A 56,687-nucleotide genomic window follows, 5' to 3' on the forward strand; every position below is an offset into this window, starting at 1 on the left:
CCCCCTGGTCATCTCCACGAAGCTGTAGAAGAGCTCCGGGTCCGGCACGGGGAGCTCGAGCCTGCCGCTGGGCCCGTCGACGTAGCCGTCGAGCGACTGGGACATCTCGAACACGAGCCTCGCCATCCTCACGCCTCCTCGGGCCGCCCGGCGCCGCGGCCTGTGGTGTGGCTGCGAGCATAGGGCGGATCGTCGGCGCCGTCCTCGCGCCACGGCGCCGCGCGCTCCCCTCGGGGCGCGTCAGCCGGCCCCCAGCCACTCGAGCACCCTGCCCCGCGACCAGCAGCGCCCGGCGGCGGCGAACCACCGGCCCTCGGGTCCTAGCACGGCCAGCCCCACGATGCTGTGACCGGACGCGGGGCGGTCGCCGAGCGTGGGCACCGACGGCGCGACGCCTACCCCCTCCACCGCGACCCAGGCCACCGGTCGGCCGAGCGCCGCCTCTTCAAGGCGCTCCAGGAACCTCCCGCGCCTCGCGGCGGCCAGGCGCGAGAGGGACCAGGTCGTGATCACGACGGGCAGCGCGTCCGGCGGCACCGCGTCGAGGGCTCGCGGCACCGCCTCCGCGAGGTCGCCCCTCACCAGCCGGGGCGGAGCCGCGGACGCCAGCGCCAGCTCGGCCGCGAGCGCCGCGAGGCCGTCGCGGTCGTCGGGCGCCAGGCAGGCGCGGAGCCACAGGGCGTCGTCAGCGTCCGCGGCGTCGAACGGCGCGGTGCCGGCGGCGACGCGGGCGACCACCGCGGGGATCGGCTCGGTGGGAACGGCCCGTTCGCCCACGACCCTGCAGACCGACGCGACGGGGGAGGCGGGTTCGCCGGCCCGCCGGCCGTCGCTGTAGGCGATGCTCACCCCGTCCACCAGGAGGTTCAGCCCCGCGGGCGAGCCGACGTCGACCAGGCCGACGGCCCCGGCGCCCACGCGGCGCGCCACCGCGCCGATGGCCGGGTGGAGCACGGCGTAGGGCCTGGCGAGGTGGTGCGGCACCTGCCGACGGGAGACGACCGCGGCCACCTCCTCGGGCCCGCCCACCAGGGCGTCGACCGCCGCGGAGGCCGCGGCGTCCTGGTCCCCCGCCGCGTACGCGTCGGCCAGGGACGGCGCGCGCCCCTTCAGGGCGAGGTAGTGGAGGGCCGCGAGTACCAGAGCCGGGCTCCTGCCGCGCGTGGGCAGCGCCGACAGCGCGTCGAGCGCCGCGGGCGAGCCGCCGAGGGCCAGGGCCACGCGCGCGTGCAGCGGGGACTCCTCCCCGGCCCGCCCCTCGGCGAAGCGACGGTAGGTACGTCCGAGTTCCTCCTGGAGGTCCGTCGGCTGCCGTTCCGCGGCCTTCACGTCCCGGCGATGGTACCGCCGCGGCCTCTCGGGCCGGCGCCCGCGGAGGTCCGTGGACCGCGGCCGCGGAGGGACGCCGACGGGAGCGTATACGGGCCCGTAAGGAAACCGTGACACCGGGAAGTGAAGAATCCTGCGGAAAGGAGCGCCGAGCTGCACTATGGGGAACGCCCGAAGTTGGTAGCGAACGAGGCGAGGAAGAGGCTCGACCGGGGGAGGCTGCTGGCCGCGTTGGCCGACCTCCCGCCGGCCAGGGGGGAGGCCCTCGCCCTGCTCCCGGCGGTGCTGTGGCACAACGGCGAGGGTCACGTCACCGTCACCACCAGGCACCCCGACGGCCACCTCCGACTGGCCGCCAGCAACGACGCGCGGCTCGCCCCCGGTCTGGTCGTCCCTACCGACGGGATCGTCGGACGCGCCGCGTCGGAGCGCCGGTCCATCTACGTCACCGACGCGCTTTCGCACCCCGACTACCGCCTGCTCACCGCGGGGGCCTACCCCGTCGAGCTGGCGCTGCCGATATTCGAGCGCGACGAGGTCGTCGCGGTGCTCAACGTCGAGCGACATACCCCGTACCTGCCGCACGAGCTCAGCGCCCTCGAGGTGTTCGCCGCCAGCGTGAGCCGCCGGCTCACGCTGGAGTCGCAGAGCCTCGAGGCCAGGATCACCGGCGAGCTCTACTCCAGCGTCGCCGAGGGGACGTCGCTGGAGGAGGCCGCCTCCGCCGCCCTCGACGTCATCGTTCCCGCGGTCGGCGCCACCTCGGGGGTGGTGATGGGCGAGCACCGCGGCCGCATGGTCCGCGTGGCGGCCCTCGGGGTCGGCAGCGACGTCGTGCGCGACCTCTGCGACGAAGGCGCGCCCTTCCCCAAGGGGTTCTCGTGGGGCGCCTGCCTCAGCGGCGAGCCGTGGTTCACCCGCGACTACGCGGCAGACCCGCGCGGGATCGACGGGGTCACGGTGGACCTCGGCCCCCAGCTGCTCGTGCTGCCGATCGGGCGTGACGGCGAGCACCGCGTGGCCCTCTGCCTGAACTTCCGCGAGGACGCGCACGTGAGCGCCGGCGACGTCGCCCTGCTCGAGAGCGTCTGCCAGCAGCTCGCGATCGTCCTCGAGTCTGCCAAGGCGTCCACCCTCCAGGGGTGCGTGCTCGACCTATACTCTCGCGTCCTCGACTGCGACACGCGCGGCCTCTACCAGCAGGTCCTCGACGCGGCGATCCGCCACGTGCCTGGGGCCGAGGCGGGCAGCCTGCTCGTGCGGCGCGGCGAGTGGGACCAGTTCAGGTACGTGGCCGTCGACGGCTTCGACATCCGGGAGCTTCAGGACGTGAAGCTCAACGAGACAGAGGCGCGCGCCTGGTACCGCTGCGGCGACGACGGCTGGGACGCCGGGCGCGCCCGCATACTGCGCCGCGGCGAGGTCGACCTGGCGGCCTTCAGCCGCGACGCCGCCGGCACGGACCGGCCCGCACGCGCGGGGGACATGCAGCGCATGATGTGCACCGTCTGTCTCCCCGTGACGTACCGGGGGCGGGTCCTGGCGCTGCTGAACCTCGACAACTTCACGCGCGAGGACGCCTTCGGCCGAGACTCGCTGCGCACGCTGGCCCTGTTCGGTCCGCCGGTCGCCACGCTGCTGGCTTCAGCGCAGCACCGCGACGAGCTGGTGCGCGCCAGCCGCACCGACCCGCTCACCGGCCTGGTGAACCGGGCCGGTTTCGTGCGGCTGCTCGACCGCCAGCACGCGCGCAGCTCCCACTCGCACGAGCCGTACGCGGTCCTCGTGATGGACCTCACGAACTTCAAGCTGCTCAACGACACCCAGGGCCACGCCGCCGGCGACGCGGCGCTGACGGGCGTCGCCCAGGCGCTCGAGGGCGCCTCGCGCCCCGGCGACGCCATCGGCCGCTGGGGAGGCGACGAGTTCGTCGCGCTGCTCCCCAAGACCGCGGCTCACGCCGCGTGGGAGGTCGCCGAGCGCTTCGCGCGGGCCGTCGCCCACGTGGAGATCGGCGGACGCCGGCTGCACATCGACATCGGCGCGGCCTCGTTCCCGGAGGACGGCCTCGTGCCCGAGGCCCTCCTTCTGGAGGCCGACGCCAGGATGTACGTGAACAAGCGGCTCAGCAAGGGGCTCGCCGCGGCGGGGTAGGCGCGGCGGCGGGGTAGGAGCACGAGCCGGCCGCGCCGTGCCGGCGTCTCGTCGTCACGCGGTCCCGCGCCCGCGACCTCCGGTGCGCGGCGGACCTACCGGCTACCCGCGGTCTGCGCCCTCTCCTGGCCGGGCGCTACCAGATGTCGATCCTGGCCAAGCCGTTGGCGCTGAGCGTCTGCGAGACCTGCCCGACGTGCCAGACGTCGTGGGCGTAGGTGCGGGAGAGCAGCTCGCCGCGGCCCATCACCCAGTCGGGCCCGAACTCGGGTCGGCGGATCGTCTCCGCGAGCGACGCCACGGTCCACGTGTCGAGGCAGCGCGCGACGATCGCGAAGGTGCTGTCGAGGGCGGCGACGAGCTGCTCGGGGCTCAGCACGTTCTCGAGGTCGTCGTCGCCGGGGCAGTGGTAGGCGGCGTTGGTGAAGGGCGTGGTGTCGGCACCCGGCTCCCCGGCGAAGTCGCACAGCCAGAAGACGCGCTGGCAGGCGAGGTGGCCGATCGTCGCCCACAGCGGCCACTGCCCCGGCGAGGGCTTGAGGGCGAGCTGGTCGGCGGTGAGGCCGGCCACGGTACCGCGCAGGCGCTCGTTCAGGCGCGGCCACATGGCGTAAGCGACTCGCAGCGGGCTCTCGGTCTCGTCGGTGGTGATCTCCGGCATGAGGGATGCTCCCACTCAAACCGGTCACCAGTTGGCCGGTTCGCCACACTGGCGGCCCGCGACCGGACTCGCTCCCGCGCCCGGCGCGGACCCTACTGCAGGAAGCCCAGGCGCCAGAGGCACCACACCCACAGGCCGCGCACGGGCCGGTGCAGCACCACGAACATGACGGCGGCGCTGACGATCAGCAGGGGGATGAAGCCGGGGAAGAGGCCGAAGATGAGGCCGAGGGTCAGGCCCTCGATCCCCAGCCCGAAGCAGATCAGGAAGTAGAGGATCACGGCCGTGGCCGTGCAGGTCTCGCCCTGGTGCTCGAAGAGCATGCCGCACACGTCGCACGCGGCCTTGGGCCGCAGGAGGCCACGGAAGATCCTGCCCAGCATGCAGTTGGGGCAGTAGCCCAGGAAGGCGCTGCGGAGCGCGGCGGACAGCGGTAGTGTCTCGGGCCGGCTCGGCGGCCGCATGACGGCCATCTCGGCTCGCAGTATGCGTCCGCCTGGCGGCTCATGCCAGTAGCGTCGAGATGAGACGAGCGGGAGAGCGGCGTCGCTGGTCCACGGACGCCGTGAGAGGGGCAGGCACGGTACCGGCGGGCGACCGCTCGGGCCGACCCTGGGCCGCTCCCAGGTCCGGGACCTGGCGGGTCCCGGCGCCGACGCCCGGCCGCTACGCTGTAGCCGTGCCTGCCACGACGGTCTACACGGTCGGCCACTCGACGCGCTCCCTCGACGAGTTCCTGCGCCTGCTCGCTGCGCACGGCGTGCGGCGGCTCGTCGACGTCAGGTCGGTGCCGGCGTCGCGGCGCTACCCCCACTTCGCGCGCGAGGCGCTGGCCGAGAGCCTGCCGGCGGCGGGGGTCGACTACCGCTGGATGAAGGAGCTGGGCGGCAGGCGCCGTCCGCGGACCGACAGCCCCAACGGCGCCTGGCAGAACGACTCCTTCCGCGGCTTCGCCGACTACATGCAGACGCCCGAGTTCGCCGCGGCCGTGGACGAGCTCCTCGACCTGGCGCAGGGCGGCGACCTGGCCATCATGTGCGCCGAGTCCATGCCGTGGCGCTGCCACCGCTGGCTGATCGGCGACGCGCTGACCGTCAGGGGCATCGAGGTGCTCGACATCCTGGCCGAGCAGAGCGCGAGGCCCCACCGCCTCACGACGTTCGCGCGGGTCGCTGGCGAGAGGATCACGTACCCGCCCGCCGAGGGCGACGGCTAGTGCACCTTGGCCCCGGGGGTTCCTGATGGCGGGCTCGGGGGCGGAGGGCGCGAGGCTGCTCCTCGGGACCCGCGCCGGCATGTCGCTCGGCGAGGTGCTGGACGCCGTCCCGGGCTGCGTCGCCTACGGCGGGGCGGAGGCGGGGGCGACGCCGGCGGCCTCGCGGGCGAACTCGACGGCGTCGTCGAGCGTGAAGCCGCTGCCGCGCCGCCACGCCCTGTCGAAGGCGCCGTCGCCGGCCGCGTCGCGCGCGGCTGCCACCGCCTCCTCGTGCTCGGCCCGCAGGCTGGGCTGCAGCGGCGTGTTCGCCCTCTCGAGCAGCGTCGACATGGCGCCCCAGGCGGAGGCGGCCAGCTCCGGCCGGCCCGACCCGGCCAGGACCAGCGCCAGCTCGTTGAGGCACTCGGCCGCGCCCGACAGGTCGCCGAGGTCGCGCAGCTTGGCGAGGGCCTCGAGGCACAGCGAGCGCGCCGCGTCCGCCTGGTCGCGGCGACGAGCCACGGCCGCCAGGCGCACGAGCGACCTGGCGACGTAGGGCTCGTACCCCAGGCGCCGGTGGAGCGCCAGGCTCTCGTCGTAGCAGGCCTCGGCCGCGGCGAGGTCGCCCTCGTACTCGGCGACGTCCCCCAGGTTGCCGAGGAGGATGGCCACGGCCGAGCTGTCGCCCAGGCGGCGGAAGGCCCTCAGGCTCTCCTCGTAGTGGCGCCTGGCCGACGCCGTGTCCCCCAGCCTGCCGGCCAGGGCTCCCAGGTTGTTGAGCGTGGCGGCCGCGGCGCGCTCGTCGCCCAGCTCCCGCCTCACCGCCAGGGCCTCGCGCAGGCGGGCCTCGGCCGCCTCGAACCGGCCCTCGTTCAGGTCGATCACGCCGAGGTGGTTGAGGAGCGTCCCCACGCGCGCGCGGTCGCCGCGGCGCTCGCTGACGGCCAGGCCGCGCTCGGTGCTGCGCCGCGCCTCCGCGAGGTCGCCCTGCGCCGCCGCGAGCACGCCGATGCCGAGGAGCGCCTCGGCCAGCGCGCCGTCGAGCTCGGGGTCGTCGGCGGTGTCGCCGTCGGGCGCACCGCCAGGCGTCCCGTCGACCGCCCGCGCGAGGTCTCCACCGCCCGCGCGACGGCTCGCGTCCCACGCCGCCACGGCGCGCTCCAGCCAGATCCTCGCCTCGCGCCACCTGCCGCGGTCGTGCCACTCCAGCCAGGCGGCGGACGCCAGCCTCAGGGCGGTGGCGCCGTCGCCCGCCGCGAGCGCCCGAGCCAGCGCGGCCCTCACGTTCTCGACCTCGGCCTCCAGCCGAGCGCGCGCGCCCGCGTCGGCGGCGCCCTTCGCCTCGGCCCGCGCGTCACCGCACAGCTCGATGAGGTAGGCGGCGAGCTCGCGGCGCACGGCGGCCTCGCGCCGCGGGTCCCTCGCCAGCCTCTCGAGGGCGTACTTCCGCACCAGGGGGTGCGTCTCGTACCGGCCTCCCGGCCGGAGGCTGACCAGCGACTTGTCGATGAGCGCGGCCAGCACCGGCACCGTGACGCCGGCGACCCGCGACGCCGCCTCGCGCGTGAAGCCGCCGGCGAAGGCCGCCAGGGCGGAGAGGGCGTCGCGCTCCCGGGGGCCGAGGCGGTCCCACGAGTGGTCGAACGCGGCCCGCAGGCTGCGGTGCCGGTCCGGCACGCCGGCGTCGGCCGTGCCGAGGAGGTCGAGGTCGCGCTCCAGCTCGGCCGCGATCTCCTCGGGAGTCAGGACCCGCACGAGGGCCGCGGCCAGCTCGATGCCCAGCGGCGACCCGGCCACGGCGCGGCAGATCGCCGCCACGTGGGGCAGGGACCGCTCGTCCAGGGCGAACGCGAGGTCGACGCGCTTGGCGCGCTGGGCGAAGAGGCGCACGGAGTCGAGGTACTGCGCCCGCGACCCCTCCTCGCCGGCCCCGGGCAGCGGCAGGCCGTCGACGGGGAAGAGCTGCTCGCCCGGCAGCCCGAGGCGCTCGCGCGAGGTGGCCAGCACGGTGACGCCCTCGCAGGCCTCGAGCAGCTCGCCCACATCGCCAAGGCCGCCGACGAGCCCCTCGCAGCCGTCGAGCACGAGCAGGACCCCCCGGTCGCCCAGCGCCTCCGCCAGCTCCCGCACCGTGTCGACGGGACCAAGGCCCATGGCGTCGGCGACGGTCGCCGCCACGGCGGCGTCGGGCGTCCCCTCGAGAGACGCCAGGAAGACGCCGCCGGTGAAGGTGCCGCCCCTCAGCTCCTGGTGCGCCGCCGCCCAGGCCAGGCTGCTCTTGCCCGCGCCGCCGGGCCCCACCAGCGTCACGAGCCTGTTGCCGCGGTCGGCGAGGAGCCGCGCCAGCTCGACCAGCTCGAGGTCGCGACCCACGAACGAGGCGGCGCGGGGCCGCAGGTTCGTGGGCGGCGCGGAGGGCGTGGCGGTCCGCCCCGCCGGGGCCGCCGGCACGGCCCGCAGGACGATGCCGTACTCCTCGGCCTCGCGGCGCAGGGCCGCCGCGTGGGGGCTGCCCCCCGCCGCCAGCAGGCGGTGGGCGCGCTCTATCGTCTCGGGCGCCGGCGGCGGTGCGCCGGGCAGCCGGTAGGCGGCCTCCGCCAGCTCCGCCGCCGCGGCGACGCCGCCCTCGCCGGCCAGGACCTCGGCGCGCGCCAGCAGCCGCGACCTGACGGTCTCGGCGACGAGCTCGCGCGTGGCGTAGACCCACTCCTCGAGCTCCTCGCCCCAGTCGGGCAGGCGGAGGCCGTCGAGGAACGCGCCGGGGTAGTCGGGCTCCGCAAGCGGGTCCGCGGCGCCGGCGAGGACCGCCTGCACGTCCGAGGGCACCGCGGCCCTAAGCCGCTGGCCGTCGGCCTCCACCGCGCCGGGAGCGCCGCGCCTGAGCTGCGCGAGCGCCGTGCGCAGGCTCGACAGCGGCGCGGCGGCCCGCGGCCAGAAGAGCTCGCTGAGGTGGCGGCGGTGCTGCGGTCCCTCGACGGCGAGGTACGTGAGCAGCAGGAGGGGCTTGGGACGCGCGAAGTCGGACCCCTCCAGCCGCAGGCCTCCCAGGGTCCGCAGCCGCATGAGCCACTATATGCAGCGCCCCCGACGCTGTTCGCGCCTCGGTCTGCGCCGTCAGCGCTGCGCCGCGACGTCCTCCGGCGTGACGAGCGGCGCGTCGTTGCCCCAGCTCGTCCTCTCGTGGTTGATGACGGCCGCGATCTGCTCGTCGCTGAGCAGGCCGCCGAACGCGGGCATCGGCGAGACGTACGAGACGCCGCCTATCTCCTTGCCCTGCAAGCCGTGCAGGACGACCCTGATGTGCTCGGTGGGGTCGTCGGCGGTGACGACGGGGTCGCCCGCGAGCGGCGGGAAGACGCCCGGCATGCCCTGCCCGCCGGCCTGGTGGCAGCTGGCGCAGTTGGTGCCGTAGACGCTCTCCCCGAGCGCCGTGTCGAAGGCGGGCGCCGCCGAAGCGTCCCCGGCCGTGCCCGCGCCGCCCGTCGCGTCGGCGCCCGAGCGCGGCGACCCGGCGGCGGCCGGCGCGGCGGCAGCGGCGAGCTGGTCGGCCGGCGGGTTCCAGTGCTGGACGCCGTAGTAGAGCCCGAACGCCACGAGCATGATCACTAGCACCCACGCCCAGCTCGGGATGGGCGCGGGCGTCTCGGCGCGCGACGGCTCCCAACGGTTCTCGACGGCGCCGCCGAACGAGTTCACGAGCACGGGGACCGTGCCCTCCAGCACGTCGTTGTCGCGCACGCCGGTCACGGTGATGCCCGGCCCGTTGCGGACCGTGAACGGCACCTCCTTCACGCCCTTCGTGCCGAACGAGTCGTAGGCCTCGATGCGCAGCCGGTGCGGCCCGTCGGAGAGAGCGGTGGTGTCGAGCTCGAACCGCAGCGGCGGGCTGTAGCTGGCGATGGGGGTGGGGTCGTCGTCGAGGAAGACGTCGATGCGGTCGTTCTCGGGAGCGTCCTGCGTCACGGCCTCTCCTCGATGACCTTGCGCTTGATGTGGTCGGCGGCCGTCTCGCGCGGGTGGAGGAAGCGGGCGACGGCGACGTAGATCACCCACAGGACGATCGCGATGCCCACGGCTGAGATCGCGTAGTCGAGAGCTCCGCCGGGCTGCGCGTGGTGGCCCTCGGCGGTCGCCGAGAAGCCCGCGGCCTGAGCCGCGAGCGCCACCGCATGAGCCAGGAGCGCGGTCACTGCGCCTCACCTCCCGCGCTATGACCTGAGGTGGCCTCGATGTCCAGCTGCTTCAGGGAGAGGAGGTAGGCCACCAGCGCACGGGCCCTCTCGCTCGCCACCACCTGGCCCTCGTCCGGCGCGTGCTCGCCGCTCACGGGCACGACCACGTCGCCCTCGCCGGCCTCGTCCACGACCTCGAAGAGCCAGGGGTAGGCGGGCATCACCGAGTCGGGCACGACGATGCGCGGGTTGAACAGGTGCAGGTAGTGCCAGGTGTCGCTCGCCTGGCGGGCGCCCACGTTCGTCAGGTCCGGGCCGGTGCGCGACGAGCCCAGTACCGCCGGGGCGTAGGGGCTGAGGGCGCCCGCGGGCTCCACGCGAGCGTAGTCGCCCGGCACCGAGGGGCGTCCCCAGACGCTGTCCATGGCGATGGGCCGCACCTGCTGGGTGTGGCACGCCACGCAGCCCTCGGAGACGTACACACCCAGGCCCTGGCGCTCGAGGGCCGTCAGCGGCTCGCTCCCGGGGAGGGGCGCGGTGTTGTTCTCGACCCAGACCGCCGGCGCCACGGCGATGACGCCGGAGAGGGCCAGGAAGCCGAGGAGGATGGTCGCGAACAGGAGCCTGTGGTTGCTGTGCATGTTCATCAGGCGGGCCTCGCGGCGGGCACCGTCGCCCTCACCGGGGCCTGCGCCCTGGCGGGTCGCATGGTCCAGAGGTTGTAGGCGAAGACGAGGTGCGAGAGGAACATCAGGCTGCCGCCCACGGCGCGCCATAGCCAGAACGGCACCATGGTCTTCACCGACTCGATGAACGGGGCGCCGGCGATCCAGCTCAGGCCCTGCATGGTGCCGCCGATCATCAGCGCGACGCCGTAGAACGCCAGGCCGACGAAGGCGAACCAGAAGTGCACGCCCACGGTCAGCGCGGGCGGCTCCTTGCCGGTGAGCCTGGGAACGAGGCCGTAGACCCCGCCCCAGATGAGGAAGGCGACGAAGCCGTACATCGTCAGGTGCGAGTGGGCGACGGTGAAGTTGGTGAAGTGCCAGACGTGGTTCAGCGACCGCAGCGCCTCCAGCGACCCCTGGGCGGACCAGAAGAAGTAGGCGAGGATGCCCGCCAGGATGAAGGGCAGGGAGTAGCTGCGCGCCACGGTGCGGAAGCTGCCGCGCATCGTCAGGAGGAAGTTGCCGGTGCCGGCGGCCAGCGTCACGAGCATGCCGACGCTGAAGATGATCGCCACCGTCTGGATCCACCACGGCGTGGGCGCGAACACGAAGTGGTGCGCGCCGATCATCGTGTAGAAGAGCATCTGCGTCCAGAACGCCAGCACGCCCAGCGAGTACGAGTAGATGGGCTTGTTCAGCAGCTTGGGCAGGAAGTAGTAGGTGAGGCCCAGCGCCAGCGGCGTGAACCACATGCCCACGCCCATGTGCATGTAGTAGCCCTGGATCACCGACTCGCTGATCGGGTTCGTCTGGTAGAAGGGCAGGTACGCGATCACGACGACGGCGATCGTCCAGAGGAACGCCGCGACGATGTACCAGTTGGAGATGTAGATCTCCTCGACCTCGCGCTTGGCGATCGTCTGCATGAGGTCGTAGGCCACGAGGATCGCGCCGGCGGCGAAGATCGCCATCACCGGCCAGACGTACTCGCGGTACTCCTGCCCCCCGTTGTTGACGCCCGACATGAGGAGCACGTCGCCGATCACCACTGAGAGGTTGATGAGAGCCAGGCTCGCCCAGGCGAGCGGGAACGAGTAGAGGCGTCGGTTGCTGGTCTTCGGCACGACGTAGAGGGCCAGCGCGATGAGCGCCAGCGACGACCAGCCCCAGAAGACGGTGTTCGTGTGCACGGGGCGGAGCCGCCCGTAGGACAGCCACGGGACGTGCTCGAGGTCGGGCGCGGTGAGCTTGATGCCCAGGTACTCGCCGATGAACGTGCCGACGACGAGCCAGAAGGCGGCGCAGCCGAGGTAGGCGTAGATGAGGTTCGTCCACGCCGTGTCACGCTCCGGCTGCGGCCGCAGGCTCGCCTTGGGCACGGCGAGGGGCCGGCTGTGTTCGTGGGCCCGGCCGTTGCCCGCGGGCGCGCGCGTCGCCACCGACGCCGAGGCGCTACGGGACGACATGCGCACCGCTCACCGGTGAGGGGCTCAGGGTTGGAACGGGGGGATGCATCGAGACCTCCTGGAACTCGGACAACCGAGTCCAAGAAAAACCCCGTCGAGCTACGGGCGCAGGGACGTATGTCCCGGCGCGGGGTGGTCTCCGTGCGCTTGCGGACAGCGGGGCCCGAGAGCTGGCCGCCGCTGCGCTGGACGCGTCGTTCCCGTGCGCTGGCGGCCAGCGGTCGGTGAGGGTGGAGCCGCTCGTTCCCGGCTTCAGCCGCCGGGCTCCTCCTTGTGCCTGGCGGCTCGCACCTGGCGTATCGACCAGGCGAAGATCCCGATGGCGGCGGTGAGTATGCCGAGCTCGACGAGCATGCTCGTGGGGATCTCGATGTCGTCCGCGAGGACGTTCGCCGCCTCGGCGCTGATGACCAGGAGGCGCCTGATGCTGGCGATGATGCCGATGACGAGGAGAGGCACGGGGTCCAGGACGCCGCCCTCCAGCAGCGCCGCGACCGACCCGATGATCTCCGCGATCATCAGCGCCAGCAGGGCCTGGGACAGCAGGTTCGTCAGGCCGAAGTCGCCGGAGCCAGTGCCCAGTCCCCGCCAGATGCCCACGCCCACGTCCCACAGGATCAGCAGCACGCCCACGATGAGCATGACCACGACCACCGCCGCGATGAGGCGCTCGATCGCCAGCAGCCGGCGCCGCATCTGCCCGGTCGGCGTGGTCGGCGCGCTCGGCCGGTCCCGACGGTCGGGAGACGTTGAGTACGTTGAGACGTCGTCCCTCGTCATAGGTCGTGGAGCATAGCGCCCTTCTGGCGGCGAGGGGGCGAGCGGCCGGAGACGGCCGTGCCGGCGGTGCGCGCCGCGCCGCCGGGCCCGGCGCGGGTCGGCGCGACGTCGCGAACGCCGCGCGCGCCGCTCAGCCGCTCGTTCTGACCACGAGGTGGGTGGGCAGCACGACCGACGCCGGCGCCCTCTCGCCCCTCAGCTGTGCGATCAGCAGACGACCCGCCTGCCTGCCCTTCTCGACGGTGGGCTGGTGGACCGTCGTGAGCGGCGGCGTGGTGCGGGCGGCGGAGGGGAGGTCGTCGAAGCCCACGACGGCCACGTCCTCCGGCACCTCGAGCCCCGCCTCACGGAGGTGGCCCAGCGCGCCGAACGCGAGCTGGTCGCTCATGGCCAGGATCGCCGTCGGCCGCGGCCGGAGCCCGATCAGCGCGGCCGCGGCCCTCGCGCCCTCCGCGGGCACGTTCTCGGGCGTCTCGTAGACGACGACGTCGCGCTCCCAGTCGAGCCCGGCCGCCGCGACCGCCGCTCGGTAGCCGGCCAGCCTGGCCCGGACGGAGAAGTAGCTGGCGCCCTCCTGGCGCGCGAGGTCGGCGACGCCGCGGCGGGCCTCCAGGGCCAGGTCCAGCGTTATGACGCCGAGGCGCTCGTGCCCTCGTTCCAGCAGGTGGGCGGCGGCCTGGCGCGCGCCGCCCTCGTCGTCTATGGCCACGTGCGGCACGCCGCCCACGCCGGGGTTGTCCACCATCACCATGGGCAGGCCGCGAGCCAGCGCGACGTCGAAGTGGGGGTCGCCGTCGGCGAAGCAGTGCACGATCAGCCCGTCGACGTTCGCGGTCCTCACCGGCACCAGCGCCTCGTCGTCGCACGGTGGCGTGCCGATGAGCATGAGCGCGTAGCCGGCCGCCTCGGCCTCGCGGGCGATGCCCTCGATGAACAGCGCCGCGGCCGGGTCGGTGAAGGCGTAGGAGAGCTCGCTGGGGTAGACGACGCCCAGGACGTTGCTCACGCCCAGCCTGAGGCCCCGCGCCGCCGGGTCCGGCCCCGCGTACCCCATGCGCTCGGCCGTGGCCAGGACGCGCTGTCGCAGCTCGGCCGAGAGCTGGTCCGGCCGGTTGTACGCGTTGGAGACGGTGGACGGGGCCACGCCCAGCGCCGCGGCGACGTCCTTGATCGTCACGCGGCCCGCGGGAGCCGTCGGCCGCTTGCCGGCGGCGCCGGGGCGCCCCGCTCGGTCGTGCCCTCGCCTCCCCCGCCGAGCCTTGACAGCCATGGGCCCAGCATACATACTGAAACGATTCAGAGCAGAATCGTTTCAGAAACGGTCCTGCTCGGACGCCCGGCGGGGCGGAGGGGAGGCGCTGTGAGCCTGTTCGCGGGAGGAGTGTTGGGGTTGCACCGGGCGAGGTCGGAGTTCCGCAGGGCCCACGCCGCCGGCCGCCTGCGCGGAGCGGTGGCGCGTCTCATGCGCCGCTGCGCGCGGGTGTGCACCCTGGGCGAGGCAGCTCCCGGAAGCGGGACCGACGCCGGGCGCGGCAGGACCGGCACGCTCGTCCGCGGTCCGCGGCGGCTCACCGAGGTACCCCTCGACCGCGTCATCGGCAGCGTCCAGCGCGCGGGGGACTACGCGCCGGGCTTCCTGCCGCTCGTCAGCCACGACGAGGAGCGCTGGGCGGGCGTGTACCTGGCCCTCGAGGGCCAGCAGGGCCTGCCGCCCGTCGAGCTCGTGGAGCTGGACGGCGACTACTACGTCGAGGACGGTCACCACCGGGTCTCGGTGATGAAGCGCATGGGCGTGAGGTCGGTGGAGGCCTACGTGACGCCGCTGCGGGCCGTCTGAAGGCGAACCGGCGGCGGCCACCCGCCGGTGGCCGCCGCCGCGCCTCCACGCACGGGCTAGCCGTCCGAGCCTGCCTGGGCCGCCGTCAGCCGATCACGCCGAGCTGCCTGAGCAGGCTCGCCGAGTCGTAGTAGAGCCGCGCCCAACGGATGAGCCCGTCCTCGACGTGGTAGGCGCTCATCATCGGCAGCTCCACCCAGCGGCCGGTCGGGGCGAGGTCGCCGAACTGGCCCGTGTGCGTCCCCAGGAACGTGAACTCGAGCAGCACGCGGTTGCCCGCGACGAGCTGGTTCTCGGTCCTGTAGGTGCCGTCGGCGAACGCTCCCCCGTAGAACGTCGCGAGCATCGCGCCGATCGCCTCGCGGCCCACCAGGGGACGGCCCGGGTTCGTCATGTCGGTGAAGGTGGCGTCCTCGGCGTAGTAGCCGGGGTCGTGGTGCTCGGAGTAGGCCGCGAAGGTCTCGCGGGTCCGGCGGGTCACCGGGTCCTCGGCCTCCCGCGCGACGCCCGCGCCCGCACCCTCCGCCAGCGCCATGGCGAACGGCTGTTCCGTCACGGTCCGATCCATACCGCCTCCTCCCGGCCACGGTCTCGCTCCTCGGCCGGTCGGAGCGAAGCTACGGTCCGGGGCGTGACGCCGGCGTGACGCGCTGCCGCTCCGGGCTAGCGCCGCCTGCGGCGGGCCCCGGCCCCGCCGCCGCCGAACAGGATGCCGGCGCCGAGCACGAAGCCGAAGTCGTACCAGTTCCCGTTGTTGTAGACCTCGTAGACGTTCACGTCGTCCGTGAAGAGCGAGATCACGAAGGTGAACGGGGCGACGAACCCGTGCCACAGACCCAGGAGGAAGCCGGCGGGCGCCTGGCCCGGTGGCGCCGTGCGCACCGCGGGGTTCTCGCCGGGGAAGCACGCGCTGAGCGCGAGCAGGAGAATGACGGCGGCGACGATGACCGAGGCCGCCCTGCGTGTACGTCCGTTTCTTTCCATCACGTGTCTCGCTCCCTCCACGCCGTAGATCCGCTGCGCGGGCGACACCTGCCGCCCGGCCGCTCGCCCGCGTCAGCGCCTGCCGCGGAGCTGCGGGTCGAGCGCGTCGCGCAGGCCGTCGCCCAGTAGGTTGAAGCCTATTACCGCCAGGAAGATGGCCAAGCCGGGGAACGTGGTGACGGACGCCTGCGTGAAGATGTAGTTGCGGCCCTCGCCGAGCATCGCGCCCCACTCGGGGGTCGGCGGCTGGACGCCGAGGCCGAGGAACCCCAGGCCCGCGGCGGTGAGGATCGTCGAGCCCATGCTGAGGGTCGCCTGCACGATCACCGGCGCGAGGGCGTTGGGCAGCACGTGCCGCCACAGCACGCGCCGTCCCGGAGCGCCGAGCGCCATGGAGGCCTCTATGTAGCTGACCTCGCGGATCGACAACACGGAGCTCCGCACCAGCCGGGCGAAGCGTGGGATCGTCGAGATGCCCACGGCCACGATCACGTTCGTGAGCCCCACGCCGAGCAGCGCCACCAGCGTGAGGGCGAGCAGGAACGTCGTGAACGAGAGCATCAGGTCCATGACGCGCTGGATCACCAGGTCGACCGTGCCCCGGTAGAACCCGGACACCACGCCCAGCGGCACCCCCACCACGAGGCCGACGCCCACGGCGATGGCCCCGATGAACAGGGTCAGGCGCGCGCCGAAGAGGATTCGGGCCAGGATGTCCCTGCCGAGCTGGTCGGTGCCGAGCGGGTGCTGCAGGGACGGCGCCTGCAGGACGGCGCGGAGGTCCTGACGCACGGGGTCCCACGGCGTGAGCACCGGGGCGAGCACGCCGGCGAGGACGAGGAGCGCCACCAGCACGGCGCCGGTGACGGCGCTGGGGCTGCGGAGCAGGCGGCGGAGCGTCTCGGCGCCGAGCGAGGCCGCGGGACGCGCCTCCTCGAAGGCCCCGATGGCCGCGCTCTCAGCCATCGCCTAGCCTCGCGGCGCGAGCCGCCCGGCGGTGGCGCGGCAGGGGCGAGGCGGCCCTAGCCATAGCGCACCCTGGGGTCGATGACCCCGTAGAACAGGTCGACGGCCAGGTTCACCAGCGCGAAGAGGAGCGCGAACACGATGACGAGGCCCTGTACCGTGGGGTAGTCGCGGGCGAAGATCGAGTCCACCAGCAGGCGTCCCAGGCCGGGCCAGGCGAAGACGGTCTCGGTGAGGATCGCGCCGCCGAGCAGCTCGCCGAACTGGAGGCCTATGACCGTGACGACGGGGGCGAGGGCGTTGCGCAGGGCGTGCCGCCACACCACGGAGCGCTCCGTCGAGCCCTTGGCCACAGCGGTCCTGATGTAGTCCTGGTGCAGTACCTCGAGCATGCTCGAGCGCGTGATGCGGGCGATGAACGCCATCGAGAAGAACGCCAGCGTGGCCGCCGGCAGCACCAGCGAGAGCGGCCCCTCGGCGCCGGCCGCCGGCAGCCAGCGCAGGCGTATCGAGAAGACGATGATCAGCATCAGGCCCAGCCAGTAGACGGGCATGCTGATGCCGAAGAGCACCACGGTCGAGACGAGCAGGTCGGCCAGGCGGCCCGCCCGCACCGCGGCGAAGGTGCCCAGCGGCACGCCGATCGCCACGGCGAGCACCGTGCTGGCGAAGGCGAGCGTCAGCGTGGCGGGGAAGCGGGCGCCGATCTCGACGGTCACGCTGTTCGAGGTGCGCGCCGACGTGCCGAGGTCGCCCTGCACCAGGTCGCCGAGGAAGATCACGCCCTGGCGCCACAGTGGCTGGTCCAGCCCCAGCCGCGTGCGCAGGCGCTCGACGTCCTGCTGGGACGCCAGCACCCCGGCTATGACCCTGGCGGGGTCGCCCGGCAGCAGCCGCACCATCAAGAAGACGGTGACGGCGACGAAGAGGACCGTCACCGCCACGCCGACGAGCCGCTGGAGCAGGTAGGACGTCAACTGGACCTCAGAACCGCGCCCTCGCGCCGATCAGGCGGCGGCGAGAGCGGGGCGCGGGAGGATGACCCCGCGCCCCGCTGGCGACCTCAGTCGGCCGGCCGCGCGTAGATGGCGTAGAACTTCTCGTTCGGCAGGCCGGAGACGTTCGTCACGTCGGCCGAGTGCACGATCGGGAACCGCTGCACCCACAGGAAGATCCAGGGGGCGTCGTCCCAGATCAGGCGCGCGGCCTGTCCGTAGAGGTCGGCGCGCTGCGCCTCGTCCACGGTGGAGTTCGCCTGCGCGATGAGCTCCTCGACCTCGGGGTTCGTGTAGAACGACGTGGCCAGGCCGGCCGGCGGGTGCTGCGACTGCTGGAACTGCAGCATCTGCTGCGAGGCGTCGAGGTACGCCGGCGCCCAGCCGAGCAGGTGGAGCTGCGTCTCGTTCGACTCGGCGCCCTGCGTGATCGTGCCGACGTACGTGGGCCAGTCCGTGGTGCGCACGTTCGCGGTGATGCCGACGTCGGCGAGGTAGTTCGCGATCGCTTGGGACGCGGGGAAGTCCTGCACGTAGCGGCCGGTGGGCGACATGAAGTCGAGCGTGAGCTCGCCCGGCTCGACGCCCGCCTCCGCGAGCAGCTCGCGGGCCCGCTCCGGGTCGTACTCGTAGGCGCCTATCGACGTGTAGCCGAAGAGGCTAGGCGCCATCGGGGAGTCCATGACGTCGGCGGCGCCGAAGAGGATGCCCTGGACGATCGCCTCCTTGTCGACGGCGTAGTTGAGGGCCTGACGCACGCGCTTGTCGTCGAGGGGCGGCTTGGTCGTGTTGATCGCGATGAAGATCGTCCTGTCGCTGGGGCCGAACACGACCTCGACCGCCGGGTTCGCGTCGAGAGCCGGGATGTCGGACGCCGGCGGCAGGATGATCATGTCCACCTGGCCGGCGAGGAGCAGGCTCTCGCGCGTCGTGGCCTCGGGGACGATCTGGAACACGACCTCGTCGTAGTAGGGCGCCTCGCCCCAGTAGTCCTCGAAGCGCCTCACGACGATCCGCTCGCCGAGGGCCCGGGACTCGAACGCGTAGGGGCCCGTGCCGACGGGGTGCGTGATGTTCTCGTACGAGTTGCCCTCCATGTCGACGGAGGCCGGCGAGATGATGGCCGCCGTCGTCTGCGTGAGGGCGCCGGCCATGTACGGGGAAGGCTGCGTGAGGTGGAGCCTGACGTGCAGGTCGTCGACGGCCTCGACGCTCTCGATGGGCGCGTAGGGGCCGCGCCGCGGCACGTTCACGTTCGGGTCGAGGAGGCGCTCGAAGTTCCACACGACGGCCTCGGCGTCGAAAGGCGTGCCGTCGTGGAACGTCACGCCCTCGCGCAGCGTGAGGTCCATGGTCAGGCCGTCAGCGGAGGTCGTCCACTCGGTCGCGAGCACCGGCACCAGCGCGCCGTTCTCGTCGATGCCGATCAGCGTCTGCGCCATGTAGTCGACGATGTTGTCGATCGTCGTGGTGGTGCCCTGGACCGGGTCGAGCGAGTCGGCGTCGACGCCGATCGCGATCCGGAACGTCTCTTGAGCGAGCGCCGACCCGCCCAGGAGCAACGCGAGCACGAGCACTGCCTTCGGGAAACCGCGCATATGGACCACCTCCCAAGCTGACTGCGTGCTTGAACGCCCTTTGATATCAGATTCTCGCGAACGACGTGCGGCGCGGCGGGCGCAGCGGCCCTGGCGCGGCCCGCTAGCAGGCGGAGCGCCGGGCGAGGCCCCTGCCCTCCAGCGCCTGGGTCGCGGCGCGCCGGCGCCCACGGCGGGCGACCGAGCCGGTCGCGGCGCGGTACGCTTCTCCCTCATGAGGACAGACGTCAGCGCCCAGGAGACCCCGCCGTTCGACCCGGCCCCGCCGATCGCCGACGCCGAGAGGCGGGAGCGGGCGCGGCGGCTGTTCGAGTTCGTGCCTCGGGACCTCGACGCCGTCGTGCTGTTCGACGAGCAGTACGTCCAGTACTACGCCGGTTTCGTCTTCATCCCTACCGAGCGGCCGATCGCCGTCGCGATCACGCGCGACGGCGCCCGCACGCTGCTGGTGCCGCGGCTCGAGCGGGAGCACGCGGAACAGACCTGCCAGGTGGAGGAGGTCCTCGCCTACCCGGAGTACCCGGGCGAGAAGCACCCTCTGCGGGTGCTGGCCGACCACCTCAGGGCGCGGGGCGTCGCGCGCGTCGGCGCGGACCACGACGGCTACCCGGTCGTGATGGGCTTCCGTCCCTACCCGCTCTCGAGCCAGCTCGAGGTGACGCTCGTCTCACCGCAGGTCGACAGGCAGATGGCGCTGAAGAGCGAGTCCGAGCTGAGGCTGATACGCGAGAGCGCCTGGTGGGGCGACCACGCGCACCGGCTGCTGCAGCGGTACACGCGCCCGGGCCTCACCGAGACCGAGGTCGTGGGCCGCGCCTGCAAGGAGGCCACCGCGCGCATGCGCGAGTGGCGCGGCGCGTACCGCAAGCTCAACCGCTGGATCGACGGCGCCCTGGCCGTGTACCGCGGGCAGATCGGCCCGAACGGCGCGCTGCCGCACGCGATGACCATCGACGCCACGTTCGAGGTGGGCCAGACGCTCGTCACCGGGGCCTCGGCCGACGCCCAGGGCTACATCTCCGAGCTCGAGAGGACGATGTTCGTCGGCGAGCCGTCGGCCGAGCAGCGCCGCTACTTCGGCCACATGATGGCGCTGCAAGAGACCGCGTTCGAGGCGATCCGTCCGGGCGCCCGCGCCGCCGACGTCGACAGGGCGGTGCGCGCGTACTACGACCGCGAGGGGTTGTGGGAGCAGTGGCGCCACCACGTGGGCCACGGGCTCGGGCAGCGCATCCACGAGAGCCCGTTCCTCGACGTCGGCGACGACACGGTCCTCGAGCCCGGCATGGTCCTCTCGGTCGAGCCGGGCATCTACGTGCCCGGTCTCGGCGGCTTCCGCCACTCCGACACCGTGCTCGTCACGGAGACCGGCATCGAGATGCTCACGACCTACCCGCGCGAGCTGGAGGCCCTCGTCATCGAGGCCTGACGGCCTGGCCGGGGACCTGGGTTGGTCGCGGCGCCGGCCGCGGGCCGCAGTCGGGGCGCCTCCGCAACGGTCCAGCGGGGTCCCGCCGCTCGCAGGCTTCGGCAGCCCTCAGCCGCCCCGCCGCTCCCTGGCCTCCCGCCGGCGCCTCGCCGTCTCGTACGCCCCCACCACGAGCGGCCAGACCTCGCGCCACGTCGCCTCGCTCGGGTTGAGGACGCACACCCAGCCCATCGGCGCGTAGACCGGATGGGGCATGAGCACGTCCAGCGCGGCGTGGTCGTGCCCCGTCTCCAGCACGCCCCAGTCTGGCCTTGGCGCCGGCACGGGGCCGAACCGCGCTGCGTACTCCGCCGGCCCCGCGGCCACGCTGAAGCGGAACACGCCCGGCCGGTCGAGGCGCGCGACGCCGCCCTCGTGCTGGTCGTCGCGCGTCACGATGGTCGCGAACGGCAGCCTGTGGTCCGGCTCGGCCCCCTCCGGCCGGTAGTAGAAGAACCTGTCGCCCTCGTGCTCGAGCACCTCGAGCCCCGCGAGCTCCCTCCGCATCAGCTCGACGATCGCGTCCGCGTCCATGAGCCCTCCTCCTCTCGGGCGGTCGCCACGCCTGGTGGCGCCCCCTCCCGCCCGACGTTCCCTGAGCCGGATGTGGAACCCCCGGGGCACGGGCTTCATCCAGCCTTAACGTTCCCGATGCGGAGAGCGCGCAAGGTGGGCCGAGGAGGGCGGACGGCATGGCGAGGCTCACCGCGGACGAGCGGGCGACCGAGTACCCGGGTGCCGAGCGCTTCATGCCGGGCACCACGACCCTGGCCGCGATGCGCGAGGCCGTGCAGGGCTGCCGCGGCTGCCCGCTCTACAGGGACGCCACGCAGGCGGTGTTCGGCGAGGGTCGGGTCGGGGCGCGCCTGATGCTCGTCGGCGAGGTGCCCGGCGACGAGGAGGACCTGAGGGGCCGACCCTTCGTTGGTCCCGCCGGCAGGCTGCTCGACCAGGCCCTCGAGGAGGCGGGCATCGCGCGCGAGGACGCCTACCTCACGAACGTCGTCAAGCACTTCAAGTGGGAGCCGAGCGGCAAGCGGCGCATCCACAAGACGCCGAACCGCTGGGAGATCGCGGCGTGCATCCCGTGGCTCGACGCCGAGATCGCGCGCGTCTCGCCCGCGGTCCTCGTGGCCATGGGGGCGACGGCGGCGAAGGCGCTGTTCGGTCCGTCGCACCGGGTGTCGGTGCAGCACGGCCAGCCCGTGGCGTTCGACCGTGCCCCGTACGCGACCTCGACGGTCCACCCTTCCGCGGTCCTCAGGCGCCCCACCGAGGAGGACAGGGTCGCCGAGTTCGAGCGGCTGGTGGCAGACCTGCGCAGCGTGGCGGCGGTGCTGGCGGGCTGAGGGCCCTCGCGCCTACTCCACGGCGCCGAGCGTCGCCTGGCCCCAGCCCGCGGCGCCGAGCGTCGCCGGCCACGGCGCCTCCCACATGCCGAAGGCGACGGCGGCGGCAACGAAGGCGAGGCCCAGCATCACCACCCGTGCCACCCACCGCCACGGGCTCTCGGGCGGCGTGACGTGCTCGGTGCCGCGTCCGCGGCCCTCGCGCCAGACCTCGCGTACCGGGGAGGCGGCCACGCGCTGGCTCACCGACCAGGCCGCCGCGGCCAGCAGGAGCGACACGGCGTAGACGCCGTACATCTCCTCGCGCGGCCCCGCGACGAGCGCCGCCGCGGCACCGACGCCGACGAGCGCTGAGGACGCCACCAGGCGGGCACGGGACTCGGGGCGGACCACGCTCAGCAGGGCCGTGACGAGGGCGCCGAGGGTCGCGAGCAGCTCGAGCGCGTGGAGGTCCGCCACGCGGCACAGACTACAGGCGCGCCGCCGGGCTCTAGGAGGTGCCGGCTCGCAGTCGTCCGCGGCGCCAGAGGCGCATGCCGGTGTCGACGAGGCGCACGTGCGGCAGCGACCCCACCTCGTCGAGCGGGAACCAGCGCACGTCGTCGGTCGAGCCGTCCACCTCGACGCGGAGGTCGCCGGCGACGATGCGGCCCTCGTAGACGATCCGCAGGGAGTGGAAGGGCCGGCGCGGACGCCCGGGTCCCAGGTCGCCGGCCCTGAAGTGGTCGCTGTGGGTGCCCAGGACGTCGACGAGCTCGATGACGTAGCCGGTCTCCTCGAGCACCTCGCGCACCGCGGCCGCCTCCGGGTCCTCGCCCGCCTCGAGGCCGCCGCCGGGCAGCGTCCACGCCGACTCGAGCCCCGCGGTGTAGTGGAGCTGGCTCGGGTCCGGCACCCAGTGGCTGAGGAGGACCTGCCCGTCCCTGACGATCACCGCGTACGCGCCGACCCGCGTGTCGAAGTCCACCGGCCGATCCTAGGCTGCCGAGCCCAGGTCCCTCACTCCCCGGCCACGGCGGTGAGGCCGGCCACGAAGTGGTCGATGAAGAACGTGTAGAGCACGGCGACGGGGATGCTGGCGATGAGCGCGCCCGCGAGGAGCGGTCCCCAACGGAAGACGTCGCCGCGCACGAGCTCGGTGGGCACGCCGATCGAGACGGTCTTCTGGGCCGAGTCCTGCACGAACGTGAGGGCGTAGACGAACTCGCTGGTCGACAGCGTGAACGCGAACACGACGATCGTGAGGATGCCGGGCACGGCCAGCGGCAGCACGGCGCGCACGAACGCGCCGATGCGGGAGTAGCCGTCGACCATCGCCTGCTCCTCGATGTCCTTCGGTATGCCCTTGAAGAAGCCCATCATCAGCCAGGTGCAGAACGGCACCGTGAACGTCGGGTAGGCGACGACCAGCGCCCAGATCGAGTTCTGCAGGCCGAGCGCCGCGATCACCTTGGCGAAGGGGAGGAAGAGAAGGGTGGGCGGCACGAGGTAGGTGAGGAAGATGCCGATGCCCAGCACCTCGCCCCAGCTGCCCGCCAGGCGCGCCAGGCTGTACGCCGCCGGCACGGCCAGCAGCAGCGTGATCACGACGACGAGCCCGCCGACCATGAACGAGTTGAGGAGCCAGCGCACGAACAGCGTGTCGGCGAAGAGCAGCCTCACGTGGTCGAACGTCGGCGCCTGCGCGTACCAGAACGGGTTCGCGTTCGGATCGAAGAGGTTCGGGTTCTGCTTGAACGTCGTGATGAGCATGACGTAGAAGGGCAGAGCCGCGAACAGCGTGAAGATCGCGACGGCCAGGTAGAACGCCGTGCGCGAGGCGACACGTCCGACGCCCCGTCCGCGACCTGTCCTCCTGGGGAGCGCGGCGGTGGTGGTCGCCATCAGATCACCTCGCTGCGGCGGATCAGCCGGAGCAGCACGGCGCTCACGCCGGCCAGCACCGGCAGCAGGAACAGGGCGATGGCCGCGCCCCGGCCGAGGTTGCCGCCGAGGATGCCGGTGAAGAAGGCGTGGCTGGCGAGGGTCTGGGTCATGTTCGCGGGCCCGCCACGCGTGAGGATGAAGATGGCGATCATGTCGGAGAAGGTGAAGACGAAGGTGAAGAGGACCGCGACGAGGAGGATGGGGGAGAGCATCGGCAGCGTGATGTCGAACAGGCGCCTGAAGTAGCCGGCGCGGTCGACGCGCGTCTGCTCGATGACGTCGCGAGGGATCGAGTTGAGGCCCGCCAGGACGATGACCGTGGCGAGCGGCAGGATGCGCCAGACGTTGACCAGGACTATCGAGACCTTGGCGAGGACCGGGTCGCCGAGCCAGTAGAGGTTCGGCAGGGCGCCGAGCGCGGCGCCCCTGTGGCCCAGCAGGCCCACCTGGCGCAGCAGCCAGTCGATGGGGCTGAACACCGAGTCGAACATCCACAGCCAGCCGATGAGGCCGAGGGCCACCGGCGCCGTCCAGGGCAGGAGGATCAGGAAGCGCACGACCCACTTCCCGCGGAACTCGCGCATCAGGAGCTCGGCGAGGATCGTGCCGAGGACCAGCACGGCGACGAGCGTGCTCACCGTGAACAGCAGCGTGTTCGCCAGCGAGCGCAGGAAGACGCGGTCGCGGAGCAGCTCGGAGAAGTGCCGCAGGCCCACCCACTTGACGGCGGTGCCGCCCGTGGTGACGTCGTGGAGGCTGTAGTAGATCGCCAGCCCGAACGGCACGCCCACGAGCAGGAGGATGAAGATCACGGCGGGGGCGAGCATGCCGACGGCGAGGAGGGACTCGCGACGGGCGTGGGCGCGCTCGTCGTGCGTGACGGCCGGCCTGGCGGCGACGGGGGCCTGGGCGCTCATGCCGCCGCCGGGGCGTCGACGCGCCGGCCCGTCTGGGGGTCGAAGCGCTTGACGAAGCGCCGGTGCACGAAGAACTCGTGCTCGCGACCCACCTCCAGGTCGCCAGCCAGTCGCGCCGGCAGCTTGGCGATGACCTCGTTCGCCTCGCCCATCGGCGAGGTGTCGGCGCCGGGTACCTCGCCGTAGAGGAGGAGGTCGGCGCCGAGGTCCTCGAGGCCGGAGGCGACGAACGGCAGGCGCAGCGCGTCCGGCCCCGGCTGGAACGACTCGCCGACAGGCAGGAAGTTCTCGGGGTGGAAGCCGAGGACCTCGCCGTCCTTGAGGATCAGGTTCATGGCGGGCGAGCCCATGAAGCGCGCGACGAACGTGTTCGCCGGCTCGCGGTATATGTCGCTCGGCCGGCCGATCTGCTCGATCTTGCCGAAGTTCATCACGGCCACGCGCTCGCCGAGGCCCATGGCCTCGACCTGGTCGTGCGTGACGTAGATCGTCGTGATGCCGATGCGGCCGTGCAGCTTCTTCAGCTCGTGGCGGGCCTGGTGCCTGAGCTTGGCGTCGAGGTTCGAGAGCGGCTCGTCGAGGAGGAAGAGGTTCGGCTCGCGCACGAGGGCGCGGGCGAGGGCCACGCGCTGGCGCTCGCCGCCGGAGAGCATCCGCGGCTTGCGGTGGAGCAGGTGGCCGATCCCGAAGAGGTTCGCCGCCCACTCCACGCGCTCCTTGATGCGCGCCTTGTCGGTCCTCACCGCCTCGAGCGGGAACGAGATGTTCTTGAACACGCTCTTGTGCGGGTAGAGCGCGTAGCTCTGGAAGACCATCGCGATGTTGCGGTCGTTGGGCGGCAGCCCGTTGACGACCCTGTCGCCGATGACCACCTCGCCGCTCGTGGCCTTCTCGAGACCGGCGATCGTGCGCATCAGCGTCGTCTTGCCCGAGCCGGAGGCCCCCAGCAGCACCAGGAACTCGCCGTCGCGGACGTCGAGGCTGACGCCGTCGACGGCTCTCACCGATCCGAAGTGGGTATGCAGGTCGCGTACGGTCAGCTTCGCCATCCCAGGCGCGCCTCCTAGCGAGGGGGCGGGCGGCGCCGCACGGGCGCGCCGCCCGCCTCGGTGCAGTGCGTCAGATCAGGCCGCGCTGACGCCAGGCGTCGTAGACGGCCCGGGCCTCCGCGGCCGCCGTCCTGATCGAGTCCTCGGGGGACTCGTCGCCGCGCACGGCGCGCGCGAACATGTTCGGGATGATGAACGTGTTGTAGACCTCCGCCACGGCGGGGCTGCACACGCCAGGGTGCCCGACGTTCGTCGTCCACTCGACGGCGTTCATGAGCGGGCGCAGCTTGCCATCGGCCTCGTTCTCGAGCTTGAACGGGTCGTTCTCGAACCAGGCGTTGTGCAGGTCGCGGAAGGTGCTCGCGCCCGCCACCTCGGGGTAGTCGCCGTTGCCGCTGATCGGCGAGTCGAAGAAGCTCGGCGAGTTGTAGAGCTTCGAGTGGTACATCGCCAGGTCGTAGTTCTCGGCGAGGTCGAGGATGAACTGCTTGGCCGCGTCGGGGTTCTCGGCGTGGTTCGGGATGATGTAGTTGTAGATCACGTGGGCGTTCGCCCAGGCGGTGCCGCGCGGGCCCTGCAGCGCCGGGCCGAAGAAGACGTCCTGAGCGATGTCGGGCACGTCATCCTGCGAGGACCGGTAGGCGGAGATGGAGTTCATGATGTACGACGCCCGGCCGGCGATCAGCGCCTGGTTGTTCGAGGCCGCGTTCCACGCGAACACCTCCGGCGTCATCGCCGCCTCGTAGAGCCGCTGCATGAACTGGACGGTCTCCAGCACGCGCTCGAAGTTGTCGCCCTGGTCGAGGACGACCTCGCCGTCCTCGTTCTGGACCATGGCGTCGAACGAGGCGAGCATCGCCCGGTGCGCCATGTTCGAGTCGATCTCCTGCGCCAGGCCGATGCCGAGCTGCACGCCCTGCTCGTCCCTGATGCGCCCGCCGATGGTGACGAGGTCCTCCCACGTCGTGGGCCCGTCGGGCATGCCCGCGGCCTCCCACAGGCTGCGCCGGTAGTTCGCCGGGTCGATCGTCCAGCCGACGCAGAAGCTGTAGAAGTTGTCGGTGGCGGGGTTGTACGAGTAGTTGCGGGCGACCTGCAGCTGCTCGCCGAAGCGGCTCTGCGCCTCCTGGTTCACGTCGTTGAGCGAGAGCAGGCTGGGCTCGAACTGGCCGGCCTCGGCCCCGACGATCTCGATCAGGTCGTGGCCCGACCCCGCGGAGATCTCGGCCGCCACCGTCGCCGTCAGGTCCGCCAGGTTGATGTGGTCGACGACGACGTCCACGCCGTTCGCCGCGCCCCACTCGCGGGCGTACTGGTCGAACCAGGTGTCGTAGGCGGGCACGAAGTGGCTCCACTGCAGGATGCGCAGGCTCTGGGCGCCCTGCGCCCTGGCCAGCGACGGCCCCAGGGCCGCGGCGGCCGCCGTGGCGCCGGAGTACTTGAGGAAAGACCTGCGGGTGATGCGACGCTTCAACGGGTCGAACCTTAGCAGAGGGCTCATACGTCCTCCCATCCCTTCCGAGCGGTGCGCTTGCCAGCCCATGCGGGCCACGAGGCTTCGCCGGCCCGTGCCGGCCTCGGGTGCTGCGCCGGCCTGCCGGGCCACGAGGCTAGAGACGGCTCCAGGTCGAGATGCAGGTCGCTACCTCCTAACGGCGGAAGCAGGTCGCGAAACCGGACGTGTCCGCCAAGCCCTGGGCTCGCGCCACGCGTCATGGCGCCGACGCGGCTGTCGAGGGCTATCTACGTGCGTTGGCAACAAGGTAAGCCGTGGAACGTGATGAGGCAAGGGTGGGCGAACCGTCGCTGGTAGAGCGCGGGGCGGGCGGGTCGGCGCTCGGCAGCCCTGGAGCGTGCTCGGGTCCCCAGGGTCCGTATCCCCTCTTGGACCCTACAGTCACTATCCCGGAAGTGAGATGGCAACTTGGCGTCTTCGCCACCGGGGCAGCCCGCCTGAGACGCGCTAGCCGTCCCTCCAGGGGCCATAGCCAGCATCCCGATTAAGGGCTACCGACTGAGCGTGCGGCGAACGGGGCTCGCTGTGCGGACCGCGCCGGCCAGCGCCTCACTGGACCCTGAACCGGCTCTCGGCGTAGTGCTCGCCGTCGCCGAGGAGGACCACGTCGTAAGCACCGGGGGCCGCGGGGGCCGTCACCTCGGCGCGGAAGACGTAGGGGTCGTCGGTGGCGGCAAGCGGGAGCGTCACGCCGTCCACCACGATCGATGCAGCACCCACGAGCTTGAGGAAGCTGGCCTCCGCGACGAGCGGCTCGCCGGGGCCCGTGGTGGCCGGCGAGATCCTGAGCGTGGCGAGCGGGCCGTCCGCGACCACGAGCGGCAACACCTGCTCGCGGACCGTCTCGGCGGCGGACGCCCTGACGGTGACCAGAAGCACACCGCGTGCGTCCGGTGGGACGGGCACGCGCACCTCGTAGACGCCGTCGCCCACCGGCGCCATGGCCATCGCCTCTCCGCCGGGAAGTGCGGCCTCCACGTAGACCGCGGCGGGATCGAAGTCGCCCCGCAGCTCGGCGGTGACGAGCACGTCCGCGCCCGGCGGGGCGGTCATCGGGCCGAGCCGCGCTAGGAGCGCCAGGTCGGAGCTCGAGAACGCTCGCACGGTCTCGCGCGGACGAGCGGCGACGCCCAGCTCGAGCCTGGTGATCGGCCCCGCGGCCAGCTCGAGGCTCTGGGCGGGCGTCGTCGCCACCACCGACTCCGGCAGCGACGCCTCGTCGACGTACACGGTGTAGGTGCCCGGTGCCGCGTTCTGCAGGACGGCCTCGCCACGCTCGTTCGTCGTGACGGTCCGCGTGGCGCCGGAGCTTCCGCGGAACGTGACGGCCACGCCCGGCACGGCCTGCTCCGTCGAGGCGCGGAGCCCGTCGCGGTCGTCGTCCGAGAACACCGTGACCACGGCGGTGGCCACCTCGACGACGGGGACGTCGACCTCGGTGACAGAGCCCTCCGTGACCGCCACCCGCAGGACGCGCTCGATGCCGAGCGTGGCCGGCAGCCCGCTGAGACCGATCGTGTACGAGCCCTCGGCGAGGGCGAGGCTGTAACTGCCGCTCTCGTCCGTGCTGGTGCTCGTCCGGCCGGCGTGCACCATGGCGGCGACCGGGGGCTCGCCGGGGCCCCTGGTGCCGTCCCTGTCGAGGTCGCGGAACACCGCGCCCTTCACGGTGCCGGTACGGAGACCGCCGAACGCCTCCACGACCGGCTCCGGTGTAGCGAAGCCGCCGTCCACGATGGCCGTGAGCGCCAGCTCCCAGGTGAGCTCATCGCCCAGCTCCAGCCCCCCACGCAGGACGTACCGCCTCTCCGGCTGGTAGGAGAGCGACAGGCTGCCGGAGTGCCGGCCGGTCCTGAGGTCGTAGCGGTACCGCGCGCGGCCGCTGAAACCGGCACCGTGCCCGCTGAGCGTGGCGTCGAGCCGGTCCTCGTCCTCGTCGTGGAGGTAGCCCACGCCCGCCGACCAGTCGCGGTCCTCGTAGCTCAGCCCCGCCCGGTAGGTGACCGTGGTCAGCGTGTCGCCCACGACGGAAGCCTCGACGCTGAAGGGGCTGGGCCGGTAGGCCGCGGCGAGCTGATAGGTCAGCCCCACGTCGCCGCCCCGGAAGGTGGCGCCGAGGTACCCGTCGAGGGCGACGGGCTCGGCGAGGGGGCGGTAGCCTACGCCGAACGAGACGGACGCCGAGTCGCTGTAGGACAGCCTCTGCCTCAGCGTCACCTCCGGGTGGACCTTCTCGTTCACGGTGACGTTGGCGATAAGCCCGTCCGGGCTCGCGGCCAGGTCGGTGCGGCCGCCGATCGGCTCAGTCGTCCGCGTCACGACCGCCGCGTTGGCCCGCCAGCCCCGGTCGAGAGGGTAGGGCACCTCTAGGCGCGCGAAGCCCAGGAGGGGCGAGGTGTCGAAGGTCGCCGTGAGCCCGAAGGCCGCCGAGAGGTCGACGTCAGCGCCGGCGGCGGACCTCAGCCCGCTGACCAGCGGCATCAGCACCAGCTCAGGGGAGACGCGGAAGCGGTAGCCGGCGTCCACCCGCTGCTCGGAGCGGTCGCTGAAGGTCTGGGTGGCGGCGAAGTAGGCGTCGCCCGGCTGGAATACGGCGCCGAGCGTCGTCGACGACTCGGTCACGCCCGCGAACCCGCTCAGGTCTCCGGCCGTCACCGACAAGGTGTGGTTCAGGTGGCCTCCGGCGTACACCGCCCGCCAGTCGTCGCCGGCGAGGACCGCGCCGCCCGACACCCGCAAGCCCTGCTCGGGCCGCATCTCCGCCGACAGGTCCACACCTCCCGACACGTAGCCGGAGAGGTCGCCGCCCAGGAGCACGCGGAGGCCGGCCAGGTAGCCGGCGCTGCCGTAGCCCCCCGTCAGCTCGATGCCGTAGTCCATCACCGGTCCGGTGACCTCGTCGGCTCCCGCGAACGGCAGGACCTCCGTGCGGACGACCGCGAACCTCTCCTGGGACGGGTCGCTCGCCGGCGTCGCGGTCACGACGGCGACGTCCCTGCCGACGGTGTCCGCGGGCCAGGCACCCAGAGACACCGAGCGCGCCTCTCCCGGCTCCAGCTCGACGACGAGGTCGAGGTCGGAGTCCAGGAGCCGGCTCTGCACCGAGACCTTCACCTCCTCGGTCCCGTTGCCCGTGTTCTCGAGCACGATGCGATGCTCGACGACCTCGCCGCGGACGACGGTGGCGTCCTGCGGGGCGACCAGCACCAGACCCGTGCGCCTGGCGACGGTCACGACGACCTCGGTCGAGCGTCCCTCGCCGTCGGTGAGCGTGACGACGTGGTCGCCGGCCACGACCGACCTACCGACGTGCAGGTAGAAGACGGTCCGCTCCGCGGCCACCGTCACGCGCTGCGGCCCGGAGAAGCCGGGCGGCGCCGCGACGACGAGCTCGGTCGGCGCGGCCGCGCTGACGGCGATGGCGGCGAAGGTCCCGGGGTCGACCACCCCTGGCCCCACCGCGCTCACCTGTGCCGCGGCGACGCCCATCGCACACGCGGCAGCTAGGACGATCGCCCCCCGTAGCATGGGCATTCAGTCGGAGTTCAGGCTGAACGTGAGGCTCCCGACGTACCTGCCGGGCGGCTCGGTGCCGTCGATCCGGAGCCGGACTGCGAACCGGTACGTCTCCTGCACCGCCGTCGGTCCGCGCCCCACCACGATCCTGTTGCTGCCGGGCGCGAAGGCGTGCCACGTCACGCCGTCCAGGCTGTACTCGAGCTGGTCCGCGGGCAGGATCACGTTCTCCTGCTCGTTGTAGAGGCCGCTGAAGGTGACGACGATCGTCCAGCCGCTCACGTTCGTGAAGACCGTGAACGACATCGGGTCGGTCGCCGGGTCGGGGTCGGTCGGCAGGTAGTAGGCGGGGAACCGTGCCGGCGGGTAGACGGCCTGGCTCAGGTCGAAGACGACCTGGTCGTGGCTGATCGTCAGCGAGGCCGCCTCGGGGATCGTGGCTCCCACGGAGACCTGCGCCGACGCCGTGGACGCCGCCACGACCAGGGCGAGCGAGGCCAGGGCGCGGCGGACGGTGCGGGTAGCGGGTCGGTCGAGTGCGGGCCAGTTCATGGCACCTCCACGAGCGCTTCGCCGAGCAGGACCGTGCCGCCGCCGTAGTCGAGGTCGGCCAGCAGCGTGTACGAGCCCGTCGGCAGCGGTGCCGACAGGGGGAACACGACGTCGTGCGTCGCGCCGGGGAAGGAGGCCTCGTCCGCGACGCTGACCCTCTCGACGAGACCGCCGGTCGCGTCGCGCACCTCGACGGATCCCGTGATGCGCAGCAGCCCGGTGCCGGTGTTGCTGAACTGCACCCGCACCGCGGGCGGTGCGTCGACCCCCGGCTCGTACCTGAGGCCGACGATGCTGCCTTCTCGCGTCGGCTCGCCGACGTCCACGTAGATGAAGTGTCCGACGCGGACCCGGGTCACGACCCCTATGCCGGCCCCCGGCTCCTGCTCGGAGCCGCTGGCCGCGGAGTCGAAGAACAGGACGGTCCAGTACGTCCCGTCGGGGGCGTCCTCCGGCACCGTGACCGTGTAGCTGACCGCGAGGTCCGCCGCCGGGCCCAGCGTGAACTCGAGCGGGTTCACGCTGAGCCAAGGCGCCAAAGACCTGGGATGGCTGCCCGGGTCCAGCCAGATGAGCTGGCCGCTCGGGCCCATGAGGGCGTCGTTGAGGACGACGGAGACGCCGAGCGGCGTGCCGGGGCTGGGGTTGTCGACGTTTACGACGCTCGTGACCTGAGACCCCGGGGCGGCGACGAGCTGGGCCCGGGGTGGGCTCACGCCCACGCCGGACTGGGCGTCCGCGCACGTGAGGCTCCAAGCGAGGACGGAGCAAGCGACGAACATCGAGACGGACCTGATGAAGATAGTCGGACTCCTCATGGCCTCACTCTGGCTCGGCCGCGAGCTCGGCAGGCGGGCCGGTCGCGCGGCTGACGGTCGGAACGACGGTCGCGGTGAAGCGGCCCGCCGCCGAGGTCCTGCCTCGGCGGCGGGCCCTAGCGGTCAGGGCTTGCTGGTGAGGACGAACGTGACGGTGATGGTCTTGTCGCCCGGCGTCTCGGTGCCGTCGAACCAGAACAGCTCCTCGATCTTGTCGTCGAGCCAGCCGCCGGTGGGCGAGCCGCTGTGGGCGAGGATGAGCCCGTCGGCGCTGGCGCCGATGAGGTGCCTGTAGTTCGACTCGGCGCTACCGTCGGGGACGCCGCCCTTGAGGGCGTCGTCACGGATGCCGAACTTGCCCGAGCCTTCCGTCATGTCGACGTCGGCGGTGAGCTCCCAGCCGGTGTTGGCGAACTTCTGGACGACGAACTCGGTCCTGCAGACGAGCGTGCCCTTCTGGTAGGTGCCATCGACCTCGGCGACGTTGCCGTTCTGGTCCAGGACCACGGCGGGGTAGATCGACACGACCTGGCCGCCGAGCGCGTATCTCCTGAGGGAGTTGTAGTCGCTCGGCATGACGCCCTTCGGCACCATGCGGCAGCCGGCGCCTACTCCTTCTAGGTGGTTGAGGTCGAGCGCGAAGTCCGTGTCCGTGATGTGCAGGGCGACACGGGTGGGGATCGTCAGCTCGATTTGCTGGCGTACACGGGTGCGGTCGCCGCCCTCGCTGTTGTAGTTGAAGTCCGGCTGCGCCGCAGCGGTCGCGGCGAGCGCGGCGAAGGCGAGGACAACAAGAAGCTTCCTGATGAACATGCTGGCCTCCGAAGCGTGAGATCGCTCAACCCGCTTGGGGCGGGCCCCTCGTCTTGCGTGCATCCCTCTGTGTCGTTGGACCTCCCGGCCTCCAGGACCGCGGTGAGCCGACGGGGCCGCGCGTCCGGGGCGGCTACGCGGTCGCTCGACAGGCAACGTGGTCGCTCTAGCTCACTGCTGCGCCGGAACGTCCGCTCGGACTGCGCCTTGGCCGAAGGGGTTCGACGACACGACCCGACTTCCACTCCCCCCTTCTCACGAAGTTTTCATCCGGAGCTTATGTGGGGGCAGCGGCTTCGGCTGTGACGGTTGACGACCCCGGGCGCCGCTGGTTCGCTAGTCGCGCTGGGGCGCAGGTTCTCGGCGCCAGCCCCGCCGAGCGGGCTCGAGGACTGGTCGCGGCGGAGTCGCTCAGGAACGGCTGACCCGGTTGCATGGGCCCCGAGTCACGGGGCCGCGCTCTCAGGCCAGTTGGTACGCTCCTACAGGCACTATCCCTCTAGCCCGATCATGACGGAGCGGATCGGGAAGGGCACCTGGGCCCTGGGGCCGGAGTCAGCGCTACCGAAGGCACGTCTTGCCGAAGCCCGCGGCCAGAGCCAGGATCACATCGTGGTCGATGGTGAAGTCTGCGGTGCCGTTGCTGCCGTCGAACCTCACTCGGATCTCCGTGGGTGACGAGAGTACCGCGAAGATGAGGTCCTGGTCCTGGATGAGGGCGACCTCGTAAGTGTCTTCTACTCCCGTGGAGACCGGGGTGAACTGGAAGACCTCGTCAGTGCTCGGGAACCGGACGAAGACGCGGTCGTCAGGCATCACGATGAACATGTTGAACACCGAGTCGGCGATGCTGTCGAGATGCCGGGTGAAGGCGATCACCGGTTCGCTGTACTCACTGCCGGCGAAGAGGCTGATGCCTGACCTGTCGTACGTGGAGTTGATCACCAGGTGGGAGCACGACGTCTCACGGGTGAACTCGTCGACCTCCTGTTGAAGGCCGAAGTCGTGCTCCGCGAGGGCGCATGAAGCGAGGGCAGCTACGAGGCACAGGAACGGCTTTCTCATACGGGTCCCCCCTGGTCGGATCTGTGTCTGGTTCCCCCGACCGACCAGATGACAGCAGAACCCGCCTGACGGGAGCCTTACATCCCCTGGTCCTGGGGTGGGCACGGCCAATATGCCGAGCACACTCTACTCGCTTTGCGTGCGCGGAACGAGAGCCGGCCCCGACGCCTGGATCCCTCCGCGCCTCAGCCCAGGAGCGCGGCGAGCTCGCTGAGGCGGGCGCCCCACTCGGCCTTCGCGGCTTCGGCCGCTTCCTTCGAGGGCAGCTTGCCCTGCTGGACCTGTACCGAGGACTTCTCGGGTCCCTTGGCGACGAGGTTGGCCTCGGCCGGCGTGCCGTCGGGCAACCTCATGCGCACCGACCTGTGGGGTGTCGCCTTGGTGACGGTGACGTCCGAGCCCAGCCAGCGTGAGCGGGCCTCGTCGTCTGCGAACGCCGCGAAGAGGCGCTGCACGGGCACGGGGAAGGTCTTGCTGCGGTTGGCCTCGAACTCGCCGCTGCGCCGCTGGCCGACGGCGCGGAGCCCGCGGATTCGCTCGTAGCCCACGGCGACCGACTGCGACCACCAGCCGCTACCGGTCTCGGCGAGCGCCAGCTTGGCGATCTCGGCGTGGGGGAGGTCGTAGGCGCCCTTCGCGTCGAGGAAGCGCACCCACTCGGCCCAGGTGCGGCCGGTGCGGGACGAGACGGCCTCATCGCTCACGCCGGCTAGCTCGAGGTAGCCCTCGGGCAGGGGACGTGAAGCCGGCGCCGCGGCGCCCTTCTCGTCGGTCTTCGGCATGCGAGACGCAGTGTAAGCCGCGCCGGGCGCCGCCGTGCCGGCGCGTCAGCTCGCCAGGAACTCCCGTACCACCGCGATGAACCTCTCGCTCTCCTCGATCTGCGGGGAATGGCCGGAGTTCTCGAAGACCTCGAGGCGGGCGTGCGGGATGCCCGCGGCGATCTCCTCGGAGGCCGCCACTGGCGTGATCCAGTCGTGGCGGCCGACGACGATGAGGACGGGGCAACGGATCTCGTGCAGCCGCCCCGTGAGGTCGAAGCCCTGGAGGTTGCGGGAGAAGGCCCAGTTGTGCGTCTCGTAGCGGAACGTCGCCGAGGCGATGCGCTGCGCGACCTTCTCGGGTGTGGTGTTGGCGTCGTAGAGGGGGGCCAGCGCCGCCCAGCAGCGGCGGAGCTCGTCGTCGCTCTCGATGCGTCCGCCGAAGACCTTGTCGAGCATCTCCTCGGTGATGTCGGGGTACTCGGCCGCGCGGGCGAGGGCGTTCCGCTTCGCGAGGTCCTCGAAGCGGTGCGACGCGGCGGTGTCGCGCAGGATCAGGTGCGTGACGCGTTCGGGGTGGGCGAGCGTGTACTCGAGCGCGATGTAGCCGCCGTACGAGCCCCCGGCCACGACGATCCTCTCGTCGCCGAAGCGCTCGCGCAGCGCGTCGAGGTCGGCCACCCACTGCGCGTGCGAGTAGGGCGGGACGGCGTCGGACTCGCCGGAGCCGCGCGCGTCGAACGAGACCACGCGGTACCGGTCCGCCAGGGGGCCGAAGGAGCGCTTGGGCTCCGCGTGGGACCCGAGGCCGGGCGCCCCGTGGTGCGTGTAGATGGGGACGGCGTTGCCCTCGCCCTGGACGTCGACGCGCAGCTTCACGCCGTTGACCTCTACGAACATCGGACCTCCGGATGCTTCACGCCCACAGGAGCCCGCGGCCGCGTGGGCCGGCGTCGCCCCTGAGGGCGTGCAGGACGGTGACGGTGAGGAGCGCCGCGGCGGCCATGCCGGCGGCGCTGAGGTAGCTGCCCATCGCCAGGTGGAAGGGGTGAGCGTCGAAGAGGTCGTAGGCGTGCGCCGGACGCCGCGGCGGGGCCGCCAGGAGGCGCTCGGCCTCGTCGAGCTGTACGTGCAGCTTCGCCAGCACCTGGCGCAGGCCCATCGCGCCGAAGTCCTGGCCCGGGCGCGGCGCGTCGTCGAGCCAGGGCGCGTCCGCCGGGCCGAGCTCCTGCGCCAGGGCGTCGAGGTCCTCGGCGGCGGCCGCGCTGGCCTCGGCCGCTGCCGAGAGCTCCTCGGCCCATGCCTTCCTGGCGGGCACGCCGTGGAACGAGGCCGCGTAGCCTGGTTCCAGCCAGCCCCCCGCGTCGGCCCGCGCGAGGGTGGCGAAGCGGCTGGCGGCGCGGCGGAGGTCGGCGGCCGCGGAGGCGGCCAGCTCGCGAGGTGCGGCGCCCGGCACCTCGCGCGCGACCGACCAGGTGGCGGCAGAGCGGTCTTCTGCGGGGCCGGAGGTCGCGGCTCGGACGCCCGCCTCCAGCGCCCGCACGAGCAGCTCGGCGCCGGCGCCCCAGCCCAGGCCGAGGGGCCCCAGGCCGAACTCGGGGTGCGAGCCGAAGAGGACGGTGCGTCCGCGGCCGAGGTCGGCCGTCACGCCGGTGCCCGCGCCGAGTTCGACGCAGCGCTCGAGCGTCGTGGCGCCCACGAACGGCTCGGTCGGCGTCTCGAGGAAGCGCTCGGCCGGCGTGAAGCGCTCCGTGGCCGCCTCGGGCCAGGCGAACGGCGTCACGCCGGCACCGGCGCGCGCGACGTCGAAGAGCGGGCCGTTGTAGTGCACGAGCTCGACCCGCTCCGGCAGGCCCGCGGCGAACGGGTGGTCGGGGTCGAGGCGGACGACGATCCGCCCCACGCCGGGCGAGGCCAGGCCGCCGAGCGTCGCGTCGCCGGCGTTCGCGAGGGGGACGTCGACGAGGCGGAGGCAGCGGGCCGCCGGCACGGCCGCGTCGGCGGCGCCGGTGAGGGCGACGGGCAGGACCGAGCCGGCGCAGGAGCCGACGTAGGTGCCGCCGCGCTCCACCCAGGAGCGGACGGCCCGGGCGCCGTCCTCGCCGAGGGGAGCGATGAGCCCGGCCATGGCGAGCGCGCCGCCGCCGGGGAAGACGAGGACGTCGCGGTCCTCGAGCCGGCCGGACGCCACGTCCTCGGCGCGGGCGACCGAGACGTCGGCGCCGTGCAGCGCCAGCAGGGCGAGGTGGTGCCACGGCGCCCCGGCGCTGCCGTAGACGCCCACGCGCAGGCCGCTCAGGCGGCGCGTGGGGCCGCGGAGCTGCGCCGCGCCGGAGGGCCGAACGGGCACCTCGGCGTCGGCGGGGCCGGACGGGTCGCGACCGCCCCGCCGGCCCGTCCCGCGGCTCAGCGCGCCCACACCTCGTCCAGCACGCGCATGATGTTGACGCCTATCACCTTGGCGATCTCGTCGTCCGAGTAGCCGCGCTTCACCAGCCAGCGGACGATGTTCGGGAACGCCTCGGCGGGGTTCTCGATGCCGTCGACGTACTCGACGGTCGGGTACGGCTCCTTGCCCTTCGAGGCCTTCAGCGACAGGGCCTCGCGCAGAGCCTGGTGCAGCCCCACGTGGTCGCCGAAGAGCGTGTCGGGACCGAACGCGACGTGGTCGATGCCGACCAGGTCGACGCAGTACTCGAAGTGCTCCATGAACGAGTCGAGCGAGTGGCGCAGGTTGTTGCGCGTGATCGTAGTGTGAGGGGCGGCCTCGATGCCGATGACGCCGCCCTTCTCGGCGCAGGCCTTGATGACCTCGTCGGGCTTCAGCCGCGGCGTGTCCCACAGCGCGCGGGCCCCGGCGTGCGTGATGAATACCGGGTGCTTCGACTGGGCGATCGTGTCGAGGGACGTCTGGTCGTTGGCGTGCGAGATGTCGATCGCGATCCCCAGCTTGTTCATGCGCGTCACGGCGCGGCGACCGAAGTCGGTGAGCCCGTAGTGCTGCGGCTCCTTGAGGCCGGCGCCGAGCGCGTTGCCCTCGCTGTAGCAGACGCCCAGGCTGCGCACGCCGAAGCCGTAGAGGACGTCGATGCGGTCGAGCTCGTTCTCGATCATCGCCGCGCCCTCGATCGACACGACGAAGGCGATCCGACCGTCGCGCTTGGCGTCGCGGATGTCCTGGGTCGTCAGCGCCAGCCGCACCATGTCCTGGTGGGCGATGTCGGACAGGCGCATGCCGATGTCGAAGACCACGTCCTCCCACTTCCAGCCGGCGCGGGAGGTGATCATGGCGGTGCCGTCCATCATGGCGTCGAAGACGCAGTCGAGGCCGCTCGCCGCCAGGCCCTCGTAGGCCGTGTACTCGCGCCCGTAGCGGCGGAACTCGAGGAAGCTCGAGAGGTCCTTGGGCGCGACGAAGGCGTGGTCGTGCAGCGAGATCACGAGGTTCTCCGCGAAGAGCCGCTTGACGCGCTCCTCCTGCTCGGGCGTGGTCTCCGGCGCCCTGCTCGACACGCGGCCGATCTGCTCGACGAGCTCGACCTGCGGTAGGTCCTCGTCGTCGAGGTACTGGTAGGAGCGGTAGCCGTCGTACTTCTTGGCTTGCATCTCTCTCCGTTCCGCGGCGCTCGCCGACCGCTGCGTCGGCGGGGCCGCTGGGGGCGAGGGCGGGCCGGCGGGGCCGGCTAGCGAGCGGGGGCGCTCACCCCCGGGGGTCGAGCACGTCGCGCAGGGCGTTGCCCAGCACGTTGAAGGCGAGCACGGTGATGGCGATGAACAGCCCGGGCCAGACGGCGAGGATGGGGGCGCGGAAGAGGTAGGCCTGCGCGTTCTGGAGCATGTTCCCCCACGAGGCGAGGGGCGGCTGGATCCCCAACCCGAGGTAGGAGAGGCCCGCCTCGGTGAGGATCGACCAGCCGACGCCCAGCGTCGCGAGGACGATCGCCTGCGGCAGCACCTGCGGGAGGATGTGCCTGCCCATCAGCCTGAGGTGGCGGCTGCCCAGCGCCCGCGAGGCCTCCACGAACTCGGCCGTCTTGAAGCGCTTGAACTCGGCGTGGACGCTCCTGGCCATCTGCGCCCAGAACCCCAGGCCCACGGTGAAGACGATCATCGCCGGGTGGTTCCCGAAGCTCGTGACGATCACGAGGATCAGGAAGAACGACGGGATGGCCATGAACGTGTCGACGACGCGCATGAGCACGCTCTCGGTGCGTCCGCCGAAGTAGCCGGCGCTGCCGCCCACGGCCACGCCGATCGCCAGGCCGACGAGCATCGAGAACAGCCCCACGGAGAGCGAGACGCGCCCGCCGTGGACGATGCGGGCGAAGACGTCGCGGCCCAGCTCGTCGGTGCCGAGCCAGTGCTCGGCGGACGGCGGCCTCAGCGTCTCGAGCGGGTTCGTGCGCGTGGGAGAGTGAGCCAGGAACGCCGGACCGAACACGACGAGCAGCACGAGCAGGACGAGGACCGCGAACGCGGCGATGCCGAGCGGCTGGCGCTGCACCCGCGCCAGGAAGCGGCTGCGCCGCGGCACCGGCGCCGCGGTGCCGGCGGTCAGGATGACCTCAGACATGGCGTGGCCTCGCGTCGGGCGTGGCGGACCTACCCTCACACATGGCGGATCCGCGGGTCGATGACCGCGTAGAGCGTGTCCACGACGAGGTTCACGACCACGACGACGAGCCCGGCCAGCATCGTCACGCCGAGGATCACCGGGTAGTCGCGGCCGTTCGCCGCCTCGATCGCCAGGCGGCCGATGCCGGCGTAGCCGAAGACGCTCTCGATCACCACGGAGCCGGAGAAGAGCACCGTGGTGATGAGGCCGAGCATCGCCGTGATGGGCACGAGCGCGTTGCGCAGCATGTGCTTGCGCATCACCTGGCCGTCGGGCAGGCCCTTCGAGCGGGCGGTGCGCACGTAGTCGGTCGTCTTCGTCTCCAGCACGGCGGAGCGCGCCACGCGGATGACGTTGGGCATGAGCCCGAACGCCAGCACGGTGGCGGGCAGTACCAGGTGCCTCAGCCGGTCCACGAGGTCGGCGCTGCGGCCTATCGAGACGATGCCGGACGCCGGCAGCCATCTCAGCTGCACCGCGAAGACGATGATCGCGATGATGCCGAGCCAGAACGTCGGGACCGACATGCCGAGCGTCGCCACCGTGCCCACCACGTGGTCGGGCCAGCGGTTCTGGTTCACCGCCGCGACGATGCCGAGGAGGACCCCGAAGACGGCGGCGAGGACCAGGGCGCTCGTGGCGAGGAGCACGGTGGCGCCGAGACGCTGCAGGAGCAGGCTGCTCACCGGCAGGCCCTGGTTTATCGAGGTGCCGAGGTCGCCCTGGACGGCTCCCGCCAGCCAGTTCACGTAGCGCACGTGCACCGGCTTGTCGAGCCCGTAGAGGGCGTAGCGCGCGTTGCGCTCGGCGACCGTCGTCGACATGTCGAGGAGCGAGGACGGCCCGCCGGGGGCGAGGTTGATGAGGAAGAAGGTCAGCAGCGAGACGAGGAACAGGACGACGAGACCCTGTGCCAGCCGCCTCACCAGGTACTGCGTCATGTGCGGGTGGCGACCTCCTTGATCCCCTCCGCCCGAGGCCTCATGGGTTGGGCCTGCCTCCCGACCCTCGCCGGGAGGCAGGCCGCCGGGCTGCTACTGCGCCGCCACGTACCAGTCGAACGACCACTGGAACGCCGCGTTGGCGTTGATCTCGGGGAAGCCCTGCAGGCGCACGCTCTTCGCCGTGAGGATGTCCGGCCACCACAGGTAGAGGTAGGGCAGCTCCTCGGCCAGCAGCTCCTGCATGCGCGCGTAGGCGTCGATCTGCTGCTCGAGGGTGAGGGCGGCGCGGCCCTCGTCCATGATCGCGTCGAGGTCCTCGTTGCAGTAGTTGGGGATGTTGTTGCCCGTGTGCGCCGCCGAGCAGGCGAAGTAGGGCGCGACGTCGGCGGTGGGCGGCATGCTCCACCAGGCCAGCGTCAGGTCGTAGTTGCGGCCGAGGACGACGTCCTGGATGTAGGCGTTCCACTCCATGACCTGGACGTCGACCTCGATGCCGACGTCCTGCCAGTACTGCTGCACGAGCAGCGTGGCCGGCACCAGGTCGCCGAACTGCCCCGTGGGCATGTAGAACGAGAGGCGCTCGCCGTCCTTCTGGCGCACGCCGTCGGGGCCGAGGGTCCAGCCGGCCTCGTCGAGGAGCGCGGCGGCGGCCTCGGGGTCGAACGGGTACTTCTGGACGTCGCCGTTGAACAGCGCGCCGAGCATGGGGGCGACGGGCCCGCTGGCGACCTCGCCGTAGCCGGAGAGGATCGCCTGGATCATCGCCTCGCGGTCGATGGCCATGACCATCGCCTGGCGGACGCGCGGGTCGGCGAGCCGCTCGTCGTCGAAGTTCGGCGCGACGAAGAAGAAGAGGTTCTGCGACTGCCTCAGCACCTCGAGGGCGCCCGTCGACTCGATGCCCTGGACGTTCTGCGGGCTGAGGCGCGTGACGATGTCGAGCTGGCCCGCCATCGCCTCGGCGACCTGCGTGTTCAGGTCGGGGATGATCCGGAACACCATGCCGGCGAGCTTCGGCTGACCGGCCCAGTAGAGCTCGTTGGGCACGAGGCGCACGTACGAGCCGGGCACGAACTCGGCCACCTTGTACGGCCCCGTGGTTACGGGGATGCCCTTGTTGAACTCGGCGACCTGCAGCGGGTTCTCGGCCTCGCCGAGCACGTGCACGGGGAGGATGCCGGCGAACGACGCCAGGTAGTAGGGCAGAGCCGAGAAGGGCTCCTTGAGGACGAAGCGCACGGTGTGGTCGTCGATCACCTCGACGCGGTCGATCGACGAGAACTGCGACGCGCTCTGCGCGCCCAGGTCGGGGTTCAGCACGACGTCGTTGAAGGTGAATTCGACGTCGGCGGCGTCGAACGGGTCGCCGTCGGACCACACGACGCCCTCGCGGAGCTCGAAGACCCAGGCGAGGCCGTCGTCCTCGGCGTGCCAGCTCGTGGCCAGCATGGGGGAGGGCGTGAGGTCCTCGGGCGAGTAGCGGGTGAGCTGCTCGAAGAGGATCGTGTTGATCAGGTTCGACTCGATGACCGCGCCTGGAGCCCACGGGTTCAGAGTGGGGTCGGCGTTCGTCGCCAGGTTGAGGACCGCGGACGTGTCCGCTTCCTGGGCGGCGCCGAACGCGGCGGTCGCCGACAGGAGCAGGGCGATCAGCCAGCGGTGGGGGGTTCCTCGGACCTTCATGCCAGACCTCCTAGAGCTTTCCCGCCAGCGCCAGACGCCTGCTGATCTCCTCGGCGGCGGCGCGAACGAGTCGAGCGAAGCGGGCAAGGGCTTCGTCGCCCACCCTGTACGACGGTCCCCCTACGCTGATGCCGCCGACGACCTCACCGTCCTCCCCGAAGACGGCGGCGCCGACCCCCCTGGCGGCCGAGTCGAAGTCCTCGTCGGAGACCGCGTAGCCCTGGGCCCTGACCCGGGCGAGGACCGCCTCCAGGCGGCCGCGGTCGACGATGGTCTTGTCCGTGTAGCGCGGCAGCTCGCCGAGCCTGTCGAGGACCGCCTCGCGCTCGCGCTCCGGCAGGTGCGCCAGCATCGCCTTGGGCACGGCGCCGGCGTGCAGGGGGAACGAGCGTCCCAGCACGGACACGAGCCTCACGCTCTGGGTGCTGTCGCGCTTGTCGACGCAGAGGGCGCGGTCGCCCGCGCGCATGAACAGGTGGACGGTCTCGCCGGTCTCCTCGCTGAGGCGGTCCATCAGCGGCGCCGCGACCTCCGTGAGGGACGCGCCGGCGCTGCGCGTGGCGGCGAACTGGAGCTCGGCCGCGGCGGGGCCCAGCGTGAACCGCGCGTCGTCGGTGGCCGCGAGGAAGCCGGCGGCCTCGAGCGTCTTCAGCGAGCGGTAGGCCTGGTTCCTCTCCAGCCCCAGCCGCGCCATCACCTCCGTCAGGCCCAGCCGGTACGGCGGCTCCGCGAACGCCCGCAGCACCTGCAGCGTGCGCAGCGCCGACGAGATCACGTACGGTCCGCCCTCGCGAGCCTCGGGTACGTCGGCGCGTTCTCGGATGGCGATCGCTTCTCGCATGGCGATATGAGGCGACACTGTAATCCCGTGTACCCAAGCTGTCAACGGGCTGGCCGGGTGGAGGGCGCGCGTGGTGAGGGCCGGCGCCTCGCGGGCGGCCGCGTGCGCGGCGCGGCCGGTCCGCTCCCGGTCCCGCATCGCTGCCACACCCTTGAAGTCAGTTGCTCGCGAGCGGGATGGCGAGCGCGCGGGTGAGCGAGCGCCGCGCCGCCGAGCGCGACCCCCTACTCCACCTCCACCCCGACCGCCGCCAGCAGCCCCAGTGCCTCCGGGAGCGAGACGCGCATGCCGCGGAGGCCGTTGTCCAGGGGCGAGATCACGTAGCCGCGGGCGCCGCGCAGGTCGGCCTCGGTGAGGTCGCAGCGCTGGAAGGTGCAGCGCGTGAGGTCGGCGCCGGCGAACGACACTCCCCTCAGCTCGCAGCGCACGAACTCGGCCTCGGCGAGGCGGCAACCCTCGAAGCTCCACGCCGTGAGGTCCAGCTTCCAGAAGCCGGCGAAACTGAGGTCGCAGCCGCGCAGCTTCGCCTCCGGCACGATGGGCAGGCGACGCACCGCGCCGAACGTGACGCCGGTGAGGCGGCAGGTCTCGAGCTCGACCGACTGGAGGACGGCGTCGGTGAGGTCGACCATCGGCATCTCGCAGCCCTCGAACCCGCAGTCGGCGAGCTGCGCGCCCCGCAGCGACGCCTCGCTGAGGTCGCAGTCGACGAACTCGCAGCCCACGAGGATCGCGCCGGCGAGGTCGAGGTCGGTGGGCGTCAGGCCCGAGAAGCGCTCGTCGGTGAAGCGGCGCGGCTCGTCCGCGCTCAGCGTCGTCACCCAGGCAGGGTAGCGCGCCGTGCGGCCGCGGGGCACCGACCGCGTGCTGGGCCGCGGGTGCACGGCCCGCCGGTCGTGCACGTGGTGTGCCTCAGAGGAACCGCGTCCCCCCGCCGCGGCCGCAGTCGACGAAGCGCGCCGTGAACTCGGCGCTGAACTCGTCGGTCCCGGTGCGGGCGGCCAGTGGGGTGCGCAGCGTCACGTCCGGGAGGTGGACGTTCACCGGCCGGGCCGACAGCGTGGAGCGTCGCGAGCGGACGCGCATCTGCCACGGCTCGGTGACGTAGCTGCCGCCGTCGAGGAACCTCAGGTCGAGCAGCAGCACGCACGACGAGAGGTTCGTGACCTCCACGGTGGCGCTGACGCGGTCGCCCTCGGCCGTGGGGTGGGCCCTCAGCCGGACCTGGCCGACGGTCAGCTCGTAGTGGCCGGGGGCGGCGTAGGTGTCGGCCCTCAGCAGCGCCTGGAAGCTCGCCTCCGGCCACACGCGGGTCGTGAAGAGCACGGCGGTGACGTCGGCGGTGCGGCGGGGCCGCGTCTCGGCTCCGTTGAGGAAGCCCCCGCATGCCGCGGCCAGGTCTTCTCCGGTGGTCGCCTGCACAACGGACTCCGTCACCGCGCCGCAGCGCGCCTCGAACGCCGTGCGCGCGTCGGCGAGCGCGGCGCTGGCCGCGAGCAGGGCGGTCACGGCCGGCACCAGGACGCGCGGGAGCTGGCCGGCCGCACGGCACCTAGGTCCGCGTCCCGGCGGGCGCCCGCCTGCAGGGCGCCCGCCACCCGCGACGCTGGTACCGGAACCTGTCTGAGCCCGTGTCATGACCCACCACGCTCGACCGGCGGCCTCCGCGACCGCTGCTTGGTTGAGGTGGATGGTAGGGCTCGGCGGGCTCCCGCGGCGTGGTGGGGTTGACAGGCGCGCCGCCGGCCCCGCGCGGCGTGGTGGGGTCGACAGGCGCGCCGGCGGGCGTCGCTCGTCGGGCGGGGTCTCCTCGTCGGCCGCCGCGGTCGTCTCAGAACCCCGCCCGCAGCACCTCCTCGACCATCGGCGTGATGTCGTTGCCCGGCGCCGCGTAGACGATGAGGCCGCTCTCCCGCGCCGCGTTCGCGTCGAAGACGACGCCGATGCCGAGATCGGCGGCGACCTGGGCGATGGCGGCGTTCACGGCCTCTATCGCCGGCTGAGCCAGGTCCTGCAGCTCCTGGTCGTAGCGCTGCTGCAGCGCCTGGAGCGTCGCGATGCTCGCCTGCAGCCTCTCCTCCTCCTCGGGCGTGAGCGCCTGGCCGGCCTGCTGCTTGGCCTGCAGCTCCTGCACCGTGGCGGCCACCTGGCTGATCTCGGCGTTGGCCATCTCGCGCCTGTCGACGAGCTGCTGGTAGGAGGGGTGCAGGGACAGCAGGTACTGGCTGTCGACGTAGCCGACGGCGGCCAGCGGCTGCGCGAGCGCGCTGGCGGCCAGCGAGGCGAACAGGACGAACAGGACCGGGACGACTCTTCTCATGGCGTCAAGTATCGCCCGCCGACGGTCTCGCCCCTTCATCGTCCCGCCACGACGGCAAGACCGGCGGACGGGTTGACCTGGCAGAAACGTGTATATACACTTTTCACACCCGAGGGGCGCAGAGGAGGGACCATGAGCGAAGCTGCCGTCCATGAACGCCCGTTGCCGCCGGTCGTCCCGCTGGAGGAGTGGCTGGAGGCCAGAGCCGAGCTCCTCGCCGAGGAGAAGGCCCACATGCGCCGCGGCGACGCCCTGGCCGCGAAGCGCCGCCGCCTGCCCATGGTGGCGGTGGAGCGGAACTACGTCCTGCACGGGCCCGAGGGCGACGCCACGCTGCTCGAGCTCTTCCGCGGCCGCAGCCAGCTCATCGTCTACCACTTCATGTTCCACCCCGACTGGGACGCGGGCTGCGACGGCTGCTCGTGGTTCGTCGACGGCCTGGCCGACCTGCGCCACCTGGCCGCGCGCGACGTCTCCTTCGCCCTCGTCTCGCGCGCCCCGCTGGCCAAGCTCGAGGCGTACAAGCGCCGCATGGGCTGGGACGTCCCCTGGTACTCGTCGCACGACACCACGTTCAACTGGGACTTCCGGGCCACCGTCGGCGACAGCGAGCACCACCGCCTCTCCGTCTTCCTCCGCGACGGGGACAGGGTCTTCCTCACCTACCAGACCAGCGAGCGCGGCGTGGAGGCGGTCGGCACTACGTTCAGCCTCCTCGACCTCGTGCCCTACGGCAGGCAGGAGGACTGGGAGGACTCGCCGCCCGGCTGGCCGCAGGGCGACAGGTACGTGTGGTGGCGTCGGCACGACGAGTACGACACGGGGGTGCCGGCCCCGTCGACGCTGCGCTAGTCGCGTTCCCGCGCGCCTGGGCTCGGTTCGCGTCCGGGCCCAGGCAGCTGGGTCGGGGTCCATCCTGGCGCTGCCGGGGTCGCGTGGTACCGCTCTGCGCTAGAGTCGCTGCAGTCGGAGGCGGAGATGCACTACCTGCTCTTCTACCACCTGGTCGACGACTACCTCGAGCGGCGCCCGCAGTTCCGCGAGGCGCACCTGGCCCTCGCCAAGGAGGCGGAGGCGCGCGGCGAGATCGTGCTGGCCGGCGCGCTCGCCGACCCGGCGGACATGGCCGTGCTCCTCTTCCAGGGCGACTCGCCCGCCGCGGCGGAGCGCTTCGCCAGGTCGGACCCGTACGTGAAGAACGGGCTGGTCGAGCGCTGGGAGGTGCGCCCCTGGACGACGGTCGTGGGGAAGGACGCCGCCCACCGGGTCTGACGCGCCGGCGGTCCCAGGGGCCGCGGTCTCGTGGCGCCGCCCTCTGGCCCTCGGCCCGCACGGACCCTGAACCCATACGGACCCTCGGACCCTCAGCCCCCGCCGTACGCCAGCCAGGCCACGCCGAGCGCCAGCGACAGCAGCGTGACGGGCACGCCCGCACGCAGGTAGGTCCAGAAGCCCAGCTCCACGCCGATGCGCCGGCCGCCCTCGGCGACGATCAGGTTCGCCACCGACGCCACCAAGGTGAGGTTGCCGGCCAGGGTGCTGGCCAGCGCCAGCGTCAGGGCCAGCGGCTCCGTGCCAGCCCAGGCCGGGCCGGGGACCCCCGTACCGGCAGCGGCCGCGGCCGACAGCGCCGCGCCCGACGGGGCCGCGTCGAACACGGCCGCCCCGACCGCCCCGCCGAAGCCCGTGGCCGGCAGCAGCATCAGCACCGCCGGCACGTTGCTCACGACGGTCGAGAGAGCCGCGGTCACTGACGCCGTCACGCCCACGACCTCCAGCGGCCCGCCGCCCGTGGGCAGCCAGGCGAGCAGCCAGCGCTGGGGCAGGCCGGTGTCGGCCATGGCGCCGACGACGACGAACAGGGCGGCGAACAGCACCAAGAGGCCGTAGTCGACCTTGCGCAGCAGCGCTCCCGACCGCCGACCGCCCGCGAGCAGTGCCGCGGCGCCGGCGGCGAGAGCGGCGAGAGCCACGTTCGCACCTAGCGCGAAGGCCGTGAGCAGGCCGGCGGCCGCGCCTCCCGCCAGCAGCAGCGCCCCGGTCCGCACGGCCGGTGGCTCCTCGGTCGGGCGGTCCTCCGGCCGCCCCGCGGGGGCCAGCTCGCGTAGGTGAAGGGCCAGCACGACGAGGAACACGACGGCGAGCGACGCGAGCGCGACTGGCGCCAGACGCGCGGCGAAGCGTCCGTAGCCGATGTCGGCGGCGACGGCCACGAGCACGTTCTGCGGGTTGCCGGTCACCGTGGCGACGCTGCCGGCGTTCACGGCGAGGGCCAGGGCGAGGAGGTAGGGGACGGGCGGGAGGCCGAGGCGTCGCGCGGTCCGCACGACGAGCGGCGTCAGCATGATCGCGACCGTGTCGTTGAGGAACAGCGCCGAGAGAGCGCCGGCGCAGGCGACGAGCAGGGCGAGGAGCCGCCGCGGACCCAGCGCGCCGCGCGTGACGAGGCCCGCCACGAGGCGGAACGCGCCGGCCTCGGCGAGGGCGGCGTTCACCGCCATCAGCCCGAAGAGCAGGACGAGGACCTCGCCGTTGACGTGCGCCAACGCGCGCTCGAGCGTGACCGCTCCGGTGAGGACCAGCGCCACGGCCCCCACCAGCGCCAGCACGGCCCGGCTGAGGCTCATGCCCGGCAGGCGACCGAAGGCGACGGCGACCAGCGTGACCAGACCGATGGTCAGGGTGAGCTCGGGGCTGGCGCTACCGGCGTCCGTCGGCATGGCGTGGAGCTACAGCCCGCGAAGTTAGCACGCCGGCGGCACACTCGCGCCCCGCCCCGCCCCCACCCGGGGCGCTGCCGCCCTCTCGGTCCCTCATCCTCCCGCGGACGCCGGCTCCTCCCGGCGCCTTCCGACGTTCCCCAGCACGGTCGCGTCTCCCGCCTGACGGGCGAGGTCGCGCACAGCGGCGTCACCGGCGAGGGCGAGCCGGGCGCTGCCATCATGGGGACATGGCCACGCACGAGTACCGGCCCGCCACCTACCACAACACTTTCGCCGCGCACCCCGTCGCGCTGGAGGTCGCGCCCGGGGACCTCGTGCGCACGAGCACCGTCGACGCGCGCGGGCGCGGCGCGACGGGGGAGAGCGAGGCGGCGCCCGGCAACCCGCTGACCGGCCCGATCCGCGTCGCCGGCGCCGAGCCGGGCGACGCCGTCGGCGTGCGGATCGTCGAGCTGACCCCGAACCGCGACACGGGCTGGGCCAGCCACGGGCTGGCGCCGGTGACGCTGGAGCCTGACCACGTCGCCGGCCTGGCCTCGGGCCGCGGCGACGCCGCCACCTGGCGCGTGGACGTCGCGGCCGGGACGGTCACGCCGCTGGAGCCGGTGCCCGGCCTCGAGGGCCTCACGCTGCCGCTGGCGCCCATGCTCGGCTGCATCGGCGTCGCGCCCGCCGGGGGACAGGCGATCTCCACGGCCACCTCGGGGGAGCACGGCGGCAACATGGACTACCGCGGCGTCGCCGCGGGGACGACCGTCTACCTGCCCGTGTTCGTGCCCGGCGCCCTGGTGTTCGTGGGCGACGGCCACGCGGTGCAGGGCGCCGGCGAGCTGGCGGGCACCGGCGTCGAGACCTCGATGGACGTCGTCATCGAGCTCGGGCTCGTGAAGGACTCGAGCATCAGGTGGCCACGCGGCGAGGACCCCACCCACATGTTCACGCTGGGCAACGCCAGGCCGCTCGACCAGGCGGCTCAGCACGCGATCACCGAGATGGTCCGCTGGCTGACGCACGAGCACGGTCTGTCCTTCGAGGCGGCGTCGGTGCTGATCGGCCAGGCCGCCGACCTCGAGGTGGGGAACATGTTCGACCCCGCGTACACGGTCGTCTGCCGGCTCGCGAAGGACCTCCTGCCGCGCCGCGGGGCGTAGTGTGCCGGTCGTGGACCTCGAGTAGGCGCGGCGGCCCTCTTCCACGACCCCTGCGGACGCGCCGTCCCTCCGCCGCGACCCGCTTGACGCTGGTCGCGGCGCGCGGGTAACCTGCCGCCGTCAATCCATAGTGATTTACTAGGGATTGGCCCTCGACACCCTCCTCGGGGCGCCGCGCCAGCTCTGGGTCGCCCGCCCCGCGAAAGCGAGCCACCATGAAGCTGACCAAGGTACTGGCAGCCCTGCTCTTGCTCAGCGCCCTCGCTACCTCCCTGGCGCAGAGCCTGACGCTCTACGTCGGTCGGGGCGAGGCGCTCGCCGGCCCGATCATCGAGCGGTTCGAAGCGGAGACGGGCGTGGACGTCGTCGTGCGCTACGGCAGCACCGCCGAGCTCGCCGTCCTCATCACCGAGGAGGGCGAGCGCAGCCCGGCCGACGGTTTCTGGGCGCAGGACGCCGGCGCCCTCGGCTCCCTGGCGAGCGGCGGGTACCTGGCGCCGGTCCCCGACGAGCTCTACGCCGACATCCCCGCGAAGCACCACGTGCCGGGGAACCTGTGGGTGCCCGTGAGCGCGCGCAACCGCACGCTCATCTACTCCACGGAGCGCGTCGACCCTGCCGACCTGCCCCGGAGCGTCTTCGACCTCACCGACCCGCGCTACCGCGGGCGCGTGGCCTGGGCGCCGTCGAACGGGTCGTTCCAGGCGTTCGTGACCGCCTTGCGCACCACCCACGGCGAGGACGCGGCCGAGCAGTGGCTGCGCGACATGATCGCCAACGGCGCCAAGGCGTACCCGAACAACAACGCTCAGCTCGACGCCGTGGCCTCCGGCGAGGTCGACTTCGGCCTGGTGAACAACTACTACCTGCTGAGGCGGCTGGCCGAGGAGCCCGACTTCCCGGTCGCCCAGACCTTCTTCGCCGACGGCGACATCGGCAACCTCGCCAACGTCACCGGCGTCGGCGTGCTGGCCAGCTCGGAGAACCAGGAGCTCATGCACCGCTTCATCGCGTTCCTGCTCTCCGACGAGTCGCAGGAGTTCTTCACCAACGACAACCACGAGTACCCGATCACGACCGACGTCGAGCCCCACCCGTCGCTGGCGAGCAACGAGGAGGCCGTGCGGGCCGCGCCCGAGGTCGACCTGAGCTCGATCGGTGACCTCGAGGGGACCCTCCGGCTGCTGCGCGAGGTCGGGCTGCTCTGAGCGTCGCCGCCCTGCTCCCGCCGCGCAGGGGAGCGCCGCGCTCGCCCTGGTACGTCGTCGTCCCGGCCGTGCTGGTCGGGACGGCGACGCTGCTGCCGCTCGTCTACCTCGTGGTGCGGGCGCTGGAGCTCGACGTCCCCACGTTCGTCGAGCTGGCGACGCGCAGCCGGAACCTGCGGCTGCTGGGCAACACCGCGGCCCTGGCCGGCCTGGTGCTGACGGGCGGCACGCTGATCGCGGTGCCGCTCGCCTGGCTCGTGACCCGCACCGACATGCGCGGGCGCGGGCTCGTGACGTGGCTGGCGGTGACGCCCCTGGCCGTGCCCGGCTACGTGATGGCCTACGCGCTCCTCGGCCTCGGCGGCTACCAGGGCGTGATGATGCGCCTCTTCGACGTGCTCGTGCCCCGCCCCAGCGGCCTGTGGGGCGCGGCGGCGGCGCTGACCCTCTACACGTTCCCCTACATCTTCCTCAACGTGCGCAGCGCGCTCCTCGGCCTCGACACCTGCCTCGAGGAGAGCGCGCGCTGCCTGGGGCTGCGGCCCGCCCAGGTGGCGTGGCGCGTGGTGCTGCCGCAGCTCCGCCCCGCCCTGCTCGCCGGCTGGCTCGTCGTGGCGCTCTACGTCCTCGGCGACTTCGGCGCCGTGGCCCTGATGCGCTTCGAGACCTTCAGCTTCGCGATCTACACGCAGTACGCCGCGGCGTTCGACCGGAGCAACGCCGCGCTGCTGTCGCTGATGCTCCTCGTGATCACGACGGCGCTGGTGGCCCTCGAGCTGAGGCTGCTGGGGCAGAGGCGCTACGCCCGCGTCGGCAAGGGCGTGAGCCGCCGCGCCGCGCCCGAGCGCCTGGGCCGCTGGGCGCCCGCCGCCTACCTCTTCGTGGCCGTCGCCCTCGGCGCGGCGCTGGGCCTCCCGCTCCTCACGCTCGGCGGCTGGATGGCCCTGGTCCCGCCCGGCGCGGAGGCGCTGCGCGACGTCGCCGCGACGTTCCTCGGCACGGCGGCGCTGGCGGTGCCCGCCGCGGTGCTGATCGCCGTGCTGGCGGTGCCGGTGGCCGTGGCCGCGCTGCGCTCGCGCTGGATCGGCGGCCGGCTCCTCGAGCGGCTCGTCTACCTCGGCTACGCGGTGCCGTCCGTGGCGCTGGCGCTCGCGCTCGTCATGTTCGCGATCCGCTACGCCCCGGGCGCGTACCAGACCTTCCCGCTCCTCGTCTTCGCCTACCTGATCAGCTACCTGGCGCTGGCGATAGGCCCCGTCCGCAGCGGGCTGCTCCAGGTGAGCCCCCGGCTCGAGGAGACGGCGCGCTCCCTCGGCCGCGGGCGGTTCATGGCCTTCGTGCAGGTCGTCCTGCCCTCGATCCACAGGAACGTCCTCGCCGGCGGCGCGCTGGCGCTCATGGCCGTGATGAAGGAGCTGCCGATGACCTACCTCCTCGCGCCTAGCGGCTACCGCAACCTCGCCGTGCGCGTCTTCGGGCTGACGAACGAGGCGATGATGGCCGCCGCCGCGCCCTTCGCCCTCGCGATCGTGCTGTTCTCGTCGCTGTTCGTCGGTCTCCTCATCACCTACGAGGGCCGGCGCGAGGCCTGAGGGTCACCGCCATGTCCCGCCGCGCCCGCCGGCCGCTGAGGTAGAGGCTCCCGCTCTCGCCTGGCCCGCCCGGGTCCGCCGCCCTCAGTCCCCCGCCGAGGCGCCGCTGTGCAGCGTGACCCCGTCGCCCGTGACGCGCACCCACGCCTCGTCGCCGACGCCCAGACGGCTCTCCGGAGAGGCGAAGACGACGAGGCGCTCCTCCGAGGCGCCGCCGGGCGCGCCCTCCCCGGCGTGCGCGGGCCTCACCACGGCCTCGTAGGTGACGACGTGGCCCTTGAACTCGCGCCGCACCACGGTCGCCCTGACGGCCGCGGGAGCGTCCTCCGGACCGCGCGTCGCGGCGCCGTCGGGAGCGCGGGAGACGGGCACGAGCTCGAGGTGGTCGGGCCGCAGCGAGATGATCACGCGCCCCTCCGCCGCCCCCGCCAGGGGCACTGGCCCGATGGGCGTGCGCGCCGTGCGGCCCTCGGCCAGGCCCCGCAGCAGGTTCGTGCGGCCGAGGAAGCTCGCCACGAACGCCGTGCTGGGGTGGAAGTAGACCTCCTCCGGCGTGCCCACCTGCTGCACCTTGCCGTCGCGCATCACGGCCACGCGGTCGCCGAACGACAGCGCCTCCTCCTGGTCGTGCGTGACCATGACGGCGGTGATGCCGCTGCGCACGAGGATCGCCCGCACCTCGTCACGGGTGCTGCCGCGCAGCGAGGCGTCGAGGTTGCTGAACGGCTCGTCGAGCAGCAGGATGTGGGGCCGCGGCGCCAGGGCGCGCGCCAGCGCGACGCGCTGCTGCTGGCCGCCAGAGAGCTGGTGCGGGTAGCGGGAGTCGAACACCGTCAGGCCCACGAGGGCGAGGACCTCGGCCGCCCGCCGACGCTTCTCCTCGCGCGAGCCGCGCAGGCCGAACGCCACGTTGTCGAGCACGGTCAGGTGCGGGAAGAGCGCGAAGTCCTGGAACACGAAGCCGATGCGCCTGTGCTCCGGCCGCACCATCACGCGGTCGGAGGCGACGACCTCGCCCGCCACCTCGACGCAGCCGGCGTCGGGTCGCTCGAAGCCGGCGATGAGGCGCAGCAGCGTGGTCTTGCCGCAGCCCGACGGCCCCAGCAGGCACAGCACCTCGCCGCGCGCGACCTCGAGGTCCAGGCCGTCGACCGCGGCCGGCGCGTGGGGCGAGAAGCGCTTGGTGAGACCGCTGACGCGGACTATCGGGTCGGCGGGGAACATGGCTCCGGCGGCATTATCGCCCGCGGGGGGCGCGCCGCCCCGTCTCCCGGGACCCGCGTCGTCGCCCCGCGAAAGGTGCGTTGGCGCGCGGACCGCCCGAGGCGCTAGCGTTGGCGACATGCCCAAGCGCCTCACGCTCCCGCTCGCCGCCGCGGCGGCGCTCCTCGCTCCCGCGGCCGTCCTGGCCCAGACGACGGTCGCGTCGCTCCTGCCCGAGACGACGGTGCTGGCTCTGCACCTCTCGCCCGAGGGCGTCGACACCTCGACGCTCGGGTCCCTCGTGGACGACCTCGACCTCGAGAGGGCGGCCGCGTCCGCGCGGAGCCTGGCGGCGCTGTTCGAGGAGGCGGTCGGTGGCGAGCTGCACGACGCCGAGCTGCCCGTAGACCCGCTCGAGGAGCTGGCCGTCACCTGCCCAGACCTGGCCGCCGCCCTCGAGGCGGCTGCCGACTCCTTCGGGCCCACCGTGCTGGGCGTCAGCCTGTCGCGCTTCGACCCGGTGCCGGACGTCGTCGCGGTGACCCGACCGGAAGAGCATGACGTGGCCGCCCGGCTGGTCGTCGCGGCCGCGAACTGCCTGGACGGCACCAGCCTGGGACGCGAGGGGGACGCCGAGCTGTACCTCCTCGCCGACGGCGCGGAGCTGCCCTTCGTGGTGGCCGAGTCGGACGGCTTCCTCGTGGCCTCCACGGACCCGGAGCTCGCGCGGGGCGCGCTGAGGCGCGCGCAGGGCTCGCGCGAGCCCGGCTTCGCCGACACGCGGCTCGGTGCCCTGTCCACGTCGCTCACGGCGCGGGGCCTCGGCGCGACGTTGAACCTGGCGGCCGCGGCCGACGCCGTGGAGCTCTACCGCGGGATCCTCGGCGAGGCGCCCGAGGCCGGACCGCTCCTCGACCGCTTCGTGACCACGCTCCGGGCCCTCGGCGGCTTCGCCTGGCACGTCAGCGTCGACGCCGGCGGGCTCGTCGTCGAGTCGGTCAGCGCGTTCGACTCCCGCTTGGCCGCGGAGGCCGGCGAGGACGAGCTGCTCGCCCTGCTCGCGTGCCGGGGCTGCGAGCTGTCCGGGCCCGAGCTGCTGCCCCGCGACGCGGTGGGGCTGAGGGGCGGCGTGTTCTCGGCGTCCGCGCTCGTCGCCTGGGTCGACTCCTGGCTCGCCGACGCCAGGGAGGCTGGCCTCGTCGGCGACGCCGCCCCCGGCTCTCTGGAGGGGCTCCTCGGCGTCGACCTCGGCGACCTCCTGCTCGACTGGGTCGGCGACTCGTGGAGCGCCGCGTGGCTCGACGTGCTGGCGACCGACGCCCGCCCCTGGCTGCAGGGGCTGCCCGCCGTGGTAACGGTGCCGGTGACCTCGGAGGACGAGGCGCGGCGCGGCGTGGAGCTGTGGCTGGACACGCTGGCGAGCCTAGCGGCGGCCGGCGAGGAGATCGTGGTGGAGGCCGGCGCCGACGGAGGCCTGTGCCTCGAGGGCGCCGTGGCGGTCAGGGAGCGCTCCTACCGCGGCGTCGACTACCTGCGCCTGCGCTCCGGCCCGACCCTCGACCTCGGCGTGGCCGTGTTCGGCGGTCACCTCGTGCTGGGCTGGCCCGCGGCGAGTCTCCACGCCGCGGTCGACACCTACCTCGGCTCGCCCTCGGCCGCCGGCGTCGCCTGGCGCACCTACGAGAGCCTCGGCCTGGACGGCGACGTGGTGGGCTACCGCCTCACCGACACGCCCGCGTTCCTGCGCGGCCTGGCGCGCGTCTCCGACCTGGCCGCGGGACCCCTCGCCACGGCCGGCTGGCTGGCCGCCCGAGGCGCGGCGGAGGCGTACGGCCGGGACGGCGACGGCGACGGCATGGACGGCGCGTCGGGAGCCGAGCCCGGCGACCTGCCCACCTACGACGACCTCGTGACCCTCGCCGACCTCGTCACCGAGACGCTGGAGACGCTCGCCGACAGGACGGGCGTGGCGGTCGGCACCACCGAGCTGAGGGGCGGCGTGCGCTGGACGACCTGGCGGCTGCCGCTGCGCTGAGCGCGGCCGCGGCGGCGCGGCTCGTTCGTCGCGGACCGCGCCGCCTCGCTCGTGCCGGCCCGCGCCGACGTGACCGGCCGCCGCGCCCGCGGGCCGGCGCCCGCGGGCGGCCTAGGGCAGGAGGTAGAGCCACTCGTCCGAGTCGAACTTCTCGCGCCTGAGCCTCTCCGCCGCCTCCAGCTCGCCGTCCGTGAGCGTCGAGGGCGTGAGGCCGTACTTCGCCTCGAACGTGGCGGCCAGGCTGTCGACGATCGTCTCGCGCGGCAGCTCCGTCTGCTGCCTGAGCGGGGTGACGCGCTTGTTCGCGCTCACCGAGCCCTTGTCCGACAGCTTCTCGCGGCCGATGCGCAGGACCTCGAGCATCTTCGCCGCGTCGATGTCGTACGCCATCGTCACGTGGTGCAGGACCGCGCCGGCGCGCCGCGTCTGGGCGGCGCCGCCGATCTTGCCCTGGTCCGACGAGATGTCGTTGATGGGCTTGTACACGGCGTTCACGCCCAGGCCGCGCAGCGCCTCGAGGACCCAGGCGTCCATGAACGCGTAGGAGTCGACGAACGAGAGCCCCTTGACCAGGCTCTCCGGCGCGTAGATCGAGTAGGTGATCGTGTTCTGGGGCTCGACGAACATCGCGCCGCCGCCGGTGATGCGCCGGCAGACGGTGACGTCGTGGCGCCTGGCGCCCTCCATGTCTACCTCGTTGCGCACCGACTGGAAGCGCCCGAGGATCACGGCGTTGCCCGACCACTCCCAGATGCGCAGCGTCGGCTTGCGGCGGCCGGCCCCCACCTCCAGCGTGAGGACCTCGTCGATGGCCATCTGCAGGCGGGGCGCGGTGGGCTCGTCGTGGATGTACAGCCAGTCGTGCTCGCGCCAGCGGGCGAGCATCGCCTCGGGGAAACGCGAGCCCGTCATGCGCGCTCCCGGGGGGTGTCCTCGTCGATGGCCCGGCGCACCGCCGTCGCGACGGCGGACGTCGTGAAGCCTATGAGCTGCGCGCCCTCGGGCAGGCCCGCGTCCATGCGGGCGGTCAGCTCCTCCTCGCTCGCGTCAGCCGGCGCCCCCACCAGGGCCGCCGTCAGGTCCGCCAGGGCCGTGTCCGGCTCGAGGAAGAAGTCGCCCGTCACCTCTGCGGACGCGATCCGGCCGCCCTCGACCTCCACGTCCGCCACCACGAGCTTGCCGCCCGGCGTCTTGAACTCTCCGTGCCTCGGCATGCCGCGATGATATGTCCGGCTCAGGGGCCTCCCGGCTCATGAGGAGCGCGAGCCGGAGCACGTCGTCCCAGCTGCGCGCCAGCCAGCCGGGCGCCCCGCCGCGTCGGTGCGCCCGCAGGCGCGCCGCCAGCGCCCCGGGGCTCCTCTCGACCAGCACGAGCTCGCGCCTCGCGCGCGTGAGGGCGACGAAGAGCACGTTGGCCTCGGCGGCGTCGTCCTCGGCCGCGCGGGGGGCGCTCCCCGGCGCGCCCGCCCCAGCGTCTCCCGGGTCGGGCGGCGCGTGGCTCGCGTCGGCGCCGATCCCCAGCTCCTCCGGGGCGAGGAGGAAGACGCGGTCGGCCTCGCGCCCCTTGGCCTTGTGCACCGTGGCGAGGAGCACGTGCCCGGCCGCCGGCTCGCCGGCCGGGAAGAGCCGCCGCAGCGCCGCGGTGACTGCCTCCGCCTCGCCCGACCCCGCCGCCGCCAGGGCCAGCGCCACCGCGGCGTGACGCTGCCGGCTGGCCTCCAGCAGGTGCGGCAGCGCGAGGCTCGTGACGTGCTCGGCCTCGAGGCGCCTGCGCTCGGCTTCCTGCGCCTCGGCGAGCGAGGCCCTGTCGAGGCGTC

General features: G+C 72.8%; 53 protein-coding genes (1 of these 53 running past the window's edge). 11 read left to right on the top strand and 42 right to left on the bottom strand.

The genetic code is table 11. The features are described 5' to 3' along the window. Positions 1-240: 240 nt before the first annotated feature. On the bottom strand, positions 241-1,329 hold the full coding sequence (locus tag VF202_06300; GenBank protein HEX7039701.1) for a DUF2332 domain-containing protein: 1,089 nt from the start codon (positions 1,327-1,329) through the stop codon (positions 241-243). 177 nt (positions 1,330-1,506) lie between these two features. Between VF202_06300 and VF202_06305 the strand changes: the two genes are divergently transcribed. Beyond that, positions 1,507-3,483, top strand: coding sequence for a sensor domain-containing diguanylate cyclase (locus VF202_06305; protein ID HEX7039702.1), 1,977 nt, complete (start codon positions 1,507-1,509; stop codon positions 3,481-3,483). A 136-nt stretch (positions 3,484-3,619) separates the two neighbouring features. Here the strand turns inward: VF202_06305 and VF202_06310 are convergent, their stop codons facing one another. Together VF202_06310 and VF202_06315 are read right to left on the bottom strand one after the other, a co-directional pair. Beyond that, positions 3,620-4,144, bottom strand: a complete 525-nt coding sequence (locus VF202_06310) for a DinB family protein (protein ID HEX7039703.1) — start codon at positions 4,142-4,144, stop codon at positions 3,620-3,622. A gap of 92 nt (positions 4,145-4,236) precedes the next feature. Beyond that, the gene (locus VF202_06315) at positions 4,237-4,617 is read right to left on the bottom strand and encodes a hypothetical protein (protein HEX7039704.1); all 381 of its coding nucleotides are present in this window, start codon (positions 4,615-4,617) and stop codon (positions 4,237-4,239) included. A gap of 206 nt (positions 4,618-4,823) precedes the next feature. Between VF202_06315 and VF202_06320 the strand changes: the two genes are divergently transcribed. Continuing rightward, positions 4,824-5,360, top strand: a complete 537-nt coding sequence (locus VF202_06320; protein ID HEX7039705.1) for a DUF488 domain-containing protein — start codon at positions 4,824-4,826, stop codon at positions 5,358-5,360. Between the two features lie 123 nt (positions 5,361-5,483). Here VF202_06320 and VF202_06325 read toward each other — a convergent pair whose 3' ends face one another. The 7 genes from VF202_06325 to VF202_06355 form a co-directional block, all read right to left on the bottom strand. Then, complete coding sequence (locus tag VF202_06325) at positions 5,484-8,402, bottom strand: tetratricopeptide repeat protein (protein HEX7039706.1); 2,919 nt, start codon at positions 8,400-8,402, stop codon at positions 5,484-5,486. Between the two features lie 51 nt (positions 8,403-8,453). Then, positions 8,454-9,302 carry a cytochrome c gene (locus VF202_06330; GenBank protein HEX7039707.1) on the bottom strand — a complete coding sequence of 283 codons (849 nt, stop codon included), beginning with the start codon at positions 9,300-9,302 and terminating at the stop codon, positions 8,454-8,456. Further along, the gene (locus tag VF202_06335; GenBank protein HEX7039708.1) at positions 9,299-9,529 is read right to left on the bottom strand and encodes a hypothetical protein; all 231 of its coding nucleotides are present in this window, start codon (positions 9,527-9,529) and stop codon (positions 9,299-9,301) included. Before VF202_06335 ends, VF202_06330 begins: the two co-directional genes overlap by 4 nt. Then, on the bottom strand, positions 9,526-10,158 hold the full coding sequence (locus VF202_06340) for a cbb3-type cytochrome c oxidase subunit II (protein ID HEX7039709.1): 633 nt from the start codon (positions 10,156-10,158) through the stop codon (positions 9,526-9,528). Before VF202_06340 ends, VF202_06335 begins: the two co-directional genes overlap by 4 nt. Next, positions 10,158-11,645 (bottom strand): cbb3-type cytochrome c oxidase subunit I, encoded by a 1,488-nt coding sequence (locus VF202_06345; GenBank protein ID HEX7039710.1) that lies wholly within the window; start codon positions 11,643-11,645, stop codon positions 10,158-10,160. Before VF202_06345 ends, VF202_06340 begins: the two co-directional genes overlap by 1 nt. 252 nt (positions 11,646-11,897) lie before the next feature. Beyond that, positions 11,898-12,341, bottom strand: coding sequence for a phosphate-starvation-inducible PsiE family protein (locus tag VF202_06350; protein ID HEX7039711.1), 444 nt, complete (start codon positions 12,339-12,341; stop codon positions 11,898-11,900). A gap of 214 nt (positions 12,342-12,555) precedes the next feature. After that, positions 12,556-13,695, bottom strand: coding sequence for a LacI family DNA-binding transcriptional regulator (locus VF202_06355; GenBank protein HEX7039712.1), 1,140 nt, complete (start codon positions 13,693-13,695; stop codon positions 12,556-12,558). 90 nt (positions 13,696-13,785) lie between these two features. Here VF202_06355 and VF202_06360 point away from each other — a divergent pair, with 90 nt between their 5' ends. Further along, positions 13,786-14,262 (top strand): hypothetical protein, encoded by a 477-nt coding sequence (locus VF202_06360; protein HEX7039713.1) that lies wholly within the window; start codon positions 13,786-13,788, stop codon positions 14,260-14,262. Positions 14,263-14,347: 85 nt separating this feature from the next. Here the strand turns inward: VF202_06360 and VF202_06365 are convergent, their stop codons facing one another. The 5 genes from VF202_06365 to VF202_06385 all read right to left on the bottom strand — a co-directional run bounded on the left by VF202_06365 (position 14,348) and on the right by VF202_06385 (position 18,778). Beyond that, on the bottom strand, positions 14,348-14,830 hold the full coding sequence (locus tag VF202_06365; GenBank protein HEX7039714.1) for an ester cyclase: 483 nt from the start codon (positions 14,828-14,830) through the stop codon (positions 14,348-14,350). A gap of 95 nt (positions 14,831-14,925) precedes the next feature. After that, positions 14,926-15,246 (bottom strand): hypothetical protein, encoded by a 321-nt coding sequence (locus VF202_06370; GenBank protein ID HEX7039715.1) that lies wholly within the window; start codon positions 15,244-15,246, stop codon positions 14,926-14,928. Positions 15,247-15,318: 72 nt separating this feature from the next. After that, complete coding sequence (locus VF202_06375; GenBank protein HEX7039716.1) at positions 15,319-16,212, bottom strand: ABC transporter permease; 894 nt, start codon at positions 16,210-16,212, stop codon at positions 15,319-15,321. A gap of 56 nt (positions 16,213-16,268) precedes the next feature. After that, positions 16,269-17,189: an ABC transporter permease gene (locus tag VF202_06380; GenBank protein HEX7039717.1), complete on the bottom strand. Its 921-nt coding sequence runs from the start codon at positions 17,187-17,189 to the stop codon at positions 16,269-16,271. An 86-nt stretch (positions 17,190-17,275) separates the two neighbouring features. Beyond that, positions 17,276-18,778 carry an ABC transporter substrate-binding protein gene (locus VF202_06385; protein HEX7039718.1) on the bottom strand — a complete coding sequence of 501 codons (1,503 nt, stop codon included), beginning with the start codon at positions 18,776-18,778 and terminating at the stop codon, positions 17,276-17,278. A 241-nt stretch (positions 18,779-19,019) separates the two neighbouring features. Between VF202_06385 and VF202_06390 the strand changes: the two genes are divergently transcribed. Beyond that, positions 19,020-20,234 carry a Xaa-Pro peptidase family protein gene (locus tag VF202_06390; GenBank protein ID HEX7039719.1) on the top strand — a complete coding sequence of 405 codons (1,215 nt, stop codon included), beginning with the start codon at positions 19,020-19,022 and terminating at the stop codon, positions 20,232-20,234. A gap of 108 nt (positions 20,235-20,342) precedes the next feature. On the opposite strand, the gene VF202_06395 is transcribed toward VF202_06390, so the two are convergent. Further along, the gene (locus VF202_06395) at positions 20,343-20,807 is read right to left on the bottom strand and encodes a DUF6194 family protein (protein HEX7039720.1); all 465 of its coding nucleotides are present in this window, start codon (positions 20,805-20,807) and stop codon (positions 20,343-20,345) included. Positions 20,808-20,965: 158 nt separating this feature from the next. On the opposite strand from VF202_06395, the gene VF202_06400 reads away from it, so the two are divergent. After that, complete coding sequence (locus VF202_06400) at positions 20,966-21,622, top strand: UdgX family uracil-DNA binding protein (protein ID HEX7039721.1); 657 nt, start codon at positions 20,966-20,968, stop codon at positions 21,620-21,622. A 12-nt stretch (positions 21,623-21,634) separates the two neighbouring features. Here the strand turns inward: VF202_06400 and VF202_06405 are convergent, their stop codons facing one another. The 22 genes from VF202_06405 to VF202_06510 all read right to left on the bottom strand — a co-directional run bounded on the left by VF202_06405 (position 21,635) and on the right by VF202_06510 (position 44,958). Then, complete coding sequence (locus VF202_06405; protein ID HEX7039722.1) at positions 21,635-22,081, bottom strand: hypothetical protein; 447 nt, start codon at positions 22,079-22,081, stop codon at positions 21,635-21,637. Positions 22,082-22,112: 31 nt separating this feature from the next. Further along, complete coding sequence (locus VF202_06410; protein ID HEX7039723.1) at positions 22,113-22,589, bottom strand: NUDIX domain-containing protein; 477 nt, start codon at positions 22,587-22,589, stop codon at positions 22,113-22,115. A gap of 32 nt (positions 22,590-22,621) precedes the next feature. Continuing rightward, positions 22,622-23,506, bottom strand: a complete 885-nt coding sequence (locus tag VF202_06415) for a carbohydrate ABC transporter permease (protein ID HEX7039724.1) — start codon at positions 23,504-23,506, stop codon at positions 22,622-22,624. Beyond that, entirely contained in the window at positions 23,506-24,465 is a 960-nt protein-coding gene (locus tag VF202_06420) for a sugar ABC transporter permease (protein HEX7039725.1), read from the bottom strand. The genes VF202_06415 and VF202_06420 overlap by 1 nt, the downstream gene beginning before the upstream one ends. Beyond that, positions 24,462-25,514: an ABC transporter ATP-binding protein gene (locus tag VF202_06425; protein ID HEX7039726.1), complete on the bottom strand. Its 1,053-nt coding sequence runs from the start codon at positions 25,512-25,514 to the stop codon at positions 24,462-24,464. Before VF202_06425 ends, VF202_06420 begins: the two co-directional genes overlap by 4 nt. Before the next feature lie 70 nt (positions 25,515-25,584). Next, on the bottom strand, positions 25,585-27,015 hold the full coding sequence (locus tag VF202_06430) for an ABC transporter substrate-binding protein (GenBank protein ID HEX7039727.1): 1,431 nt from the start codon (positions 27,013-27,015) through the stop codon (positions 25,585-25,587). Between the two features lie 564 nt (positions 27,016-27,579). Continuing rightward, entirely contained in the window at positions 27,580-30,564 is a 2,985-nt protein-coding gene (locus VF202_06435; protein ID HEX7039728.1) for an SdrD B-like domain-containing protein, read from the bottom strand. Next, positions 30,565-31,098 (bottom strand): hypothetical protein, encoded by a 534-nt coding sequence (locus VF202_06440; GenBank protein ID HEX7039729.1) that lies wholly within the window; start codon positions 31,096-31,098, stop codon positions 30,565-30,567. Further along, entirely contained in the window at positions 31,095-31,916 is an 822-nt protein-coding gene (locus VF202_06445) for a hypothetical protein (GenBank protein HEX7039730.1), read from the bottom strand. The genes VF202_06440 and VF202_06445 overlap by 4 nt, the downstream gene beginning before the upstream one ends. Before the next feature lie 123 nt (positions 31,917-32,039). Beyond that, positions 32,040-32,729 (bottom strand): hypothetical protein, encoded by a 690-nt coding sequence (locus VF202_06450; protein ID HEX7039731.1) that lies wholly within the window; start codon positions 32,727-32,729, stop codon positions 32,040-32,042. 561 nt (positions 32,730-33,290) lie between these two features. Beyond that, a complete protein-coding gene (locus VF202_06455; protein HEX7039732.1) occupies positions 33,291-33,794 on the bottom strand; it encodes a hypothetical protein in 504 nt (167 codons plus the stop codon). Between the two features lie 185 nt (positions 33,795-33,979). Next, positions 33,980-34,576: a hypothetical protein gene (locus VF202_06460; protein ID HEX7039733.1), complete on the bottom strand. Its 597-nt coding sequence runs from the start codon at positions 34,574-34,576 to the stop codon at positions 33,980-33,982. Between the two features lie 45 nt (positions 34,577-34,621). Continuing rightward, complete coding sequence (locus VF202_06465) at positions 34,622-35,455, bottom strand: alpha/beta hydrolase (GenBank protein ID HEX7039734.1); 834 nt, start codon at positions 35,453-35,455, stop codon at positions 34,622-34,624. A 16-nt stretch (positions 35,456-35,471) separates the two neighbouring features. Next, positions 35,472-36,905: a BPL-N domain-containing protein gene (locus VF202_06470; protein HEX7039735.1), complete on the bottom strand. Its 1,434-nt coding sequence runs from the start codon at positions 36,903-36,905 to the stop codon at positions 35,472-35,474. A 56-nt stretch (positions 36,906-36,961) separates the two neighbouring features. After that, positions 36,962-38,161: a membrane dipeptidase gene (locus VF202_06475; GenBank protein ID HEX7039736.1), complete on the bottom strand. Its 1,200-nt coding sequence runs from the start codon at positions 38,159-38,161 to the stop codon at positions 36,962-36,964. A gap of 94 nt (positions 38,162-38,255) precedes the next feature. Beyond that, a complete protein-coding gene (locus VF202_06480; protein ID HEX7039737.1) occupies positions 38,256-39,128 on the bottom strand; it encodes an ABC transporter permease in 873 nt (290 codons plus the stop codon). Positions 39,129-39,163: 35 nt separating this feature from the next. Then, a complete protein-coding gene (locus VF202_06485; GenBank protein ID HEX7039738.1) occupies positions 39,164-40,111 on the bottom strand; it encodes an ABC transporter permease in 948 nt (315 codons plus the stop codon). 93 nt (positions 40,112-40,204) lie between these two features. Further along, the gene (locus VF202_06490) at positions 40,205-41,797 is read right to left on the bottom strand and encodes an ABC transporter substrate-binding protein (GenBank protein ID HEX7039739.1); all 1,593 of its coding nucleotides are present in this window, start codon (positions 41,795-41,797) and stop codon (positions 40,205-40,207) included. Positions 41,798-41,807: 10 nt separating this feature from the next. Beyond that, a complete protein-coding gene (locus tag VF202_06495) occupies positions 41,808-42,638 on the bottom strand; it encodes an IclR family transcriptional regulator (GenBank protein ID HEX7039740.1) in 831 nt (276 codons plus the stop codon). 224 nt (positions 42,639-42,862) lie between these two features. Continuing rightward, positions 42,863-43,459, bottom strand: a complete 597-nt coding sequence (locus tag VF202_06500) for a pentapeptide repeat-containing protein (GenBank protein ID HEX7039741.1) — start codon at positions 43,457-43,459, stop codon at positions 42,863-42,865. A gap of 91 nt (positions 43,460-43,550) precedes the next feature. Further along, positions 43,551-44,147, bottom strand: a complete 597-nt coding sequence (locus VF202_06505) for a hypothetical protein (GenBank protein HEX7039742.1) — start codon at positions 44,145-44,147, stop codon at positions 43,551-43,553. Positions 44,148-44,469: 322 nt separating this feature from the next. Then, entirely contained in the window at positions 44,470-44,958 is a 489-nt protein-coding gene (locus tag VF202_06510; protein ID HEX7039743.1) for an OmpH family outer membrane protein, read from the bottom strand. 132 nt (positions 44,959-45,090) lie between these two features. On the opposite strand from VF202_06510, the gene VF202_06515 reads away from it, so the two are divergent. Beyond that, positions 45,091-45,810 carry a DUF899 domain-containing protein gene (locus VF202_06515; GenBank protein HEX7039744.1) on the top strand — a complete coding sequence of 240 codons (720 nt, stop codon included), beginning with the start codon at positions 45,091-45,093 and terminating at the stop codon, positions 45,808-45,810. 126 nt (positions 45,811-45,936) lie between these two features. Continuing rightward, a complete protein-coding gene (locus VF202_06520; GenBank protein ID HEX7039745.1) occupies positions 45,937-46,230 on the top strand; it encodes a YciI-like protein in 294 nt (97 codons plus the stop codon). 92 nt (positions 46,231-46,322) lie between these two features. Here the strand turns inward: VF202_06520 and VF202_06525 are convergent, their stop codons facing one another. Continuing rightward, positions 46,323-47,678, bottom strand: coding sequence for an SLC13 family permease (locus tag VF202_06525; GenBank protein HEX7039746.1), 1,356 nt, complete (start codon positions 47,676-47,678; stop codon positions 46,323-46,325). Between the two features lie 230 nt (positions 47,679-47,908). Between VF202_06525 and VF202_06530 the strand changes: the two genes are divergently transcribed. The 3 genes from VF202_06530 (at position 47,909) to VF202_06540 (ending at position 51,632) form a co-directional block, all read left to right on the top strand. Beyond that, a complete protein-coding gene (locus tag VF202_06530; GenBank protein HEX7039747.1) occupies positions 47,909-48,832 on the top strand; it encodes an acetamidase/formamidase family protein in 924 nt (307 codons plus the stop codon). A gap of 215 nt (positions 48,833-49,047) precedes the next feature. Next, on the top strand, positions 49,048-50,040 hold the full coding sequence (locus VF202_06535) for an iron ABC transporter substrate-binding protein (protein ID HEX7039748.1): 993 nt from the start codon (positions 49,048-49,050) through the stop codon (positions 50,038-50,040). Positions 50,041-50,108: 68 nt separating this feature from the next. Then, positions 50,109-51,632, top strand: a complete 1,524-nt coding sequence (locus VF202_06540; GenBank protein ID HEX7039749.1) for an iron ABC transporter permease — start codon at positions 50,109-50,111, stop codon at positions 51,630-51,632. Between the two features lie 84 nt (positions 51,633-51,716). Here the strand turns inward: VF202_06540 and VF202_06545 are convergent, their stop codons facing one another. After that, entirely contained in the window at positions 51,717-52,856 is a 1,140-nt protein-coding gene (locus tag VF202_06545; GenBank protein HEX7039750.1) for an ABC transporter ATP-binding protein, read from the bottom strand. Between the two features lie 118 nt (positions 52,857-52,974). On the opposite strand from VF202_06545, the gene VF202_06550 reads away from it, so the two are divergent. Further along, positions 52,975-54,870, top strand: a complete 1,896-nt coding sequence (locus VF202_06550) for a hypothetical protein (protein HEX7039751.1) — start codon at positions 52,975-52,977, stop codon at positions 54,868-54,870. Between the two features lie 111 nt (positions 54,871-54,981). Here the strand turns inward: VF202_06550 and VF202_06555 are convergent, their stop codons facing one another. Further along, positions 54,982-55,782 carry a biotin/lipoate A/B protein ligase family protein gene (locus VF202_06555; GenBank protein HEX7039752.1) on the bottom strand — a complete coding sequence of 267 codons (801 nt, stop codon included), beginning with the start codon at positions 55,780-55,782 and terminating at the stop codon, positions 54,982-54,984. 135 nt (positions 55,783-55,917) lie between these two features. After that, on the bottom strand, positions 55,918-56,687 hold the final stretch of the coding sequence (locus tag VF202_06560; protein ID HEX7039753.1) for a UvrD-helicase domain-containing protein. 1,051 nt of this gene lie beyond the right edge of the window; 770 of the gene's 1,821 nt are visible here — the last part of the coding sequence; its start codon lies beyond the right edge, outside the window — the gene reads right to left on this strand; the stop codon is at positions 55,918-55,920.

It is taken from the genome of Trueperaceae bacterium, assembly GCA_036381035.1.
Lineage (GTDB): Bacteria > Deinococcota > Deinococci > Deinococcales > Trueperaceae > DASRWD01.

Excerpts from the sequence above, each read along its gene's own strand:
- VF202_06310 (HEX7039703.1), bottom strand. The coding sequence starts at position 4,144 with ATGCCGGAGATCACCACCGACGAGACCGAGAGCCCGCTGCGAGTCGCT.
- VF202_06315 (HEX7039704.1), bottom strand. The coding sequence starts at position 4,617 with ATGGCCGTCATGCGGCCGCCGAGCCGGCCCGAGACACTACCGCTGTCC.
- VF202_06325 (HEX7039706.1), bottom strand. The coding sequence starts at position 8,402 with ATGCGGCTGCGGACCCTGGGAGGCCTGCGGCTGGAGGGGTCCGACTTC.
- VF202_06340 (HEX7039709.1), bottom strand. The coding sequence starts at position 10,158 with ATGAACATGCACAGCAACCACAGGCTCCTGTTCGCGACCATCCTCCTC.
- VF202_06345 (HEX7039710.1), bottom strand. The coding sequence starts at position 11,645 with ATGTCGTCCCGTAGCGCCTCGGCGTCGGTGGCGACGCGCGCGCCCGCG.
- VF202_06350 (HEX7039711.1), bottom strand. The coding sequence starts at position 12,341 with ATGCGGCGCCGGCTGCTGGCGATCGAGCGCCTCATCGCGGCGGTGGTC.
- VF202_06355 (HEX7039712.1), bottom strand. The coding sequence starts at position 13,695 with ATGGCTGTCAAGGCTCGGCGGGGGAGGCGAGGGCACGACCGAGCGGGG.
- VF202_06365 (HEX7039714.1), bottom strand. The coding sequence starts at position 14,830 with ATGGATCGGACCGTGACGGAACAGCCGTTCGCCATGGCGCTGGCGGAG.
- VF202_06370 (HEX7039715.1), bottom strand. The coding sequence starts at position 15,246 with ATGGAAAGAAACGGACGTACACGCAGGGCGGCCTCGGTCATCGTCGCC.
- VF202_06375 (HEX7039716.1), bottom strand. The coding sequence starts at position 16,212 with ATGGCTGAGAGCGCGGCCATCGGGGCCTTCGAGGAGGCGCGTCCCGCG.
- VF202_06390 (HEX7039719.1), top strand. The coding sequence starts at position 19,020 with ATGAGGACAGACGTCAGCGCCCAGGAGACCCCGCCGTTCGACCCGGCC.
- VF202_06395 (HEX7039720.1), bottom strand. The coding sequence starts at position 20,807 with ATGGACGCGGACGCGATCGTCGAGCTGATGCGGAGGGAGCTCGCGGGG.
- VF202_06400 (HEX7039721.1), top strand. The coding sequence starts at position 20,966 with ATGGCGAGGCTCACCGCGGACGAGCGGGCGACCGAGTACCCGGGTGCC.
- VF202_06415 (HEX7039724.1), bottom strand. The coding sequence starts at position 23,506 with ATGGCGACCACCACCGCCGCGCTCCCCAGGAGGACAGGTCGCGGACGG.
- VF202_06420 (HEX7039725.1), bottom strand. The coding sequence starts at position 24,465 with ATGAGCGCCCAGGCCCCCGTCGCCGCCAGGCCGGCCGTCACGCACGAC.
- VF202_06425 (HEX7039726.1), bottom strand. The coding sequence starts at position 25,514 with ATGGCGAAGCTGACCGTACGCGACCTGCATACCCACTTCGGATCGGTG.
- VF202_06430 (HEX7039727.1), bottom strand. The coding sequence starts at position 27,015 with ATGAGCCCTCTGCTAAGGTTCGACCCGTTGAAGCGTCGCATCACCCGC.
- VF202_06435 (HEX7039728.1), bottom strand. The coding sequence starts at position 30,564 with ATGCCCATGCTACGGGGGGCGATCGTCCTAGCTGCCGCGTGTGCGATG.
- VF202_06440 (HEX7039729.1), bottom strand. The coding sequence starts at position 31,098 with ATGAACTGGCCCGCACTCGACCGACCCGCTACCCGCACCGTCCGCCGC.
- VF202_06445 (HEX7039730.1), bottom strand. The coding sequence starts at position 31,916 with ATGAGGAGTCCGACTATCTTCATCAGGTCCGTCTCGATGTTCGTCGCT.
- VF202_06450 (HEX7039731.1), bottom strand. The coding sequence starts at position 32,729 with ATGTTCATCAGGAAGCTTCTTGTTGTCCTCGCCTTCGCCGCGCTCGCC.
- VF202_06455 (HEX7039732.1), bottom strand. The coding sequence starts at position 33,794 with ATGAGAAAGCCGTTCCTGTGCCTCGTAGCTGCCCTCGCTTCATGCGCC.
- VF202_06460 (HEX7039733.1), bottom strand. The coding sequence starts at position 34,576 with ATGCCGAAGACCGACGAGAAGGGCGCCGCGGCGCCGGCTTCACGTCCC.
- VF202_06465 (HEX7039734.1), bottom strand. The coding sequence starts at position 35,455 with ATGTTCGTAGAGGTCAACGGCGTGAAGCTGCGCGTCGACGTCCAGGGC.
- VF202_06475 (HEX7039736.1), bottom strand. The coding sequence starts at position 38,161 with ATGCAAGCCAAGAAGTACGACGGCTACCGCTCCTACCAGTACCTCGAC.
- VF202_06480 (HEX7039737.1), bottom strand. The coding sequence starts at position 39,128 with ATGTCTGAGGTCATCCTGACCGCCGGCACCGCGGCGCCGGTGCCGCGG.
- VF202_06485 (HEX7039738.1), bottom strand. The coding sequence starts at position 40,111 with ATGACGCAGTACCTGGTGAGGCGGCTGGCACAGGGTCTCGTCGTCCTG.
- VF202_06490 (HEX7039739.1), bottom strand. The coding sequence starts at position 41,797 with ATGAAGGTCCGAGGAACCCCCCACCGCTGGCTGATCGCCCTGCTCCTG.
- VF202_06495 (HEX7039740.1), bottom strand. The coding sequence starts at position 42,638 with ATGCGAGAAGCGATCGCCATCCGAGAACGCGCCGACGTACCCGAGGCT.
- VF202_06510 (HEX7039743.1), bottom strand. The coding sequence starts at position 44,958 with ATGAGAAGAGTCGTCCCGGTCCTGTTCGTCCTGTTCGCCTCGCTGGCC.
- VF202_06515 (HEX7039744.1), top strand. The coding sequence starts at position 45,091 with ATGAGCGAAGCTGCCGTCCATGAACGCCCGTTGCCGCCGGTCGTCCCG.
- VF202_06520 (HEX7039745.1), top strand. The coding sequence starts at position 45,937 with ATGCACTACCTGCTCTTCTACCACCTGGTCGACGACTACCTCGAGCGG.
- VF202_06525 (HEX7039746.1), bottom strand. The coding sequence starts at position 47,678 with ATGCCGACGGACGCCGGTAGCGCCAGCCCCGAGCTCACCCTGACCATC.
- VF202_06530 (HEX7039747.1), top strand. The coding sequence starts at position 47,909 with ATGGCCACGCACGAGTACCGGCCCGCCACCTACCACAACACTTTCGCC.
- VF202_06535 (HEX7039748.1), top strand. The coding sequence starts at position 49,048 with ATGAAGCTGACCAAGGTACTGGCAGCCCTGCTCTTGCTCAGCGCCCTC.
- VF202_06545 (HEX7039750.1), bottom strand. The coding sequence starts at position 52,856 with ATGTTCCCCGCCGACCCGATAGTCCGCGTCAGCGGTCTCACCAAGCGC.
- VF202_06550 (HEX7039751.1), top strand. The coding sequence starts at position 52,975 with ATGCCCAAGCGCCTCACGCTCCCGCTCGCCGCCGCGGCGGCGCTCCTC.
- VF202_06555 (HEX7039752.1), bottom strand. The coding sequence starts at position 55,782 with ATGACGGGCTCGCGTTTCCCCGAGGCGATGCTCGCCCGCTGGCGCGAG.